This is a genomic window from Streptomyces gelaticus (assembly GCF_014649535.1).
Classification (GTDB): Bacteria; Actinomycetota; Actinomycetes; order Streptomycetales; family Streptomycetaceae; genus Streptomyces; species Streptomyces gelaticus.
The window spans coordinates 366,449-422,742 of record NZ_BMTF01000001.1 but is presented as its reverse complement, the minus strand read 5'-3'; the positions used below and the strand labels follow the sequence as shown (position 1 = coordinate 422,742).

51 protein-coding genes (2 of these 51 running past the window's edge) are annotated in these 56,294 nt (G+C 70.7%); 23 read left to right on the top strand and 28 right to left on the bottom strand.

The annotated features are described in order from the left end of the window. Positions 1-1,181: the 5' portion of an extracellular solute-binding protein gene (locus IE107_RS01925; protein WP_189540261.1), read on the bottom strand. The gene continues 76 nt to the left of window position 1, outside the view; only the first 1,181 of its 1,257 coding nucleotides appear in the window; its start codon is at positions 1,179-1,181; its stop codon lies beyond the left edge, outside the window. A gap of 203 nt (positions 1,182-1,384) precedes the next feature. Here IE107_RS01925 and IE107_RS01920 point away from each other — a divergent pair, with 203 nt between their 5' ends. Further along, complete coding sequence (locus IE107_RS01920; RefSeq protein ID WP_189540259.1) at positions 1,385-1,600, top strand: dodecin; 216 nt, start codon at positions 1,385-1,387, stop codon at positions 1,598-1,600. 44 nt (positions 1,601-1,644) lie between these two features. On the opposite strand, the gene IE107_RS01915 is transcribed toward IE107_RS01920, so the two are convergent. Continuing rightward, complete coding sequence (locus IE107_RS01915; RefSeq protein WP_189540257.1) at positions 1,645-2,133, bottom strand: phosphatase domain-containing protein; 489 nt, start codon at positions 2,131-2,133, stop codon at positions 1,645-1,647. A gap of 315 nt (positions 2,134-2,448) precedes the next feature. Here IE107_RS01915 and IE107_RS01910 point away from each other — a divergent pair, with 315 nt between their 5' ends. After that, complete coding sequence (locus IE107_RS01910) at positions 2,449-3,840, top strand: polysaccharide pyruvyl transferase family protein (protein WP_229866638.1); 1,392 nt, start codon at positions 2,449-2,451, stop codon at positions 3,838-3,840. Positions 3,841-4,002: 162 nt separating this feature from the next. Further along, positions 4,003-6,426 carry an excinuclease ABC subunit UvrA gene (locus tag IE107_RS01905; RefSeq protein ID WP_189540256.1) on the top strand — a complete coding sequence of 808 codons (2,424 nt, stop codon included), beginning with the start codon at positions 4,003-4,005 and terminating at the stop codon, positions 6,424-6,426. Between the two features lie 148 nt (positions 6,427-6,574). On the opposite strand, the gene IE107_RS01900 is transcribed toward IE107_RS01905, so the two are convergent. Genes IE107_RS01900 through IE107_RS01890 form a run of 3 tightly spaced genes read right to left on the bottom strand, consistent with a single transcriptional unit; the run spans position 6,575 to position 9,976 of the window. After that, on the bottom strand, positions 6,575-7,321 hold the full coding sequence (locus tag IE107_RS01900; protein WP_072488934.1) for a succinate dehydrogenase/fumarate reductase iron-sulfur subunit: 747 nt from the start codon (positions 7,319-7,321) through the stop codon (positions 6,575-6,577). Beyond that, positions 7,318-9,267, bottom strand: coding sequence for a fumarate reductase/succinate dehydrogenase flavoprotein subunit (locus IE107_RS01895; RefSeq protein WP_189540253.1), 1,950 nt, complete (start codon positions 9,265-9,267; stop codon positions 7,318-7,320). Before IE107_RS01895 ends, IE107_RS01900 begins: the two co-directional genes overlap by 4 nt. A 1-nt stretch (position 9,268) precedes the next feature. After that, complete coding sequence (locus tag IE107_RS01890; RefSeq protein ID WP_189540251.1) at positions 9,269-9,976, bottom strand: succinate dehydrogenase; 708 nt, start codon at positions 9,974-9,976, stop codon at positions 9,269-9,271. A 95-nt stretch (positions 9,977-10,071) separates the two neighbouring features. Between IE107_RS01890 and IE107_RS01885 the strand changes: the two genes are divergently transcribed. After that, positions 10,072-10,962, top strand: coding sequence for a LysR family transcriptional regulator (locus tag IE107_RS01885; protein WP_189540249.1), 891 nt, complete (start codon positions 10,072-10,074; stop codon positions 10,960-10,962). 51 nt (positions 10,963-11,013) lie between these two features. On the opposite strand, the gene IE107_RS01880 is transcribed toward IE107_RS01885, so the two are convergent. Both IE107_RS01880 and IE107_RS01875 read right to left on the bottom strand, forming a co-directional pair. Beyond that, on the bottom strand, positions 11,014-13,182 hold the full coding sequence (locus IE107_RS01880; protein ID WP_189540247.1) for a putative bifunctional diguanylate cyclase/phosphodiesterase: 2,169 nt from the start codon (positions 13,180-13,182) through the stop codon (positions 11,014-11,016). Next, positions 13,179-13,997 carry an SAM-dependent methyltransferase gene (locus tag IE107_RS01875; RefSeq protein WP_189540245.1) on the bottom strand — a complete coding sequence of 273 codons (819 nt, stop codon included), beginning with the start codon at positions 13,995-13,997 and terminating at the stop codon, positions 13,179-13,181. Before IE107_RS01875 ends, IE107_RS01880 begins: the two co-directional genes overlap by 4 nt. A gap of 1,104 nt (positions 13,998-15,101) precedes the next feature. Between IE107_RS01875 and IE107_RS35665 the strand changes: the two genes are divergently transcribed. The 3 genes from IE107_RS35665 (at position 15,102) to IE107_RS01865 (ending at position 16,726) form a co-directional block, all read left to right on the top strand. Then, positions 15,102-15,233, top strand: a complete 132-nt coding sequence (locus tag IE107_RS35665; protein ID WP_268246543.1) for a hypothetical protein — start codon at positions 15,102-15,104, stop codon at positions 15,231-15,233. Between the two features lie 16 nt (positions 15,234-15,249). Beyond that, positions 15,250-16,017 (top strand): bestrophin-like domain, encoded by a 768-nt coding sequence (locus tag IE107_RS01870; RefSeq protein WP_189540244.1) that lies wholly within the window; start codon positions 15,250-15,252, stop codon positions 16,015-16,017. Positions 16,018-16,192: 175 nt separating this feature from the next. Next, the gene (locus IE107_RS01865) at positions 16,193-16,726 is read left to right on the top strand and encodes a hypothetical protein (RefSeq protein WP_189540242.1); all 534 of its coding nucleotides are present in this window, start codon (positions 16,193-16,195) and stop codon (positions 16,724-16,726) included. A 71-nt stretch (positions 16,727-16,797) separates the two neighbouring features. On the opposite strand, the gene IE107_RS01860 is transcribed toward IE107_RS01865, so the two are convergent. Next, positions 16,798-17,637, bottom strand: a complete 840-nt coding sequence (locus tag IE107_RS01860; RefSeq protein WP_189540240.1) for a polysaccharide deacetylase family protein — start codon at positions 17,635-17,637, stop codon at positions 16,798-16,800. Positions 17,638-17,802: 165 nt separating this feature from the next. Between IE107_RS01860 and IE107_RS01855 the strand changes: the two genes are divergently transcribed. The 3 genes from IE107_RS01855 (at position 17,803) to IE107_RS01845 (ending at position 20,587) form a co-directional block, all read left to right on the top strand. Then, positions 17,803-18,264: a universal stress protein gene (locus IE107_RS01855; RefSeq protein ID WP_189540238.1), complete on the top strand. Its 462-nt coding sequence runs from the start codon at positions 17,803-17,805 to the stop codon at positions 18,262-18,264. Positions 18,265-18,373: 109 nt separating this feature from the next. Continuing rightward, positions 18,374-19,816: an amino acid permease gene (locus tag IE107_RS01850; protein WP_189540236.1), complete on the top strand. Its 1,443-nt coding sequence runs from the start codon at positions 18,374-18,376 to the stop codon at positions 19,814-19,816. A 201-nt stretch (positions 19,817-20,017) separates the two neighbouring features. Then, positions 20,018-20,587, top strand: a complete 570-nt coding sequence (locus IE107_RS01845) for a sigma-70 family RNA polymerase sigma factor (RefSeq protein WP_189540234.1) — start codon at positions 20,018-20,020, stop codon at positions 20,585-20,587. Here the strand turns inward: IE107_RS01845 and IE107_RS01840 are convergent. Continuing rightward, on the bottom strand, positions 20,521-20,718 hold the full coding sequence (locus IE107_RS01840; RefSeq protein WP_189540232.1) for a zf-HC2 domain-containing protein: 198 nt from the start codon (positions 20,716-20,718) through the stop codon (positions 20,521-20,523). The two genes, IE107_RS01845 and IE107_RS01840, sit on opposite strands and share 67 nt — an antisense overlap. A 110-nt stretch (positions 20,719-20,828) precedes the next feature. On the opposite strand from IE107_RS01840, the gene IE107_RS01835 reads away from it, so the two are divergent. Beyond that, a complete protein-coding gene (locus IE107_RS01835; RefSeq protein ID WP_189540230.1) occupies positions 20,829-21,338 on the top strand; it encodes a hypothetical protein in 510 nt (169 codons plus the stop codon). 19 nt (positions 21,339-21,357) lie between these two features. Here the strand turns inward: IE107_RS01835 and IE107_RS01830 are convergent, their stop codons facing one another. The 10 genes from IE107_RS01830 to IE107_RS01785 form a co-directional block, all read right to left on the bottom strand. Further along, positions 21,358-22,587 (bottom strand): sensor histidine kinase, encoded by a 1,230-nt coding sequence (locus IE107_RS01830; protein WP_189540229.1) that lies wholly within the window; start codon positions 22,585-22,587, stop codon positions 21,358-21,360. After that, a complete protein-coding gene (locus IE107_RS01825; RefSeq protein ID WP_189540227.1) occupies positions 22,584-24,065 on the bottom strand; it encodes a sodium/solute symporter in 1,482 nt (493 codons plus the stop codon). The genes IE107_RS01830 and IE107_RS01825 overlap by 4 nt, the downstream gene beginning before the upstream one ends. After that, positions 24,062-24,424 (bottom strand): hypothetical protein, encoded by a 363-nt coding sequence (locus IE107_RS01820; RefSeq protein ID WP_189540225.1) that lies wholly within the window; start codon positions 24,422-24,424, stop codon positions 24,062-24,064. The genes IE107_RS01825 and IE107_RS01820 overlap by 4 nt, the downstream gene beginning before the upstream one ends. 62 nt (positions 24,425-24,486) lie before the next feature. Then, on the bottom strand, positions 24,487-25,239 hold the full coding sequence (locus IE107_RS01815; protein WP_189540223.1) for a LytR/AlgR family response regulator transcription factor: 753 nt from the start codon (positions 25,237-25,239) through the stop codon (positions 24,487-24,489). 76 nt (positions 25,240-25,315) lie between these two features. Further along, positions 25,316-26,176 carry an Fpg/Nei family DNA glycosylase gene (locus IE107_RS01810; protein ID WP_189540220.1) on the bottom strand — a complete coding sequence of 287 codons (861 nt, stop codon included), beginning with the start codon at positions 26,174-26,176 and terminating at the stop codon, positions 25,316-25,318. A 33-nt stretch (positions 26,177-26,209) separates the two neighbouring features. Then, the gene (locus IE107_RS01805; RefSeq protein WP_189540218.1) at positions 26,210-27,067 is read right to left on the bottom strand and encodes an amidohydrolase family protein; all 858 of its coding nucleotides are present in this window, start codon (positions 27,065-27,067) and stop codon (positions 26,210-26,212) included. A 1-nt stretch (position 27,068) separates the two neighbouring features. Further along, positions 27,069-27,380 (bottom strand): L-rhamnose mutarotase, encoded by a 312-nt coding sequence (locus IE107_RS01800; protein WP_189540216.1) that lies wholly within the window; start codon positions 27,378-27,380, stop codon positions 27,069-27,071. 1 nt (position 27,381) lies between these two features. After that, the gene (locus tag IE107_RS01795; RefSeq protein ID WP_189540214.1) at positions 27,382-28,374 is read right to left on the bottom strand and encodes an aldo/keto reductase; all 993 of its coding nucleotides are present in this window, start codon (positions 28,372-28,374) and stop codon (positions 27,382-27,384) included. 145 nt (positions 28,375-28,519) lie between these two features. Next, positions 28,520-29,908: a wax ester/triacylglycerol synthase family O-acyltransferase gene (locus tag IE107_RS01790; protein ID WP_189540212.1), complete on the bottom strand. Its 1,389-nt coding sequence runs from the start codon at positions 29,906-29,908 to the stop codon at positions 28,520-28,522. Between the two features lie 120 nt (positions 29,909-30,028). Then, entirely contained in the window at positions 30,029-32,095 is a 2,067-nt protein-coding gene (locus IE107_RS01785) for a SpoIIE family protein phosphatase (RefSeq protein WP_189540210.1), read from the bottom strand. A 246-nt stretch (positions 32,096-32,341) separates the two neighbouring features. On the opposite strand from IE107_RS01785, the gene IE107_RS01780 reads away from it, so the two are divergent. Next, positions 32,342-33,709 carry an FAD-dependent oxidoreductase gene (locus IE107_RS01780; RefSeq protein ID WP_189540209.1) on the top strand — a complete coding sequence of 456 codons (1,368 nt, stop codon included), beginning with the start codon at positions 32,342-32,344 and terminating at the stop codon, positions 33,707-33,709. Positions 33,710-33,803: 94 nt separating this feature from the next. Here IE107_RS01780 and IE107_RS01775 read toward each other — a convergent pair whose 3' ends face one another. Further along, the gene (locus IE107_RS01775; protein ID WP_189540207.1) at positions 33,804-34,856 is read right to left on the bottom strand and encodes a chitinase; all 1,053 of its coding nucleotides are present in this window, start codon (positions 34,854-34,856) and stop codon (positions 33,804-33,806) included. Between the two features lie 389 nt (positions 34,857-35,245). On the opposite strand from IE107_RS01775, the gene IE107_RS01770 reads away from it, so the two are divergent. The 6 genes from IE107_RS01770 to IE107_RS01745 all read left to right on the top strand — a co-directional run bounded on the left by IE107_RS01770 (position 35,246) and on the right by IE107_RS01745 (position 41,372). Next, entirely contained in the window at positions 35,246-36,295 is a 1,050-nt protein-coding gene (locus tag IE107_RS01770) for an iron-siderophore ABC transporter substrate-binding protein (RefSeq protein WP_189540205.1), read from the top strand. 17 nt (positions 36,296-36,312) lie between these two features. Continuing rightward, positions 36,313-37,335: a FecCD family ABC transporter permease gene (locus IE107_RS01765; protein ID WP_189540202.1), complete on the top strand. Its 1,023-nt coding sequence runs from the start codon at positions 36,313-36,315 to the stop codon at positions 37,333-37,335. Next, the gene (locus IE107_RS01760; protein WP_189540200.1) at positions 37,332-38,396 is read left to right on the top strand and encodes a FecCD family ABC transporter permease; all 1,065 of its coding nucleotides are present in this window, start codon (positions 37,332-37,334) and stop codon (positions 38,394-38,396) included. The genes IE107_RS01765 and IE107_RS01760 overlap by 4 nt, the downstream gene beginning before the upstream one ends. Before the next feature lie 137 nt (positions 38,397-38,533). After that, on the top strand, positions 38,534-39,382 hold the full coding sequence (locus tag IE107_RS01755) for a YndJ family protein (protein WP_189540199.1): 849 nt from the start codon (positions 38,534-38,536) through the stop codon (positions 39,380-39,382). After that, positions 39,379-39,906, top strand: coding sequence for a DUF1990 domain-containing protein (locus tag IE107_RS01750; protein WP_189540196.1), 528 nt, complete (start codon positions 39,379-39,381; stop codon positions 39,904-39,906). The genes IE107_RS01755 and IE107_RS01750 overlap by 4 nt, the downstream gene beginning before the upstream one ends. Before the next feature lie 29 nt (positions 39,907-39,935). Beyond that, positions 39,936-41,372 carry a lipase maturation factor family protein gene (locus IE107_RS01745; RefSeq protein WP_189540194.1) on the top strand — a complete coding sequence of 479 codons (1,437 nt, stop codon included), beginning with the start codon at positions 39,936-39,938 and terminating at the stop codon, positions 41,370-41,372. A 294-nt stretch (positions 41,373-41,666) separates the two neighbouring features. Here IE107_RS01745 and IE107_RS01740 read toward each other — a convergent pair whose 3' ends face one another. Together IE107_RS01740 and IE107_RS01735 are read right to left on the bottom strand one after the other, a co-directional pair. Next, positions 41,667-41,843, bottom strand: coding sequence for a hypothetical protein (locus IE107_RS01740; protein ID WP_189540192.1), 177 nt, complete (start codon positions 41,841-41,843; stop codon positions 41,667-41,669). Between the two features lie 348 nt (positions 41,844-42,191). Further along, the gene (locus IE107_RS01735) at positions 42,192-43,676 is read right to left on the bottom strand and encodes an SDR family NAD(P)-dependent oxidoreductase (RefSeq protein ID WP_189540190.1); all 1,485 of its coding nucleotides are present in this window, start codon (positions 43,674-43,676) and stop codon (positions 42,192-42,194) included. Between the two features lie 646 nt (positions 43,677-44,322). Here IE107_RS01735 and IE107_RS01730 point away from each other — a divergent pair. Then, a complete protein-coding gene (locus IE107_RS01730) occupies positions 44,323-44,778 on the top strand; it encodes an ATP-binding protein (RefSeq protein ID WP_189540188.1) in 456 nt (151 codons plus the stop codon). Between the two features lie 305 nt (positions 44,779-45,083). Here the strand turns inward: IE107_RS01730 and IE107_RS01725 are convergent, their stop codons facing one another. Further along, complete coding sequence (locus tag IE107_RS01725) at positions 45,084-45,764, bottom strand: (2Fe-2S)-binding protein (protein ID WP_189540186.1); 681 nt, start codon at positions 45,762-45,764, stop codon at positions 45,084-45,086. Between the two features lie 243 nt (positions 45,765-46,007). Between IE107_RS01725 and IE107_RS01720 the strand changes: the two genes are divergently transcribed. After that, the gene (locus IE107_RS01720) at positions 46,008-47,156 is read left to right on the top strand and encodes a DMT family transporter (RefSeq protein ID WP_268246542.1); all 1,149 of its coding nucleotides are present in this window, start codon (positions 46,008-46,010) and stop codon (positions 47,154-47,156) included. Here the strand turns inward: IE107_RS01720 and IE107_RS01715 are convergent. The 3 genes from IE107_RS01715 to eat form a co-directional block, all read right to left on the bottom strand. Next, entirely contained in the window at positions 47,126-48,457 is a 1,332-nt protein-coding gene (locus tag IE107_RS01715) for a peptidoglycan DD-metalloendopeptidase family protein (RefSeq protein WP_189540182.1), read from the bottom strand. The genes IE107_RS01720 and IE107_RS01715 overlap by 31 nt on opposite strands. A 112-nt stretch (positions 48,458-48,569) precedes the next feature. Further along, on the bottom strand, positions 48,570-49,292 hold the full coding sequence (locus IE107_RS01710) for a gamma-glutamyl-gamma-aminobutyrate hydrolase family protein (protein WP_189540180.1): 723 nt from the start codon (positions 49,290-49,292) through the stop codon (positions 48,570-48,572). 108 nt (positions 49,293-49,400) lie between these two features. Further along, positions 49,401-50,855: an ethanolamine permease gene (gene eat, locus IE107_RS01705; RefSeq protein ID WP_189540179.1), complete on the bottom strand. Its 1,455-nt coding sequence runs from the start codon at positions 50,853-50,855 to the stop codon at positions 49,401-49,403. A gap of 271 nt (positions 50,856-51,126) precedes the next feature. Between eat and IE107_RS01700 the strand changes: the two genes are divergently transcribed. Genes IE107_RS01700 through IE107_RS01690 form a run of 3 tightly spaced genes read left to right on the top strand, consistent with a single transcriptional unit; the run spans position 51,127 to position 54,709 of the window. Then, on the top strand, positions 51,127-52,491 hold the full coding sequence (locus IE107_RS01700; protein ID WP_189540177.1) for a glutamine synthetase family protein: 1,365 nt from the start codon (positions 51,127-51,129) through the stop codon (positions 52,489-52,491). 38 nt (positions 52,492-52,529) lie between these two features. Then, positions 52,530-53,918, top strand: a complete 1,389-nt coding sequence (locus IE107_RS01695) for an aldehyde dehydrogenase family protein (RefSeq protein WP_189540175.1) — start codon at positions 52,530-52,532, stop codon at positions 53,916-53,918. Between the two features lie 5 nt (positions 53,919-53,923). Then, positions 53,924-54,709 carry a 3-oxoacyl-ACP reductase gene (locus IE107_RS01690; RefSeq protein WP_189540173.1) on the top strand — a complete coding sequence of 262 codons (786 nt, stop codon included), beginning with the start codon at positions 53,924-53,926 and terminating at the stop codon, positions 54,707-54,709. A 138-nt stretch (positions 54,710-54,847) separates the two neighbouring features. Here the strand turns inward: IE107_RS01690 and IE107_RS01685 are convergent, their stop codons facing one another. Together IE107_RS01685 and IE107_RS01680 are read right to left on the bottom strand one after the other, a co-directional pair. Beyond that, a complete protein-coding gene (locus tag IE107_RS01685; RefSeq protein ID WP_189540171.1) occupies positions 54,848-55,756 on the bottom strand; it encodes an alpha/beta fold hydrolase in 909 nt (302 codons plus the stop codon). Further along, positions 55,749-56,294, bottom strand: partial view of a TetR/AcrR family transcriptional regulator gene (locus IE107_RS01680; protein WP_189540169.1) — the 3' portion only. It continues 51 nt past the right edge of the window; the window shows 546 of its 597 coding nt (coding positions 52-597); its start codon lies beyond the right edge, outside the window; its stop codon occupies positions 55,749-55,751. Before IE107_RS01680 ends, IE107_RS01685 begins: the two co-directional genes overlap by 8 nt.

Sequence of the window (56,294 nt, the reverse complement as noted above, 5' to 3'; positions counted from 1 at the left end):
ACCGCCGTCATGTACGGCTTGATCGGGTTGTCGGCCTCGACGTCCGCCCACTGCGGCGAGTTGGGGGTCGCGCGGCCCTTCGTGGCGCCACGGGCCATGGCCGCGGTGCCTTCCTGACCCACGACCACGCGTGCGAGACCGGGCTTGTTGGGCACGTAGCTCATGGTCCTGGCGAGTTCCTCCTGCCATGTGCGGCCCGCGAGCGCCTTGATCACTTCGATGCCCTCGGTGCGCTGGTCCGCCTCGGCCGGGACGATCAGGTCGGATCCGCCGGTGAAGACGGCCCCGGGCTCCTCGGCGGTCTTGCCCGGGATCGGGAAGAAGCCCAGTTTTCCCTTGAGTTCGGGATTCTGCTTCTCGATCTGCGCGACGGAGCCGGGCACCGAAATGATCTGTGCGACATTCCCCTCGGCGAACACATCGGCCTGCGGGGGCTTTTCCTCGTCCGCGTTCTTGGGACCGTCGCCGAGCGCCTGGAGTTCCTTGTAGAAGTCCATGCCCCGCAGCGCGGCGGGGCTGTCCAGCGCGCCTTCCCACTCGCTGCCCTTCTCCAGGGCCAGTTCGCCGCCCTCGTCCCAGATGAATCCGGCGAGGACGTACCAGTTCTGGCCCGCGAGATAGATTCCCTGATTGCCGTTCCGGTTCAGCAATTGACTGTCCGCGATCCACTCGTCCCGGGTCTTCGGCGGGTTCTCAATGCCTGCCTGCTCGAAGAGCTCCTTGTTGTAGATCACCACCCGATTGGCCGCGTACCAGGGAATTCCGTACTGCATGCCGTCGATGCTGCCCGGGTCGGCGAGACCGGGCAGCCACTCCTCGCTGCCGAGATCGCGCACGGACTCCAGGGTGAGATCGCGCAGGCCGCCGCTCTGCGCGTACTGGGCGACCTGAGTGTTTCCGACCTCGATGACGTCCGGAGTGTCCTTGCCCTTGAGGGCGCCGATGACCTTCGGACCGATTCCGCTCCAGCTCTGGAACTTGAACTCCAGCTCGACGGATGGGTGCTCGGCCTGATAGGCCTCTGTGAACCGCTCCAGGAAATCGGCGGAGACACTGTCCTTCATCAGCCAGATCGTGACCTTCTTGCTGCCGGAGGCCTCCGGCCCCGAGCCCAGCCCGCACCCACCCAGCGCAAAGGCGGAAGCGAGCGCGACGGCTCCGACGAGTATGCGGTTCTTCACCAGGTTCACCTTCTGCGAAACAGCACGACTGAATTCAGGGACCCGGTGTGGGGGACTGCGGGCAACGCTCGCACGGGCGTGGCTGGATTTTGGTATGGACCATTGAATTTGGTCAAGGCCCGTTCACGGGACAGTCCGCACGCCGACCTCTCGCGGTCTCGGGCCGGGTGGGGCACCGTGGTAGGGATGAGAGGAGACATAGGATGTCAAACCACACCTACCGGGTCACCGAAATCGTGGGAACCTCCCACGAGGGCGTCGACGACGCCATCCGCAGAGGCATCGCAAGAGCTTCGCAAACGTTGCACAATCTCGACTGGTTCGAGATCACGCAGGTACGCGGCGAGATCAAGGACGGCCGGATCGAGCACTACCAGGTGGGGCTGAAGGTGGGCTTCCGGCTCGACGAGACGAGTTGACACGACCGGTCCGGCGCGACCAGCCGGTCCGGCGCGACCAGCGTTCAGGTACGGCCCTCGCGCTCCTGCGCGTCCTTAAGCGCGTCCGACGGCTTCGCCCAGCGGGCCCGCACCACGGCGAAGCCCGCCTGCTCCGCCGCGTCGCAGACGAGTTCATCGTCGTCGACCAGCATCCGCACCTCACGCTCCCGGCCCAGCCGCCGCAGGATCTCCAGCTTGGTGTGCCGGGCCGGCCTGCGGTCGTCGTCACGGCGCATGTACACCCGCCCCTCGGGCAGTCCGTGTTCCGCCAGCCAGGCCACGGTGTCCCGGCGGCACCGCTCGGGCCGTCCGGTGAGATACCTGACCTCACAGCGCTCGGCGCTGCTCAGCACCAGCCGTACCCCTTCGGGAAGCGGCGGGTCGTCGACGGCCGCCGAGAAGAAGCCGTTCCAGTCGCGCCGACGGCCCTCCAGGAAGTGCTGCCGGTGGCCGCTGTCCGCGAGCGTGCCGTCCAAGTCGAATACGGCCAGGGGCCGGTGGTCACTTCTCACACCCCCAGCCAATCAGACCAGCGCGGCCACCAGCAGCACCAGCCCGCCTTCGTCGCAGCCGCAGCCGCAGCCGCAGCCGCAGCCCACCGTCCGCACCGAACCGAACGCACGACGCTGCGGTCGAGCATCGGGAGCCGGGTGATGCCGGCGCCGGCCCGCCGCAGCCGGGCCCCTGCCCCGGGCGCCCCCTGAACACCACCCGCGCGCTCACCCGCGCGCGGATGGGGCATCCGCCGCTCACGTTCCGCCAGGATCGCAAAAGTTGTACAGGATGCACGTGGAAGCAAAAGCGTTTGTAAAGCTATATTCAGGTTTGTGGCATCCAACGTTAACGATGTGAAGCGAATACTCCTGCGTTCAGGGAAGAGCCCCTACGACGTCGTCCCTGTCGAGCGCGCTCTTCATGAGGACGTGTTCGCAACCAACTCGGGCAACCTGATCTTCAGCGACGCCGCTCACAAGATCCTCGAGACGCCACGTTCGGAGGTGGTGTCGAACGGCATCGCCACCAGGGTCGCCGACGCGGACCGCATCAACAGTGAGTTCGACGTCTTCGTCATCCCGCTCGCCAACGCCTTCCGGCCGTCCTTCGAACAGCAGCTGAAGCGGCTGACCCAGCTCATCTCGAAGCTGAAGATCCCGGTGGTCGTCCCGGGCGTCGGCGCCCAGACCGGCATCAACTACTCCGCGGACCGGCTGAAGCCGATGCAGTCCACGGTGTACGAGTTCGTCTCCGCCGTGCTGGACCACAGCGCCTCGATCGGGGTGCGCGGGGAGTTCACCGAGCGGTATCTGCGGGACATGGGCTTCCGCGACGTGGACGTCATCGGCTGCCCCTCGATGTTCCTCCACGGCAACCGGCTCGTCATCCGGGAGGACGGCCGGGCGCTCGGGCCCGATTCGCGCATCGCCGTCAACGGCTCGCACGACGCGGTGCGCAAGCACAAGCTCGGGCAGATCATCAACCGCACCCACGCGCGCTACCCCCACCTCCGGTTCATCGGCCAGAACCTCTCCGACGCCCGCCAGCTGCACTGGCGCGACCTGTCCCATCAGAACGCCGCGGTGACCAACATCCCCACCCATCCCGACCACCCCATGTACAGGGAGGACAAGGTCCGGGTCTACATCGACCCCGTCACCTGGATGGACGACCTGCGGGGCTTCGACTTCTCCTTCGGCTCCCGGATCCACGGCAACATCGCGGCGCTGCTGGCCGGAACGCCGGCCACCGTGCTCTGCGGCGACTCCCGGACGCTGGAGCTGTGCCGCTACTTCGACATCCCGCACCGGACGCTCACCAAGGTCCCGTCCGACCTGGACCCCGCCGAACTGCACGCCGCGGCGGACTTCGGGCCCCTTATGCGCGGTCACCAGGAGCGCTTCGACCGGTTCCTGAACTTCCTCGACAAGAACGGTCTGGAGAACACCTTCACCCACGGCGACGGCGGCACGGCCTTCGAGACCCGGATGAGCACACTGTCCTTCCCTCCGGGCGTCCGCCCCTGGATCGGCTCGGACGCCGCCGCGATGGCACCGAGACTCAACTGGCTCCAGACCCAGCTGACCGAACTCACCACCGAGAACAACCAGCTCAAGCGGAAGCTCCTGAAGAACTCCTCGCTGCCCGTCCAGCGCTCGACGTACCAGCGCGCCCGCAGCGTCGTGGGCCGGCCCATCAAGCGCGCCCTGCGCCCCTCCCGCTAGACCTGCGTCGGATCTCCGTCCGAACGAACCCGCGAGGCCGACCCGGCGGGGTCGGCCTCCGGCCGTCGCGGACCGGGCGGTGCCCGCTGCCCCCGCGCCTAGAATCGGAGTGTTCGTCCCGGGCCGTCGGCCCTGCCCCGATCCGTACGGAGAACCGCGCGCATGTCCACCCCCCACGATCCGTACGTCCGGGTGCGCGGCGCCCGTGAGCACAATCTCCAGGACGTTTCGGTCGACATCCCGCGCGACACCCTCACCGTCTTCACCGGCGTCTCCGGTTCCGGGAAGTCCTCCCTCGCGTTCGGCACCATCTACGCCGAGGCCCAGCGCCGCTACTTCGAGTCCGTCGCCCCGTACGCCCGCCGGCTGATCCATCAGGTCGGCGCACCCGCGGTCGGCGAGGTCACCGGGCTGCCGCCCGCCGTCTCCCTGGAGCAGCGCCGTTCGGCGCCCGGCGCTCGTTCGTCCGTCGGCACGGTCACCACGCTCTCCAACTTCCTGCGGATGCTGTTCTCCCGGGCCGGGGAGTATCCCGCCGGTGCCGAACGGCTGGACTCCGACGCCTTCTCGCCGAACACCGCCGCCGGGGCGTGCCCGAAGTGCCACGGGCTCGGCCTCGTCCACCGCACCACCGAGGAGCTGCTGGTCCCCGACCCCTCGCTGTCGATCCGGGACGGTGCGATCGCCGCCTGGCCGGGGGCCTGGCAGGGCAAGAACCTGCGCGATGTGCTGGACGCGCTGGGGTACGACATCGACCGGCCGTGGCACGAGCTGGGGTCCGAGGAGCGGGAGTGGATCCTGTTCACCGACGAGCAGCCGGTGGTGACGGTCCATCCGGTGCGGGAGGCGGGGCGTATCCAGCGTCCCTACCAGGGCACGTACACCAGTGCCCGCCGCTATGTGATGCACACCTTCGCGGACTCCAAGAGCCGCACCCTGCGGGCGAAGGCCGAGCGGTTCCTGACCAGTGCCCCGTGTCCGGTCTGCGGCGGCAGCCGGCTGCGCCCGGAGGCGCTGGCCGTCACCTTCGCCGGCCGCACGATCGCGGAACTGGCGGCGCTGCCGCTGACCTCGCTCGCCGAGCTGCTGCGCGCCGCGGGTGGCAGCGACACGGCGCGGGTGCTGACGGCGGACCTGCTCGGCCGGATCGAGACCGTCACCGAGCTCGGCCTCGGCTATCTCAGCCTCGACCGCACGGCCCCGACGCTCTCCTCCGGCGAGCTGCAACGGCTGCGGCTCGCCACTCAGTTGCGCTCGGGACTCTTCGGTGTCGTCTATGTGCTGGACGAGCCGTCGGCCGGTCTTCATCCGGCGGACACCGAGTCGCTGCTCGGGGTGCTGGGCCGGCTGAAGGAGGCCGGGAACTCCGTCTTCGTCGTGGAGCACCAGATGGATGTGGTGCGCCGGGCGGACTGGCTGGTCGATGTGGGACCGCTCGCCGGTGAGCACGGGGGCCGGGTGCTGCACAGCGGTCCCCCGGCGGGGCTGGCGGAGGTGGCGGAGTCGGCCACCCGGCGCTTCCTCTTCGACGACGGGCCGGCGCCGGCCCGTCAGGTGCGTACGCCGTCGGGGTGGCTGAGGCTGAACGGGGTCTATCGGCACAATGTGCGTGGCGTGGACGCCGCGTTCCCGCTCGGCGTGTTCACGGCGGTGACCGGGGTCTCGGGGTCGGGAAAGTCGACGCTGGTCGGGCAGGTGCTGGCCGGTGCGCTTGCCGACCGGCAGACCTCAGCCACCGCGGAACCGCCCCTTGAGCGCCCCGTGCCCTGGTGCGCGTCGGCGCGGGGACTGGAGGCGCTGGACCGTCTCGTACAGGTCGACCAGCGGCCGATCGGCCGTACGCCCCGGTCCAATCTGGCCACGTACACCGGGCTGTTCGACGTCGTACGGAAGTTGTTCGCGGGTACGGACACGGCCCGGGAGCGCCGCTACAAGGCAGGGCGGTTCTCCTTCAATGTGGCGGGCGGGCGGTGCGAGACCTGCCAGGGCGAGGGGTTCGTCTTGGTGGAGCTGCTCTTCCTGCCCAGCACGTATGCACCCTGCCCGGACTGCCACGGCGCGCGGTACAACCCGCAGACGCTGGAGGTCACCCTGCGCGGACTGGACATCGCGCAGGTGCTGGACCTGACGGTGGAGTCGGCGGCCGGGTTCTTCGCGGGAACGCCTGCCGCCGAGCGCAGTCTGCGCACGCTGCTCGACGTGGGGCTCGGCTATCTGCGGCTCGGGCAGCCCGCGACGGAGCTTTCGGGCGGTGAGGCCCAGCGGATCAAGCTCGCAGCCGAGCTTCAGCGCACCCGCCGGGGCCACACCCTGTATCTGCTGGACGAGCCGACGACCGGGCTGCATCCCGCCGATGTCGACGTGCTGATGCGGCAGTTGCAGGGGCTCGTCGACGCGGGCGACACGGTGGTGGTCGTCGAGCACGACATGGCGGTGGTGGCGGGTGCCGACTGGGTGATCGACCTCGGCCCCGGCGGCGGTGACCGGGGCGGCCGGATCGTGGCGGCGGGAACGCCCGTGGACGTGGCCCGGGTGGCGGGGAGCCGTACGGCTCCGTACCTCCGGACCGCACTCCATCTCCACTGACCGCTCAGTCACCTCGACTTCCCTGTCCGGAGAACAGCGCCGGGATCGACCGCCGCAACAAGGTGATCAAGCTGAGACCCGCCGGAGCGGATCGGACTTCCTGGCCCCGGGGTTGGGCGGCCTCCGGGGCCGGGAACTCGCGCTTCGCTCAGCGGCGCACCTTGCGCGTCGCCCGCAGCCACTCCTTGTTCATGGCCGAGATCGACGGCAGCGGGATGCCCTTCGGGCAGGCGGTGGCACACTCGCCCGTGAGGGTGCAGCCGCCGAAGCCCTCGCTGTCCATCTGGCCGACCATGTCGAGAACCCGGGTCTCGCGCTCCGGGGCGCCCTGCGGCAGGACGTTGAGGTGGTTGATCTTCGCGGAGGTGAAGAGCATCGCCGAGCCGTTGGGGCAGGCCGCGACGCAGGCGCCGCAGCCGATGCACTCGGCGTGCTCGAAGGCGAAGTCCGCGTCCGGCTTGGGTACCGGGGTGGCGTGCGCCTCGGGGGCGGTGCCGGTCGGGGCGGAGATGTAGCCACCCGCCTGGATGATCCGGTCGAAGGCCGAGCGGTCCACGACCAGGTCCTTGACGACCGGGAAGGCGGAGGCGCGCCACGGTTCGATGTCGATGGTGTCGCCGTCCTCGAAGGACCGCATGTGGAGCTGGCAGGTGGTGGTGCGCTCGGGGCCGTGGGCATCGCCGTTGATGACGAGGCTGCAGGCGCCGCAGATGCCTTCGCGGCAGTCGTGGTCGAAGGCGACGGGGTCGTCTCCGGCGAGGATGAGTTCCTCGTTGAGGGTGTCGAGCATCTCCAGGAAGGACATGTCCTGCGAGATGCCGTCCACTTCGTAGGTGGACATGGCGCCGGGGGCGTCGGCGTTCTTCTGGCGCCAGACGCGCAGGGTGAGCTTCATGCGTAGCTCCGCTGGGTGGGGTGGACGTACTCGAAGACGAGGTCTTCCTTGTGCAGGACGGGGGCCTCGCCGGTGCCGGAGAACTCCCAGGCCGCGGCATAGGAGAACTCCTCGTCCCGGCGGGCGGCTTCGCCGTCCGGGGTCTGCGACTCCTCCCGGAAGTGGCCTCCGCAGGACTCGGCACGGTGCAGTGCGTCGAGGCACATGAGCTCGGCGAGTTCCAGGTAGTCGACGATGCGGTTGGCCTTCTCCAGCGACTGGTTGAACTCGTCGCCGGTGCCGGGGACCTTGATGCGGCGCCAGAATTCCTCGCGGATCCGCGGGATCCGGTCGAGTGCCGTGCGCAGCCCGTCCTCGGTGCGGGCCATGCCGCAGTACTCCCACATGAGTTCACCGATCTCGCGGTGGAAGGAGTCGGGGGTGCGGTCGCCGTTCACGGAGAGCAGCAGGTTCAGCCGGTCCTCGGTGTCGGCGACTGCTTCCTCGACCACGGGGTGCGAGGCGTCGACCGCCTCGTGGTGCGGATTGCGGGCCAGGTAGTCGTTGATCGTCGACGGGAGGACGAAGTAGCCGTCGGCGAGCCCCTGCATCAGCGCGGACGCGCCGAGCCGGTTGGCGCCGTGGTCGGAGAAGTTGGCCTCGCCGATGGCGAAGAGACCGGGGATGGTGGTCTGGAGGTCGTAGTCGACCCAGAGCCCGCCCATCGTGTAGTGCACGGCGGGGTAGATCCGCATCGGGGTCTCGTACGGGTTCTCCGCCGTGATCCGCGCGTACATGTCGAAGAGGTTGCCGTACTTCTCCTCGACCTTGTCCCGGCCCATCCGCTGGATGGCTTCGGCGAAGTCCAGGTAGACACCCTGGCCGCCGGGGCCGACGCCGCGGCCCTCGTCACAGACGTTCTTCGCTGCGCGGGAGGCGATGTCCCTCGGGACGAGGTTGCCGAAGGCGGGGTAGATGCGCTCCAGGTAGTAGTCGCGCTCGTCCTCGGGGATCTCGTCGGCGGGGCGGTCGTCGCCCTTGGCCTTGGGGACCCAGATCCGGCCGTCGTTGCGCAGCGACTCGCTCATCAGCGTCAGCTTGGACTGATGGTCACCGGTGCGCGGGATGCAGGTGGGGTGGATCTGGGTGAAGCAGGGGTTGGCAAAGTACGCGCCGCGGCGGTGGGCGCGCCAGACGGCGGTGGCGTTGGAGTTCATCGCGTTCGTCGACAGGTAGAAGACGTTGCCGTAGCCGCCGCTGGCCAGGACGACCGCGTCGGCGAAGTAGGTGTCGATCTTCCCGGTGACGAGGTCACGGGCGACGATCCCGCGGGCCTTGCCGTCGACGACGATCAGGTCGAGCATCTCGGTACGGGCATGCAGTTCGACATTGCCCGCGGCGATCTGCCTCGACAGCGCCTGGTAGGCGCCGAGCAGCAGCTGCTGTCCGGTCTGGCCCCGGGCGTAGAAGGTGCGGGAGACCTGGACGCCGCCGAAGGAGCGGTTGTCGAGGAGGCCGCCGTACTCCCGGGCGAAGGGGACGCCCTGGGCGACGCACTGGTCGATGATCTCCACGGAGATCTGGGCGAGCCGGTGGACGTTGGACTCGCGGGCGCGGAAGTCGCCGCCCTTGACGGTGTCGTAGAAGAGCCGGTGGATCGAGTCGCCGTCGTTGCGGTAGTTCTTGGCGGCGTTGATGCCGCCCTGGGCGGCTACCGAGTGGGCGCGGCGGGGGGAGTCCTGGAAGCAGAACTGGACCACGTGGTAGCCCTGTTCGGCGAGGGTCGCGCCGGCGGAGCCGCCGGCCAGGCCGGTGCCGACGACGATGACGGTGTGCTTGCGGCGGTTGGCCGGGTTGACCAGCTTGGCCTGGAAGCGGCGGGTGTCCCAGCGTTCGGCGACGGGGCCCTCGGGGGCCTTGGTGTCGACGACGGGCGCGCCCGTGCGGTAGTGCGTGTAGTCGGTCATGTCAGCTCACGACTCCGGTCATGACGGCGACGGGTACGGAGATGAAGCCCACCGTCAGCACCAGTGCGAGGAGGTTGGCGATGGTTTTGAGGGCGCGGTCGCGGGTCGCGCTGCCGGCGCCGAGGGTCTGGGCTGCGCTCCAGAAGCCGTGCTGGACGTGGAGTCCGAGGGCGAGCACGGCGGCGATGTAGACGGTGTTGCCGTACCAGGTGGAGAAGGTGTCGATGACGTTCTGGTACGGGTGTCCGGACTGGAATCCGCCGGGGTGCACGGTGCCCGTCGTCAGGTCGAGGATGTGCCAGACGATGAACAGGCCGAGGATGATCCCGCCCCAGCGCATGGTGCGGGTGGCATAACTGGCGCGCGGCTTCTTGTGCACGTACGTGGCGGGGCGTGCCCGGATGTCGCGGCGGCTCAGCTGGTACGCGGAGGTGGCGTGCAGCACCACGGCTGCGACGAGCACGACGCGGACGATCCACAGGGCCCACTCGTAGTGCAGGAAGGGCTCGCCCATGGTCCGCAGCCAGTGCGCGTAGTGGTTGAACTCGCCGGACCCGAAGAAGATCTTCAGGTTGCCGATCATATGGACGACCAGATAGAGCAGCATGATCAAGCCGCTCACGGCCATGACCGTCTTCTTGCCGACGGACGAGTCCCAGAGCGTACGCGTCATGGACGGCCGTCGGTCCGTCCGGGTTGCCAATGCCATGGACACGACGCTAGGGCCGGACCACCTCATCAGTCCAAGACATGGAATGGCTCATGTTCATAGGCTTTGACTATCGTCCTAGCTAGAGTGGGTTCATGCAGTTCCAGCAGCTGATGTATTTCGTGGCCGTGGCCGAGACCCGTCACTTCACCCGCGCCGCCGAGGAGGTGCATGTCTCGCAGCCCTCGCTCTCCCAGCAGATCAGGGCGCTGGAGAGCGAGCTGGGGGCGGAGCTGTTCAGCCGGGCGCGCGGCAACATCACGCTCACCGACGCGGGCGAGGCCCTGCTGCCGCTGGCCCGTCGCATCCTCGCGGACGCGGACACGGCGCGCCACGAGGTGCAGGAGCTGGCGCAGCTGCGCCGCGGCCGGGTCAGGCTCGGTGCGACACCCAGCCTCTGCACCGGCCTGCTCCCGGAGGTGCTGCGCGCCTTCCACGACCGGCATCCGGGGATCCAGCTGCTGCTGGAGGAGGGCGGCTCGCTCGACCTGGTGCGCGAGCTGGCGCGCGGCGCACTCGATCTCGCCCTGGTCGTGCTGCCGCTGCCCGCCGCCTCCCCCGCGCTCACGACGGTCGAGCTGCTCCAGGAGGACCTGGTCGTGGTGTCCTCGGCGCAGGCACCGCGGCCCGGCCGGGGCGGGAGCGTACGGATCGCCGACCTCCAGGGCGAGCCCCTGGTGATGTTCCGGCACGGCTACGACCTGCGGGAGCTGACGGTCGCCGCCTGCCGGGCGGAGGGGTTCGAGCCCTCGTTCACGGTGGAGGGCGGGGAGATGGACGCCGTGCTCGGCTTCGTCCGGGCGGGTCTCGGGATCGCGGTGGTGCCCAGCATGGTCGCCGACCGGTCCGGTCACGGCCTGCGGACCACGCCGCTGGCCCGGCCGGGCCTGCGGCGCACGATCGCGCTCGCACACCGCAGCGACGTGGCTCCGCCGCGCGCCGCGCGCGAGCTGCAGAAGGTGCTGCTCACCGCCGGCCGGGCCTGAGCCGGACCGCCCCGAGGCGGGGTGCGGGCAGGCCCCCGCACCCCGCCTCCCTCACACCGCGTCGGCCAGCAGCAGCGAGTGGATCCGGTCGGGCGCACCCGGCCGGGCGTAGTACCAGCCCTGAGCCGTGTCGCAGCCCAGCTTGCGCAGTTGCTCCGCCTGGGCACCGGTCTCCACGCCCTCCACCGTGACCGCGAGGTCCAGGCTGTGCGCCAGCGAGACGATCCCCTCGACGATCTTCAGATCGACCGGGTCCGCCGGGTGCTGCTGCATGCCCAGCGTGAAGGAACGATCCAGCTTGAGGACGCTCACCGGCAGCCGACGCAGATTCGCCAGGTTCGAGTACCCGGTGCCGAAGTCGTCGAGCGCAATGTCGACGCCCATTTCGGCCAGTTGCCGCAACGGCTTGAGCAGGTCCTCGTCCGCGCCTATGAGCGCGGACTCGGTGACCTCCAGGCAGAGCGCCCCGGGTTCGAGCCCCGAGCGCTCCAGCACGTCGACCGTCTCGGCGACCAGCCGGGGATGGTGCAGCTGGGTGGGTGAGAGGTTGACGTTGATCCGCAGCGGACCGCCGTCGGTGTGCCGCTCCTGCCAGAAGTTGGCCTGCCGTACGGACTCCTCCAGCACCCAGCGGCCCAGCGGCACGATCAGCCCGGTGTGCTCGGCGAGCGGAATGAACCTGTCCGGGCCGAGCACCCCGTGCTGCGGGTGGCACCAGCGCACCAGCGCCTCCGCACCGTGCACCGTGCCGTCGTCGAGGTGCACGAGCGGCTGGTACTCGATGAAGAACTCGCCGCGTTCCAGGGCGGCGGGCAGCGCGGTGGTCAGCCCGTGCCGCGTGATGGCGCGGGCGTCCGCCTCGTCGTCGGCGAGCTCGAAGCGGTTGCCGCCCGCCGACTTGGCCCGGTACATCGTGATGTCGGCGCTGCGCAGCACCTCGGCGGCATTGCGTTCGCCGGCCGGCCCTTCGACGACCCCGATGGATCCGCGTACGGTCAGCTCGCGGCCGTCCAGACGTACTGGGGTGCCGAGCACACCGAGGATGCGGCAGGCGAGTTCGGCGACCTCCGTCTCGGTGTCGGGTCCGGTGGTCAGGGCCACGAACTCGTCGCCGCCGAGCCGCGCGACCATCTCGCCGGGCGCGGTCGCGCAGCTCTGCAGCCGGTCGGCCACCTCGACCAGCAGCCGGTCCCCGGACGCGTGGCCGAGACTGTCGTTGATCGCCTTGAAGCCGTCCAGGTCGAGGTAGCACAGACCGAATCGGCTGCTGTCGTCGGCGGCCAGCGCCTTCTCCAGCCGTTCGAAGAACAGCGTCCGGTTGGGCAGGCCGGTGAGCGCGTCGTGCGTTGCCTCGTACCGCAGCCGCAGATTGAGCAGCCGGCGCTCGGTGGTGTCCTCCATCAGCGCCAGCTGATACTGCGGCTTGCCCTCGGCGTCACGCAGCAGTGACACCGTCAGATTGGTCCACAGCACGGTGCCGTCATTGCGGTAGTACGGCTTCTCGACCCGATAGTGCTCACGCTCGCCACGCACCAGCTCCTCGTAGTACTTCCACACGTACGGCGAATCCTCCGGGTGGACCCACTCGTTGACCTTGTGGCTGCGCACATGGTGCTCGAGTCCGCCGAACATCCGGGTGAGGGTGTCGTTGACCTCCAGCACATTGCCGTCCAGGTCGGCGATGCCGATGGCCGCGTCCTTGAACACGGCGCGGAAGCGCGCCTCGGTCGCGTGCAGTGCGCGTTCGGCGTCGGAGCGGGCGGTGAGCGCCGAGCGCGCTATGGCCTCCTGCTCGGACAGGGTGCGCTCGCGCAGGGCCCGGGTGAAGCCGCTCGCGAGGGCGTGCTGGATCCGGGCGCAGCGGGCCCTGCTGTCCTCCGTCGGCAACGGTGTCACGCCGTTGCTTCCGCAGTAGAGGACCAGGTACGAGTCGACGACACCGAGCGTGCTGCTCAGCGCGTCCGGGTCCGTGCAGTGGGCGGCGACGAGGGCGGCGCCCACCTCGGCCGCGGGCGCCGCGTCGAAGGGCCGGGCGTGCAGGATGTCGCTGAGCCCGCGGGCCAACGGCAGCAGGTGCTGTTCGAACTCCGCGCGCGTCAAGGAGGTGGCCGTCGAGGGGAAGATGGCCCGGCTCCAGATCGTGGCGAATCTCCGGAGCCGGTCCTCGGGATCGTCGAGCTCCGTGTCCGGCGTACCGGACGACTGGGCGGGAATGCTCACGCCTTGCGTCCCACTCCCGCGAAGCCCGAGAACGCGAATGGGTCCTCCTGCTCCGCCATCACCGGGGTGTCCGGGCGCCAGTGCGGCATCGACACGAGTCCGGGCTCGATCATCTCGTACCCCTCGAAGAAGCTCGCGATCTCCTCGCGGGACCGCATGACCAGCGGGTTGCGGATGCTCTTGTAGACCTCGACCGTGCCACCTGCTTCCTCCCGAGTGAGCGGAATGCCCTCGTACGAGGCGTGGGTGAGGACGATGAGGCTGCCGGGGGCGAGTGCTTCGCGCAATTCGGCGACCGCGGTCTGCGGGTCGTCGGAGTCCTCGATGAAGTGGAGCACCGCAACGAGCAGCAGGGCCACCGGACGGTCCAGGTCGAGCAGTCCGGAGACCTCCGGGCTCTTCACGATCTCCAGCGGGCGGCGCAGATCCGCGGCGGCGATCACCGCCCGGCCGTTTCCGTCGAGTACCGCCCGGCTGTGCGCGACCGCGACCGGGTCGTGGTCGACGTACGCCACCCGGGCCTCGGGGTCGGCGGCCTGGGCGACTTCGTGAACATTGCCGAAGGTCGGTATTCCGGAACCGATGTCCAGAAACTGGGTGATGCCCTCACTCACCGCGTAACGCACGGCTCTGCGCATAAACGCGCGATTCGCCTGCATGATCTTGGGGAGTCCAGGCATGAACTCCATGGCCTTGCGCGCCGCTTCCCGATCCACCTCGAAATTGTGCGATCCGCCCAGATAGAAGTCGTACATGCGGGACACGCTCGGCACCGAAATGTCTATGCCTCGCGGTGCCCAGGCGGGACGCTCCATCAATGTCTCCAACAAGTCGACACGGCGATCCGGCCATGCTCATGGTCAGTGTGGTCCAGAGGCTACTGATCGTCCGCCAAGAGAGCGAGCGGAAACGGAAATTAGCCGTCCGTTATTGGTCACACACCAGTGGCATGTGCAACCAACCCGTCGCTACGGGTGACATTCGGCGCCTCTCCGCTCCGGGGAGGTGCCGCGCGACGCCAGAGCCTCCGTAACGCCCGCACCTCGGCCGTTGAAGTATCCGGCGGCACAACCGGTTTCACATCGCGGAATAAAGGTCTGGACCGGATGGCGGCTGCTGCCCTGCCACTTGACTCCGCCGGACCGATTGCAACCGGCAAATCCCTTGGCACTGAAGTAATTGACAGCATTCTTTACCAATGAGGCATTAGCCCTTCGCTTCAAGGCGAAGACGTCCGCACCGGCCCGCTTCATCAGCCGCACGACGACCTCCCCGAAACGCCGCCCACCGCATCGCAAGCGCGCGGTTCCGCCTGGAGAGCGCGTCAACCTCCTTACCGGACAGCCCGGTTGCCGATGGCACCCGCTTCAACCGCCACCTTGCACACGGGCCGCGCGCCCACCTGGTTCAACAGGGCCGCACGTTCTTCTCCGGCGGCAAACACCCGCCGTCCCAGGTCCCCACCATCAGGCGAATCCCACGCCCGCACCGCGTGTCCCGCGAGCGGCCGGAACATGCTCCCGGTCGTGTACGGATCACTCATAGGACGGCTCACGGCGGCCGTCGCCCTGCTCTGGCTGCTGAGCACCCCGGCGCCCGCGGCTGCGGACAGCTGCGCATACGCCTCCATCGGTGAGAACGGCGGCAGTTCATCGGTCGCCACGTCGGGCGACGGCCACTGCTACGCGGGCCCGGTGCCCGAGCCGACGCCACCACCCACACCACGACCGCCGTCCCCGCCACCTCCACCTCCACCCCCGCCTCCGTCGCCCCCTCCCCCACCACCGCGACCGGAGCCGGCGACCTTATCCTCACCGCCTGCGCCGACGCACACGCCCACTCCGACACCCACGCCTACGCCCACTCCGGCACCCTCCCCCTCGCACTCCGCACGCCCGGCACCGCCCTCCCCCCGTCCCGTGGCCCTGCCCACCTACCGCAAGCCGGCACGCAAAGCGGTACGGCACGGCACCTCCCTGGTCACCCTCACCCTGGTGATCACGGCGCCCGCCGTGTTCGCCGTCGCCGTGCTGCGCCCACGCTCCCGCTGACCTCCGGAGGATCACCATGTCGGAATGGCTTGTTCTCGCCCTCGCCATGGTCGCGGCGAGCACCGTCGTCCTGACCGTCGCCGTGCTCAACAACCGCCGGGTCGGGGAGGACGACGACCCGTCCGAGACCCCCGACGTCATCGAGTACATGACGATGATGATCGGCGTGGTCTACGCGATCGTGCTGGGCCTCGCCATCGCGGGCGTCTGGGAGGGCCGCGGCGCCGCCCAGGAGTACGTACGCCAGGAGGCCCAGGCCCTGCACGAGGTGCAGGTCCGCTCCGCCGTCTACCCGGCCGAGGTGCGCTCCCGCATCCGCGCCGATGTCGACGCCTATGTCCACCACGTCGTCCACGACGAGTGGCGGGCGATGAGTGAGCACGGCACCCTGACCGCCGAGGGGACCCGTCTCCTGGACCGGGTGCGCACCGACGTCACCCATTACCGGCCGGCGAACGACCACGAGGGGCAGGCATATCAGCCACTGGTCGACGAGGTGGCCGCGGCCGACGACGCACGCAGCGCACGCGGCCAGAGCGCCGGTGCGACCATGCCGGGCGTGGTCTGGTTCGGCCTCGTCGTCGGAGCCCTGGTGACCGTCGGGCTGTTGTTCGCGCTGCAGATCCGCAGAACCTTCCGCGAACTGCTGCTGGCCGGCCTCTTCAGTGTCCTGATCGCCTTTCTGCTCTTCCTGATCTGGGACTTCGACTCCCCCTTCGGGCGAGGGATCTCGGCCACCGCGGCACCGTTCCTCGATCTGTTCCCGCACGCCGCGGGCGGATAGCGATCCGCCGGAACACAGGTGGTGCGCCGCTCGGGCGAAGCCGGTGCCCCGAGCGGCGCACTCCGATCGCGGGCGAAATGCGCGACTCCTAGCGTTTGGCGGGTCGAGGTGCATTTCTGACACTTTGCGGAAACTCGTTCCGCAAGTGCTCCTCGGGGACCCGGAGGACTCACCCATGCGCGCCGCAATACGTGTCGCACCCGTCGCCCTGCTCGGCGTCGCACTCGCCCTGACCGCTCCGGCCGCACTCGCGGACACGGCGATGTCGGGCGGCGCGTCCTCCGCGACCGGATTCACCGTCACTCCGTCGGTGATCACGCCGGGAAACCAGGTCACCCTGGTCGCCCGGGGGTGCCCTACCACCGCAACCGCCGGCTCGGCCGTCTTCGACACCGTCACCCTTCCCGCAGGCCGCTCCGTCACGGCCACGGTCGACTGGGACGCGAAGCCCGGAGCCTCCTACGAAGTGACGTTCATCTGCGACACGTTGCCCGACTCCCCGGCGAAGTCCGGTCTCACGATCGCCGCGCTCTCGCACGCACCCACCACCGGTGCCACGGTGGCCGCGGCCGGAGTGGGCAGCGGGCTCGGCGGCGGCATCGGCACGATGAACGCCATGAAGACCGCCGCCGGAACGGCGCTGGCGGTGGTCGCGGCCACCGGCGCCGCGTGTCTGGCACGCCGTCGCGGGCAGAGCCGCACGCACTGAGAGCAGGGGCAGTGCGCCGACCGGACGAGAAGTCGCCCCGGGTCCTGTCACGGGCCCCGGGGCGACGCCGCTCAGCGGTGCTGCGGCACCGTGATCCGGTAGCCGTCGTCGAGCAGTTCGGGCAAGTACCTGCGCAGCGCGGTCACGCTCTGCGAACGGTCGCCCCCCGCGTCGTGCGCCAGCACGACGACGCCGGGCGCGGCCCCGTCCCGGACGCGGCGGACGATGGTGCCGACACCGGGTTCGGTCCAGTCCAAGGTGTCGACGGTCCAGGCCATCGGTTCCATGCCCATCTCGGCACCGATCTCGAAGGAGTTGCGGTTCCACGCCCCGTACGGTGCCCGGTACCAGAGCGGCGGAGCGCCCGTGATCCTCTCGATGACCTCGCTGGTGGCGCCCAGTTCGTCACGGACGCCGGCCCGGGAGAGACCGGTGACCAGGGGATGGGTCCAGGAGTGGTTGCCGATGGTGTGGCCGTCGTCGGCGATGGCGCGCACCAGGTCCTGGTTGTCGTTCGCCATCTCTCCGCAGACGAAGAACATCGCACGGACGTCGTGTTCGCGCAGGGTCGCGAGGATGTCCGGTGTGTAGAGCGGGTCGGGGCCGTCGTCGAAGGAGAGCACCATGGCGTGCCCGATACCGGGCAGCTCCTCGAAGGGCCTCGTGCGGACCGGCGGTACGGCCGGCCGGAAGCGGGGCGGGGCGCCCGCGGTCATGGGCTGGAGCCGGTAGGCAGTGGACTGCGCCCGGAAGGCCGGCGGTCCGGCCGCCCCGGCCGAGGACGATGCGGTGGCCGGGAGCTGTTCTCCGGCCGGATCCGCTGCGATCACGTGCACGGCGGCGGCCGCACCGAGTCCGGCGGCCAGTCGCAGCAGTGCCCTGCGCCGCGGTAGCCTCTGATCATTTTTCATGACCAACTGCTCGCACAGCGGTGGTTCCGCCCCCGTCACCGACACCGGCCGCCGAGGGTTTTGCACCCCTTGGAGGGATCTCCGGCACGCCATCCGGCAGCTTCGGGCGAGGCCGTGACGCGGCCCGCTACGGGGGCGGACCGGGCAGCGGATAGCCTCACTGCCGTGACAGAACCGCAGCCTCATAAGTTCGAACGTGGCACAGACGGCCCGAAAGTGATCGTCGCAGGCCTGGACGGGTCCGATTCCTCCATGCGTGCCGCGGCCTACGCTGCGGGGCTGGCCCGCCGCCAGGGGGCCATGCTCGCCCTCGTCTACGTCCAGCCCGTGCTGCCCGCGGGAGCCGCTCTCGGTGCCCCGGTCGCCGATACGACCGGCGAGGTCGCGGAGGGGCTGGTGAGCGAGATCCGGGAGGCGACGCAGCGCATGAAGGACATATGGGATGTGCGCTGGGAGTTCCACACCTTCCGCGGCGACCCGTACAACGGCCTCGTGACCGCGGCGGACGAACTGAAAGCGGACGCCGTGGTCGTGGGCGCCTCGGAGTCGGCCGGGCACCGGTTCATCGGATCGGTCGCGATCCGGCTGGTGAAGGCGGGGCGCTGGCCCGTCACGGTGGTCCCGTAGGCGTCCCGGAATTCTCCGCTCCGCCGGACGGCTCGCCGTCTTCCGCACCGACTGCGCCTGAGCCATCATGAGCGCCCGTCAGGGACAGCCGTCAGCGGAGAGGTGACTCATGGCAAGGCTCCGAGTGGGCGAAGGTGTGCTGCGCCGCAAGCCGATCGAGCAGATCGACGAGAAAGGGCCCGTGGGAGAAGCCACCACGCAGCTCACCAGAACGCTCGGACTGTGGCAGCTCACCGCGATCGGCGTGGGCGGCATCATCGGCGCGGGCATCTTCACCCTCGCCGGCACGGTGGCGAACGGCACCGCCGGTCCCGCCGTCCTGATCTCGTTCCTGATCGCGGGTGTGGCGAGCGCGGCGGCCGCGTTCAGCTACGCGGAGTTCGCGGGCCTGATCCCTAAGGCCGGCTCCGCCTACACCTACGGCTACGCGGTGCTCGGCGAGCTGGTGGGCTGGTTCATCGGCTGGGACCTGCTGCTGGAGTACACGGCGATCGTGGCGGTGGTCGCGATCGGTATCTCCGGCTACTTCAGCTTCCTGCTCGGGGAGATGGGGCTCGAAGTGCCGAAGTGGATGCTGGGCGCGCCCGGCACCGGCGACGGCCACAAGGTGGACCTGTTCGCCGCGTTGCTCTGCCTGCTCGTCGCGTATCTGCTGACCCTCGGGATCAAGAACGCGGCCCGCTTCGAGACGGTCGTGGTCGTCCTGAAGGTCCTGGTCGTCCTGCTGGTCATCGGCGTCGGCGTGTTCCACATCGACACCGCCAACTACACCCCGTTCTTCCCGTTCGGGATCAGCGGGGCCTTCACCGGTGCGGCCACGGTGTTCTTCGCGGTGTTCGGGTACGACGCCATGTCGACGGCCGCCGAGGAGTCCAAGGACGCCCAGCGCCACATGCCGAAGGCGATCCTGTACTCCCTCGGGATCTCCATGGTGCTCTATGTGGCGGCGTGCCTGGTGCTCACCGGGATGCAGAGCTACGAGGACATCGATCCGGAGTCCGGATTCTCCACGGCCTTCAAGTCGGTGGGGCTCGACCGGCTCGCCGATGTGATCGCGGTGGGCGCGATCATCGGAATCCTCACGGTGATGTTCACCTTCATGCTCGGCGTGACCCGGGTGTGGTTCTCGATGAGCCGTGACGGGCTGCTGCCGAAGTGGTTCGCCAAGACCCACCCGACCCGGCACGTGCCGACCCGGGTGACCTGGATCGTCGGTGTCGCCTCGGCCCTGATCGCCGGGTTCCTGCCGATCGGCGAGGCGGCCGAGCTGACGAACATCGGCATTCTGCTGGCGTTCGTCGTGGTGTGCATCGCGGTGATCGTGCTGCGTTACAAGCAGCCGGATCTGCCGCGCACCTTCCGCACCCCCGGCATGCCGTTCGTCCCGGCCCTCGGGGTGGTGTTCTCGGTCTGGCTGATCACCTTCCTGCAGTGGCAGACCTGGGTGCGGTTCGTGGTGTGGTTCCTGGTCGGCCTGGTCATCTACTTCGGCTACTCGTACCGGAAGTCGGAGATGGCCAAGACGCCGGGAACGGGTACGGGAACGGGCTGACCGGGTGGTCGGGCGGCGGCTGTCCGGCGCCCGTGCGCCCACCGCTTCGGCCGCCGCCCGACCGTTCACCGCACCATTCGCCGCACTGTGCGACCGCTCGTCGCACGGAGCCGCCCACCGCCTGTTCCTCGGCGCCGCGATGCGTTCGTATACGCCAGTCTGCAGCGAATCGGCAGGACCTCGGCGGAAAGGGCGTTCACGATGACCACCACGACGACCGATGAGCGGGCCCTCGCGGAGCTCCAGCGGGAGCACGGGCCCGCGCTCCTCCACTTCCTGCTCGGTCTGACCTTCGGCGACCGGCAGCGGGCCGAGGACCTGCTCCAGGAGACCCTGGTGAGGGCCTGGCAGCACCCGGAGGCCTTCGACGCCCCGTACGAATCGATGCGGCCCTGGCTCTTCACGGTCGCACGGCGGCTGGCCATCGATGCGCGGCGCTCCAGGCAGGCCCGGCCGGCCGAGGTCGGCGACGCGGTACTGGAGACCGCCGCGACCGGCGAGGACCCCGCCGAAGCCGCGGTCTCGGCCCTCGACGTGCGCGACGCGGTGCGCACCCTCAGCCCGGAGCACCGCGCGGTCCTGGTCCAGATGTACTTCCGCGGGCTCACCGTCGACGAGACGGCCCGGGTGCTCGGCATCCCGGCGGGCACGGTCAAGTCCCGGTCCTACTACGCGCTGCGCCGGCTCGCCCGCAACCTGCCCGGCTACTCCAGCAGGTCCTCCTCGCACAGCAGGGCGAGCAGCGAGACGGCCTCCGCGGCCTCCACGTAGTCGGCGGCGCAGCGGTCGCAGCTCTGCAGATGGCAGGAGACCGTGCGGGTCTCGCCGGCCGTGAGCGCGTCGAGTACGTAGGCGCCGAGCACATGCCGCATGTGCGGGCCCTCCCCGGGATCGGCGGTCATCGCATCCTCGTGTCGTGAACGGATCCTGTCCTTCTGGCCACGCGGGCGGCACTCCCCCGGTTCAATGCTCCGTGAAGCGCGGTGCCGAACAGAGAAAGAGGCGAGACGCGATGCGCCCGGAGCGTCAGGACGGAACCAGTGGGAACGGCCTGCTGGTCCCGATGGCCTGGATGTACGCGGAGTACATCGCCGATGAAATGCTGCGGACCGGCGATCTGATGGAGCCGTCCACGCTGGAGTACCGCGCGGGCCGCGACGCCCTCGCGCTCACCGTCTTCCTCTCCGACGGCGCGGTGCCCGATGCGCTGCCCGCGGCCCGGCTGGACGAGCTGCGCGTGCTGACGGCGTACGGGGCGGAGTGGTGCGGCTGGGTCCGGGAACGGCTCGGCGTGCTCGGCACGGTCCCGGCGGCCGGGGCGGATCCCGATCTGGCGCTGGCCCGCGCGGCCTGGCGCTGGCTGGAGGAGACCGAACTGCTCGCGGCCGACCTCGACGCGATCGGTGCGCCGGCCCGGGAAGCGGTGGGTGACGGACCGGACGCGGAGGAGGCGGCCCAGGTGTGGACGCCGGCCTGGCAGCTGGGCCTGCCGCTGGGACATCTGGCGATCCATCTCCACTGAACCGGCTCCGGCCCGCCGGTCAGGAACCGTGCACCCCGGCACGGTACTTCGGCAGCCGCACCGTGATCTTCATCCCGGCGCCGATGCCCGTCTCGATGACGAGTCCGTAGTCGTCCCCGTACACCTGGCGCAGCCGTTCGTCGACGTTGAGCAGTCCGATCCCGGTGGAGTGGCCGCCCTCGCCGCGCAGGATGTGGCGCAGGCGTTCCGGATCCATTCCCGTGCCGTTGTCCTCGATGACGACCTCGGCCTCGGAGCCGGCGTCGAAGGCGCTGATGGTGATGCGGGTCGGGGTCTCCCCCGCCGGTACCGCGCCGGGGTCCCGGGGCGCGGGCACGGTTCCTTCGAGGCCGTGCTTGACGGCGTTCTCCACCAGTGGCTGGAGGCAGAGGAACGGCAGGGCGACGGGCAGGACCTCGGGGGCGATCTGGAGGGTGACGGCGAGCCGTTCGCCGAACCGGGCCCGTACGAGTGCCAGGTACTGGTCGATGGAGTGGAGTTCGTCGGCGAGGGTGGTGAAGTCGCCGTGGCTGCGGAACGAGTAGCGGGTGAAGTCGGCGAATTCCAGGAGGAGTTCGCGGGCTCGTTCCGGGTCGGTCCGGACGAACGAGGCGATGGCGGCCAGCGAGTTGAAGATGAAGTGCGGGGAGATCTGGGCCCGCAGCACTCTGATCTCGGCCTCGATGAGCTGGGTGCGGGAGCGGTCGAGTTCGGCGAGTTCCAGCTGTACGCAGACCCAGCGGGCCACCTCTCCGGCGGCTCTCGCCAGCACCGCGGATTCACGCGGCGCGTAGGCGATCAGGGTGCCCAGCACCCGGTTGTCGACGGTGAGCGGCACGGCGACGGCCCAGCGCAGCGGGCAGTCAAGGTCGTCGCAGTCGCTGTGGAAGGCGGTGTCCCGGCCGCTGGCGAGAAGGCCTTGTACCTGGTCCATGACGTGACGGCCGTGGTGCTCGCCCTCGCCGTCCCAGACGAGCACCCGCTCGCGGTCGGTGAGGCAGAGCGCGTCGGTGCCGAGCAGTGAACGCAGCCTGCGGGCGGATCTGCGGGCGCTCTCCTCGGTGAGCCCGGCGCGCAGCGGGGGCGCGGCGAGCGAGGCGGTGTGCAGCGTCTCGAAGGTGGCGTGCTCGACGGGGGTTCCGATGTCGCTGGTGCGGAGGGGGCGGGCGGTGCGGCGGCCGAGCAGGACCCCCGCGCCGAGCAGCAGGAGGGCGAGCAGGACCAGTACGGCGTATCCGGCTCCGGTCATCGGTGCCTCCCCGATGTCAGCGCTTCGGGGAGGTGGAAGCGGGTCATGGCGGCATTGGTGCCGGAGGGTATTCGGCCGGGCGTGGCGAGGGACACCAGGACCATCGCTAGGAAGCCGACCGGCACCGACCAGACGGCGGGCCAGGCGAGCAGGGCGTGCGGCCAGCCCGGCGGGCGTACCGCGCCGCTGACGGTGATGGCGACGGACAGGAACGCGGAGCCGCCGCCGAGCAGCAGGCCGGCGATGGCGCCGGGCGGGGTGAGCCGCCGCCACCAGATGCCGAGGACCAGCAGCGGACAGAAGGAGGAAGCGGAGACGGCGAACGCCATGCCCACGGAGTCGGCGACCGGCACCCGGCTGACCATCAGCGAACAGGCCAGCGGTACGCACATGGCGAGCAGGGTGGCCAGCCGGAAGTGCCGTACCCCGCGCGAGGGGAGCACGTCCTGGGTGATGACTCCGGCGACGGCCATGGTGAGCCCGGACGCGGTCGACAGGAACGCGGCGAAGGCGCCGCCCGCGATGAGCGCGCCGAGCAGGTCCCCGCCGAGCCCGTCGAGGAGCCGGCCGGGCAGCAGCAGCACGGCGGCGTCCCCGTCCCCGCCGTGGATCAGCTCGGGGGCGTACAGCCGGCCCAGCGCTCCGTAGACCGGGGGCAGCAGGTAGAACACGCCGATGAGGGCGAGGACGGCGACCGTCGTGCGGCGGGCGTCGCGGCCGTTGGGGCTGGTGTAGAAGCGGACGACGACGTGCGGCAGGCCCATGGTGCCGAGGAAGGTCGCGACGATCAGTCCGTAGGTGGCGTACAGCGGATGGTCGGCGCGGAAGACGGAGAGCTGCTCGTCGAAGGTGACCCGTGGGCGTCCGTCGTCGTGCCAGGCGAGCGCCAGGAAGATCGCGGGGACCAGGAGTGCGGTCAGCTTCAGCCAGTACTGGAAGACCTGGACGAAGGTGATGGACCGCATGCCGCCCGCGGCGACGGCCAGGACGACGACGGACGCGACGAGCACGTCGCCGAGCCAGCCGGGTGCCCCGGTGAGGATCTTGAGCGTCAGCCCCGCGCCCTGGAGCTGCGGTACGAGATAGAGCCAGCCCGCCGCGACCACGAAGACGCTGACCAGCCTGCGCACCTGCCGCGACTCCAGCCGGCCCTCGGCGAAGTCGGGCAGGGTGTATGCGCCCGAGCGCCGCAGTGGTGCGGCGACGAAGACCAGCAGCACCAGATACCCCGCGGTGTAGCCGACCGGGTACCAGAGCATGTCCGGGCCGTGGACCAGCACGAGGCCCGCGATGCCGAGGAAGGAGGCGGCGGAGAGGTATTCGCCGCTGATGGCCGCGGCGTTGAGCCGGGGCCGCACGGTGCGCGAGGCGACGTAGAAGTCGGAGGTGGTGCGGGAGATGCGCAGTCCGAAACCGCCGACGAGGACGGTCGCGAGGACGACGGCGGCGACCGCCGCCACCGCGTACGTACGGCTCACGGCGCGGGGCGGCCTTCCACGAGCCGGGCGAAGTCGCGTTCGTTGCGTTCGGCCCGTCGCACGTACCACCAGGCGATCAGGGTGAGGGGCGGGTAGGCGGCGAATCCGAGGACGGCCCAGACCAGCGCGGCGCTGTGCAGGGCCTCGAAGACCAGCGGGAGCGTCCCGGCGACCACGGCGAGGACGGTGAACGCGGTGAGCCCGGCCCGCAGTTGGCTGCGCATCAGCGACCGGACGTACGCGCCGCCGAGTGCGGTCTGTTCGTCGATCTCCGACTGGGTGCGGTAGCGCGGCAGCGGGCGCACCCGCCGGGGCTCCCCCGTCACCACTTCGCGCCGGGGCGCTGGCTCTGCGGACATGGGCCCGGAGTGTACGCAGCACCGGACCGCCGTGGGAAGGGCCGGCCCCCGCAAGGCCCTGGTCAGCGGCCGGTCCGGCGCATCAGGAGATCACGCAGCGCCCGGGTGTGGCGGCGGCTCACCGCGAGCTCCGCGGTGCCGATGCGGACGCTCATGCTGCCCGCGTCGAGGCGGAGCTCGTCGATCCGTCCCAGGGCGACGAGGTGGCGCCGGTGGATGCGTACGAAGCCGCGGGGGCGCCAGCGCTCCTCCAGGGTGGTGAGGGGGACGCGGACGAGGTGGCTGCCGGTGGCCGTGTGCAGCCGGGCGTAGTCGCCCTGGGCCTCGGCGTAGGCGATGTCGTCGATCGGGATGAACCTGATGACTCCGCCGAGCTCCACCGGGATCTGGTCGCCCGCGGTGTCGAGCACGGGCGCGGAGCGGTCGCCGACCTGTTCGGCGACCCGGCGCACCGCCTCGGCCAGGCGCTCGCGGCGTACGGGTTTGAGGACGTAGTCGACGGCCTTGAGGTCGAAGGCCTGGACGGCGAAGCCCTCGTGCGCGGTGACGAAGACGATGAGGGGAGGCGCGGCGAAGCCTGCCAGCAGCTGGGCCACGTCGAGGCCGGTGAGGCCCGCCATGTGGATGTCCAGGAACACCACGTCGATGGCGGCCGGGTCGTCCGGTCCCGCCTCGACGGCGCTGCCGATGCGGCGCAGCGCCTCGGTGGCCCCGGTGGCCCCCTCGGCGCTGCGGATGCGGGGATCGGCCCGCAGGAGGTAGAGGAGTTCCTCCAGGGCGGGTTCTTCGTCGTCGACGGCGAGTACGCGCAGCATGGGCCGGAGTGTAGGGCGCGCACGGGGGTGCTTCACCGCTTCTGCGTGCACCGGCCCGCCCGCGCACGGCGGCGGGTCATTTCAGCAGCCTGGAGAGACGGCGGTCGGCGAGCGGCTTGCCGCCGGTCTGGCAGGTCGGGCAGTACTGGAGCGAGGAGTCGCTGAACGACACCTCGCGGATGGTGTCCCCGCAGACGGGGCAGGGCTCGCCGGTGCGTCCGTGGACCCGCATCCCGCTCTTCTTCTCGGCCTTGAGCTTTCCGGCCGCCAGTCCGCTGGAGCGTGCGACCGCGTCGTGGAGCGTGGTGCGCAGCGCCGTGTGGAGCCGGGTGATCCGGTCGTCGGTGAGGTCCGTGGTGAGCAGGTACGGCGACATCTTCGCGGCGTGCAGGATCTCGTCGCTGTAGGCGTTGCCGATGCCGGCGATCAGGGACTGGTCGCGCAGCGCGCCCTTGATCCGGCGGCGTTCCCCGACAAGCAGTGCGGCGAAGGCGTCGCGGTCGAAGGATTCGTCGAGAGGGTCGGGGCCCAGCCGGGCGATGCCGGGCACCTCGGCCGGGTCGTGCACCAGGTACACGGCGAGGCGTTTGGTGGTGCCCGCCTCGGTGAGGTCGAAGCCGTCGCCGCCGGTGAGCACGGTGCGCAGCGCCAGGGGCCCCTTGCCCGGGCGTGGCGGCGCGGTGGGGAAGGATTCGTTCCAGCGCAGCCAGCCGGCCCGGGCGAGATGGGTGATCAGGTGCAGCTGTCCGGCCGCGATGTCAAGGAACTTGCCGTGCCGGGCGACGGCGGTGACCGCGGCGCCGTGCAGGGCGGCCGGCGGTGGGTCGTACGTCTTGAGGACGCTGACGTTGAGCGGCAGGACGCGGTCGATCTCCTTGCCGACCAGGTGGTCGTCGAGGAAGACCCGCAGGGCTTCGACTTCCGGCAGTTCGGGCATGGTTCCAGACTGCCGGAAGCGTCGGTCCGGTGCCTATCGGAGACCGTAGACGCGCTCGGCCGTGGTGGCGAGAATGCGGGCGCGTTCGTCTTTGCCGAGGGCGTCGGTCAAGGTGCGGGCCGTGTCGACGACCTCCTCGTACGTCGCCGCCAGCCGGCACACGGGCCAGTCCGAGCCGAACATCAGCCGGTCGGGGCCGAAGGCGTCGAGGACGGTGTCGGCGTACGGGCGCAGGTCGCTCACGGTCCAGGAGCGCGGATCGGCCTCGGTGACCAGTCCGGAGAGCTTGCAGACGGTGTTGGGGCGGGCTGCCAGCGCCCTGACGTCGTCGGCCCAGGGGCGCAGTTCACCAGCGGCGACGGGTGGCTTGCCCGCGTGGTCGAGCACGAAGGTCAGCTCGGGCAGCAGTGCCGCGGCCTGGACGGTGGCGGGCAGCTGACGCGCCTGGACGACGAGGTCGTAGACGAGCCCGGCGTCGGCGACGGCGCGCAGTCCGCGCAGGACGTCGGGGCGCAGCAGCCAGGCGGGGTCGGGTTCGCCCTGGACCTGGTGGCGGATGCCGACGAGCCGGTCGCCGCCGGGGAGTTCGCGCAGCGCGGCCAGCGTGTCGGCGACGTCCGGGGCCGTGAGGTCGCACCAGCCGACGACGCCCGCGACGAGGCCGCTGTCATGGGCGAGGGCCAGGAACTCGGGGGTCTCCTCCGCGACGGTGACGGTCTGGACCAGGACGGTGGCGCGCACCCCAGCGGCGCGCGCCTCGGGCTCCAGGTCGGCCAGGGTGAAGTCGCGTCTGAGCGGGGCGAGTTCTTCGCCGGTGATCCAGTCCTGGTCGCGTACCGACAGGTCCCACACATGGTGGTGGGCGTCGACGATCCGTTCCTGACCGGTCATGTCACAGCTCCCAGGCGACCTGGAGACCTGCTCCGGCGCCGTCGGCCGAGTAGTCGTGGGCCACGTCGAGCAGTTCGTCCATCCTGGCCTGCCAGGCGACGTTGACGGGGAGCTGCTCCAGCTCGGCGAGGAGTGCGGCGTAGTCCTCGCAGTCGATGACGTGGAAGAGGTCGGTGCCGCTGCGCCAGATCGTCCAGGAGGTGGCGCCCGCCGCACGGATCGCGGCGGTGAGCTCCGCCGGGACCTCGCGGTGCGCGGCCTCGTACTCCTCGATGCGGTCGGCGCGGACCTTGGTGTGCAGGGCGATTCTCATGTCAGTGTCCGTTCTCGGTCAGCAGGCCCTCGGCGCGCAGCTCCGCCCAGAGCTCGTCCGGGATGTCGCGGCGGAGCAGGGCGGCGGCGTCGCGCACCTCGTCCGGGGAGCGGGTGCCCACGAGCACCCCGGCGACGGCCGGGTGGGCGAGCGGGTAGTGGAGTGCGGCGGCCCGCAGCGGGACGCCGTGCCCCTCCGTGACGGACTTGATGCGCAGGGCCCGGTCCAGGAGGGAGAGGGGTGCTGCCGTGTAGTCGTACGTGGCTCCGGGGCGCGGGTCGGCGAGCAGCCCGGAGTTGAAGACTCCTCCGACGACCACGCTGCGGCCGCGGGCGGCCGCCTCGGGCAGCAGTTCGGTCAGCGCGGACTGGTCGAGCAGGGTGTAGCGCCCGGCGCAGAGCACCACGTCGACATCGGTGTCGCGCAGGAACCGGGTCAGCATCGCGGTCTGGTTCATCCCGGCGCCGATGGCCCCCACCACGCCCTGGGCGCGCAGCTTCTCCAACGCCGGGTAGGCCTCGTGGAACGCGGCGTGCGCATGGTCGTCCGGGTCGTGCAGATAGACGATGTCGACGCGGTCCAGGCCCAGCCGCTCCAGGCTGTCCTCGATGCTGCGGCGTACGCCGTCGGCGCTGAAGTCCCAGCGCCGGCGGTGGGTGGCGGGTACGGCGAAGCCCTCGGAGAGGCCGCCGGGACCGTCCCCGGATCCGGCGGCGCCGACGGGCAGCGGGTCGAGCACCCGGCCCACCTTGGTGGACAGCACGTACGAGTCGCGGGGGCGGGAGCGCAGGGCCTCGCCGAGCCGCCGTTCGGAGATGCCGAGTCCGTAGTGCGGCGCGGTGTCGAAGTAGCGGACGCCCTCGTCCCAGGCGGCGTCGACGGCGGCGGCCGCCCGCGCCGGTTCGACGGCGGTGAAGAGATTGCCGATGGCGGCCGCTCCGAAGGACAGCTCGGTGACCTCGACCGTGCTGCTTCCCAGCCTGTTGCGCCGCATGCTTCCGCCGCCCTCCCCGGTGATCGCTTCCTGCACACAGCGAATATTCATCGGATCACTTGGACGCGTCAACACCTCGGTCGCCCCGACTGCGACACTTTCCCGGAAATCTGTCCGACCTATAACCGATCGGGGCGCCGCTCGCTCAACGGGCCGACACCAGCGCGAGCAGCTCCGCCACCTCTTCGTCGGCGCAGCGCGCCAGCCGGTCCAGATCGGGCAGCGCCTTGCCGTCGGCCACCAGCCCGACCCGCACCCGGCCGCCGTACGTGGACAGCGCGACGGCGAGGGACTGGCCGCGGGCCAGCGGGGCCATCGGGTAGACCGCCCGCAGCGGGCAGCCGCCGAGCGAGAGTGCCGAGCGCGGCAGGGGCACGCTGGTGACCAGGACGTCGAAGAGCATCCTGGCCGCGTTCCCGGCCAGCGGGGCACCGAAGCGATGGGCCAGCGAGGGCAGTTGGTCGGCGAGCACGGCGACCGCCCCGGCGCCGCGGAGGGGCCCCGCGGCCTTGTTGCGGTCCATGGCGACGCGGACGGCGTCGAGCCGCTTCCACGGATCGGGTTCGCCGACGGGGAGCCCGAGCAGATAGGCGGAGAGCTTGTTCCCGGTTGCCGCCGCCTGGCCCGGTCTGCGGCGGGAGACCGGCACCAGGGCGCGCGGGTCCTCGTCGGGCAGCTCCTCGCCGCGCTCCCGCATCCAGCGGCGCAGTGCTCCGGCGACGACGGCGAGCAGGACGTCGTTGGTGGTGCCGCCCGCCGCACGGCGGATCCGCTGGACGGCTTCGAGATCCAGATCCGCGGTGGCCAGCCGCCGGGTGCCGCTGGAGCTCGCGGTGAGCGCGGGCGCCCCGCGCAGGTCGAGGCGGCTGGCCCGCACCATGGAGGCTCCGACACCGAACGCCCGCCCGAGATCCTCGATCCGGCCGAGCGCGAGGCCGGCCACCTGGCGCGGGCCCGGCATCCACGAGCGGGGTGGCACGGGCCGCGCGCGGCGGACGGACACCCCGCCGCGGGCACGGCCGGCGGCGGCGATCTCGTCGAAGATCCCGGCACCGATGGCAACCGCGCGCATCCCGTCGGCCAACGCGTGGTGGAGTTTGACGAGCACCGCGAAGGGACCGCCGCCGACGCCGCCGATCACGTACATCTGCCAGGGCGGCAGCCCCCGTTCGAGGGGCCGCTCCATCAGTTCACCGGCGAGCCGGGTGGCGCCCGCCATGAACCCGCCGCCCTCGTCCCGCGACTGCGCCCCGGTCAGCCGCACCCGCCGGATGTGCCGGTCGACGTCGAAGTCCTTGTCCACGAACCAGGCAGCGCCACCGACCGGCAGCAGTACGTCCCTGACCCGCATCCGCAGCCGGGGAATGGCAGCGGCACGGGTGCCCAGCAGTTCGAGCACGGTCTCCGCGTCGGCGCCGTGCGCCGGGTCGGGGGCCGGGGAGAAGACGGCGAGCGCGCCGAGATGCATCGGGTGGGCATCGGATTCGAGGTGCCAGAAGGCCAGATCGAGCGGTGCCAGCAGATCGGTTCCCAACGGATCCTCATGTCATCGAAGACAAAGACTGACGGAGTCGCAGTCAATCGCTCCCGGTCGGTTACGGTCAAGTACAGACATGTTACGTTCTGTTACTTTCAGTGGGTGAGCACGTTTCTGTCACTCGTGTGCCGGGATGACGAATTCGCACCACACGCTCTTGCCGCCGCCCCGGGGTTCCACGCCCCACAGATCCGCCAGCCGGTCCACCAGCATCAGCCCCCGCCCGGACACCCCGGCCTCACCCGCGTCCCGGCGCCTGGGCAGCGCACTGGAGCGGTCCTCGACGTCGACCCGCAGCCGCCGCTCGGGACCGGTGAGCACCCGGATCGTGACGATGGCCCCGCCGTCGGTGTGCATGAGCGCGTTGGTGATCAGCTCGTCGGCGGCCAGCTCGACCTCGTCGGCCCGCGCCTTGGCACCCCAGGCCCGTACCGCCGCCCTGATCATGTGGCGCGCGGAGCTCAGCGCCTCCGGGTCGCTCTGTGCGACATGCTGCTGGAGTCGGCCTCCGGGCTGGGGCGCGTGAGCGGCCTTGCGGCGCAGCAGCAGGACCGCGACGTCGTCCTGGCCGCCGCGCTCGTCGACCTCCTGGCAGAGCCGGTCGGCCAGCCGCTGGAGGTCCTGCGGGCCGCCTCGCACCATGGCCGTCAGCAGCTGCATGCCCTCGTCGAGGTCGGCGCCCGGCACCTCCACGAGACCGTCGGTGAACAGCACCAGGGTCTGGCCGGGGTCCAGCTCGACGGTGCTGACCGGGTATTCGAGCCGCCCGAACTCGGCCGAGAGCCCGAGCGGCAGCCCGCCCTCCACGGGCAGCCTGCGGCAGTTGCCGTCCCTCTCGCGCACCAGCGGATCGACATGACCGGCCCGGACCAGCTGTACCACACCGGTCGTCAGGTCGACCTCGGCGTAGGTGCAGGTCGCGAAGCGCTCCGTGTCCAGCTCGTGCAGGAAGACGGAGGCCCGTGCCATCACCGTGGCGGGGCTGTGCCCCTCGGCCGCGTAGGCCCGCAGCACGATGCGCAGCTGCCCCATGACGGCCGCGGCATGGGTGTCGTGGCCCTGCACGTCCCCGATGACGGCCCCGACCCTGCCGCCGGGCAGCGGAATGACGTCGTACCAGTCGCCCCCGATGTCCCGGCCCAGCCGTGCCGAGCGGTACCTGACGGCGATCTGCGCCCCCGGTACGTCCGGGATCCTGCGCGGCAGCATGGCCTGCTGGAGGCCCTCGGCGAGGTCGTGCTCCTGCTCGTACAGCATGGCCCGCTGCAGGCTCTGCGCGATGGAGCTGCCGAGTGCGACCAGCAGATTGCGTTCGTCGCCGGTGAAGCCATCCTTGTCGCTGTAGAGCAGGCCCAGCGCGCCGATGGGCCTGGCCTGGGCGATCAGCGGCAGATAGGCGGCCGAGGTGATGCCGAGGTGGCTGATGTGGGGCCACAGGATCGGGTACGAGGTGGCGAAGTCCGTGGCGGACTCGATGAAGCGGGGCGAGAGTGTCCGGACGACCTCACTCATCGGGTACTGCTCGTCCGTCCGGGTGTACCGGGTGCCGGGCACGAACGAGTCCTCCGGGCCGTCGGCCACCAGATGGATGCGTCCGGCCTCTATGAGCCCCATCACCAGGCTGGTCGCCCCGAGGTGTGCCAGACCCTGGGAGTTCTTCAGCACCTCGATGACGTCGCCGACGGTGCGGGCGTGGGCCAGCGCGGCCGTGGTGCCGTCCACCAGACTGGTGCGGCGTCGCCGCTCCTGGTCCAGCTCGTGGCGGGCGGTGGAGTCTGCGAGCTCCTGCGTCGCATCACGGACGATGCCGATGATGCGGTGCGGGCGGCCGGTCCCGTCCCGCCGGATGAAGCCCTGGGTATGGGTCCAGCGCAGGCCGCCGTCGCGCTTCCTGATCCTGAAGTACGCCCCGTAATTGCCCTGTCCGCTCTTGAGCGCCTGCGCCACCATGGCGTCGAGGCGCACCCCCTCGTCCGTGGGCACCCGTCGCGCGAGCGACTCCGGCCGGTCGTCGTACTCGTCCGGCCGCAGGTCGAACACGTCGAGCGCGGGGCGGTCCATATGCATGAGGCCGCTGTCCAGGTCCCAGTCGAAGCTGCCCATTCGGTTCAGGGCGAGACTGAGATCCGGGTGGGCGGGCCAGTCGTCCGGGAGTGACAGGGCACCCGCTACCCGATCATCCATGTGGGCCACTCTGCCATTATTTGTCCGATTCTTCGAGCGAATCCCGCACGCTCGGGCGAATCACCCCTCGCACCACCCGGCCTGTTCCGGGGACCGGACGGCGGGACCGGACGTCTCGCAGGGCGAACCGCCCCAAGGTCTCGGACAGGCAACGGATACCGTGTCCCGGGGGTCACGGTAAGCCCAGCCTTACCTTTACCCTGAGCTGCACTGCCCGCATCAGCCCGTTCTAAGGACCAGCACCTGATGACCCGCCCCGTCCGCGTCGCCATAGTCGGAGCCGGCCCCGCCGGCATCTACGCAGCGGACGCGCTGCTGAAATCCGAGGCCGCCCAGGACCCGGGTGTTTCGATCGACCTGTTCGAGCGGATGCCCGCCCCCTTCGGCCTGATCCGTTACGGAGTGGCCCCTGACCACCCGCGGATCAAGGGCATCGTCCAGGCTCTCCACCAGGTTCTCGACAAGCCCCAGCTGCGGCTGTTCGGCAACGTCGACTATCCCAACGACATCGACCTGGACGACCTGCGGTCCTTCTACGACGCCGTGATCTTCTCCACCGGCGCCGACGCGGACCGCGCACTCGACATCCCGGGCAGCGACCTGGACGGCTCCCACGGCGCCGCGGAGTTCGTGTCCTGGTACGACGGCCACCCCGACGTGGCGCGCACCTGGCCGCTGGAGGCGGAGAAGGTCGCCGTGCTCGGCGTGGGCAATGTGGCCCTGGACGTGGCGCGCATCCTCGCCAAAACGGCGGACGAGCTGCTGCCGACCGAGATCCCCGCCAACGTCTACGAGGGCCTCAAGGCCAACAAGGCCCTCGAGGTGCACGTCTTCGGGCGCCGCGGTCCCGCGCAGGCCAAGTTCAGCCCGATGGAGCTGCGCGAGCTGGACCACTCGCCGAACATCGAGGTCATCGTCAACCCCGAGGACATCGAGTACGACGCGGGTTCGATCGAGACCCGGCGCGGCAACAAGCAGGCCAACATGGTCGCCTCCACGCTGGAGAACTGGGCCATCCGTGACGTCGGCGACCGGCCGCACAAGCTGTTCCTGCACTTCTTCGAGTCCCCGTCGCAGATCCTGGGCGAGGACGGCCGGGTCGTCGGCCTGCGCACCGAGCGGACCGAGCTGGACGGCACCGGCAACGTCAAGGGCACCGGGAACTTCACCGACTGGGATGTGCAGAGCGTCTACCGCGCGGTCGGCTACTACTCGCAGGAGCTCCCGAAGCTCCCGTTCGACGTGGCCTCCGGAACGGTCCCGCACGCGGCGGGACGGGTCGTCGAGGGCGGGGAGCACATGCCCTCGGTGTACGTCACGGGCTGGATCAAGCGCGGCCCGATCGGCCTGATCGGCCACACCAAGGGCGACGCCAACGAGACCGTGGCCTGCCTGCTGGAGGACCGGGCCGCGGGCCGCCTGCCCGCCCCGGTGCAGCCCGAGCCGGAGGCCGTCACCGCCTTCCTGGAGGAGCGCGGCGTCCGGTACACCACCCGCGAGGGCTGGCACCGCCTGGACGCGCACGAGAAGGCCCTGGGCGCGGAGCAGGGGCGCGAGCGGATCAAGGTCGTGGAGCGCGAGGCCATGCTGGACGCCTCCGAGCCGCGTTCCTGAACGTACGGCCCACCGGCCGGCCGCGATCGCGACGGCCGCAACGGCGGCTCCGTCCACCTCGGCGGAGCCGCCCGGTCCGCGATGCCCCCGGGCTTCAGCGGCCCAGGAGCGCCTTGACGTTGTCGCCGAAGGTCCACCCCTTCGAGCCGTCCCAGTTGAGCGACCAGGTCATCAGGCCCTTGAGCGCGTTGCCGTAGTGGTTCCAGGCCTGCGACACCTGACCCGGCGACATATGACCTCCGCCCGCGCCAGGCTGGGCCGGCAGACCCGGGACCTGCTTGTCGTACGGGACCTTGATCGTGGTGCCCTGGACGACGAGCCCCTTGTCCAGGCAGTCGGTCTGGGCGGTGAACCCCTCGACCGTGCCCGCGGAGTACGAGTCGCCGGCACACCCGTACATGCTGCCGTTGTAGTACTGCATGTTCAGCCACCACAGACGGCCGTTGTCCGCGTACTTCTTCACGATGGGCAGGTACGCGCCCCAGATCGAGCCGTAGGTGATGCTCCCGCCGGTGACATAGGCGGTCTCCGGCGCCATCGTCAGCCCGAAGTTCGAGGGCATCCGCGCGAGTACGCCGTCGATGATGCGGATCAGGTTGGCCTGCGAGGCCGACAGCCGGCTGATGTTGCCGCTGCCGGTCAGACCGGTCTCGATGTCGATGTCGATGCCGTCGAAGTTGTACTTCTTCAGGATCGGCACCACGGTCTCGACGAACCGGTCGGCGACCGCGCCGGAGCTCAGGTCGATGCCTGCGGCCGCGCCCCCGATGGACATCAAGGTGGTGAGTCCCGACTCCTTCGCCCGGCACATCTCGGCCGGGGTCGGGACCTTCACGGTGGAGTCCATCCCGTCCTCCCACAGGACGGTGCCGTCCGAGAGGATGACGGGGAAGGCCGCGTTGATCACGTTGTAGCCGTGCTGGGTGATGCGGTTGTCGGTGACCGGGATCCAGCCGAGCGGCGGGTGCACACCGTTCGACGCGCCGTCCCAGTTCTCCCAGTACCCCTGGAGCACCTTTCCGGTGGGCTTCGACTTGACCGCGCACGTCTCGTCCTGGGCGGCGCTCGGCGTCGCGCCCACCAGCAGCTGTACGACACATGCCGCCGCGAGGCCGACCCCCAGCAGGCGCGATGTCCGACCGAACATGCTCGTCTTCCTTCCTGTCGCGGCCGGGCGCCAGGGCGGTACCGATGCCCGAGGCAGCCCGGCGCAGGGCGAGTTGGCATGGATGGCATGCGCATGACAATCCAGTCCCTCATCTCACAGCTCGCCACACGCTAGGGAGACCCGGACCGTCCGTCAATAGGTCTGGACCAAAGAAGCCACCCGGGCGCAGCGGTCGACCCCGGCGCAACGCCGGGCCGACCACGCCCACCAGGGGCCAGTTGTCGCCACGCAAAGACTTAGCTTAGGCTTGCCTAACTCCTTGCGATCTGCATCGGGGCCGCCCGTCGTACTCCGTACGGCCCTGCCTTCGGCATGCCCTCCCGCAGTCGCGGAGTCCTGTCACCATCCGTCAAACATGAGGAACATCCATGTCCCGGTTCACCCGCGCGCATCGCCGGACGCTCGCCGCAACTGCCGCAGCCGCAGCCCTCGTTCTCGCCCTCGGCGGCTGCTCGTCCAGCGACGACGGCAAGGCGGCCTCCGGCTCCTCCGGGAAGAACAGCGGGGCGTTCCCCGTCTCCGTCAAGAGCGCGCTCGGCACCGCGGAGATCAAGGCGCAGCCCGAACGGGTCGTCACCCTCGGCCAGGGCTCGGCCGAGACCGCCATCGCGCTCGGCCACACTCCGGTGGGCATCGAGAAGTACGAGTGGGGCAGCGACAAGACGGGCTATCTGCCCTGGATCCACGAGGCGGTGAAGAAGTCCGGCGACAAGCTGCCGACCCAGTTCACGGGCGGTGAGGACATCGACTTCGAGGCCATCACCGAGCTGGAGCCGGACGTCATCCTCGCGCCGTGGTCCGGGATCACGCAGAAGGACTACGACATCCTCAAGGACATCGCCCCCACCGTCGCCTATCCCGACCTGCCGTGGAGCACCGACTGGGACCAGCAGATCGAGATCATCGCCAAGGCGCTGGGTCAGCCCGACCAGGCGAAGACCCTCACTTCAAAGATCGAGAAGCAGCTGGCCGACGCCGCGGCGACCCGCCCGGAGTACAAGAAGCACACGTTCTCGTACATCTACAACACCGGCCCCGGCACCCTCGGTGTGTTCAAGCCCGATGAGCAGCGTGTCAAGATGGTCTCCTCACTGGGGCTCACGGTCGACCCGGTGGTGAACACCTTCAAGGAGACCAAGGGCACCGACTCTGCGCTCATCGGTCTGGAGAACGCCGAGAAGCTGAAGGACAGCGACCTGGTCTTCACCTTCTACATGGACGACAAGGCCCGCAAGGAGATCGAGGCGCAGCCGCTGTACGCTGCGATCCCCGCGGTCAGGAGCGGCGCCGTCGTCGCCGGCGAGGACAACTCGTTCGTCACCGCCTCCTCGATCATCAACCCGCTCACCGTGCCGTGGGTGATCGACCGTTACCTGCCGCTGATCGACGAGGCCGTCAAGGCCGCCGACAACGGCTGAGACCGGCCGTCACACACATGGCCACCACCACGCACGCGCCGCCGGGCGGTGCCGGCACCGCCCGGCGGGTGTGTTCCGTCGCCCTCGCGGTCGCCTTCCTCGTGCTCGCCGTGTTCGCGAGCATCATGTTCGGCAGCCGGACCACCTCGTTCGGCGATGTGCTGGACGTGCTGTCCGGGACCGCCGACCCGAATGTCACCGCCATCGTCGAGAGCCGCTGCCCCCGGACCGCGCTCGGTCTGCTCGCCGGTCTCTGCCTGGCCGTCGCGGGCACTCTCATGCAGGGCGTGACCCGCAATCCACTCGCCGATCCGGGCCTTCTCGGGATCAACGCCGGCGCCAGTGCGAGCATCGTCGCCGCGACGGCGTTCCTCGGGGCCTCGGGCAGTACGGAGACCATGTGGTGGGCGCTGCCCGGTGCCCTGGTCGCCGGTCTGCTCGTCCATACGATCGGATCGGCGGGTTCGGGCAGCGGGCCGGTGCGGCTGGTGCTCGCCGGTGCGGTGCTTTCCGCCGTGCTGATGGCGTTCATCCAGGCGGTGACGCTGAGCCGCCCGAAGGTGTTCGACAGCTACCGGTACTGGGTGGTCGGTGCGCTCGGCGGACGGGACTTCGACGTCTTCTGGTCGGTCCTGCCGTTCGCCGTGGCCGGACTGGTGCTGGCCGCGGTGCTCGGTCCCGGCCTCAACACGCTGGCCCTCGGTGACTCGACGGCGGCGTCCCTGGGGGCCAGTCCGGCGCTGGTGCGGGCGGGCGCGCTGTTCTCGGCCACGCTGCTGAGCGCGGCGGCCACGGCGGCCGTCGGCCCGATCGCCTTCGTCGGACTGGCCGTTCCGCATGTGGTGCGGGCGCTGGTCGGGGTCGACTTCCGGATGCAGATCCTCTTCTCGGCGCTGACCGGCCCGGCGCTGCTGCTCCTGGCGGATGTCGTGGGGCGGGTGGTGATGCGCCCGCAGGAGCTGATGGTCGGTGTCGTGACCGCGTTCATCGGGGCGCCCGCACTGCTCATGGCCGTACGCAGGATGAGGGGCAACTCATGACGTCGCATCAGGCCGCGGTCCGTACCGCCTCGCCGAGGAAGGTCCTGACGGCCGGCCGGAGGGTGGCCCTGCCCATCCGGCGGGTGTCCGTACTGACGGCATTCGTGCTGTTCGTGCTGCTGGTGGCGGGCGCCGTCGCCACGCTGTCGCTCGGGCGGCTGGGCATTCCGCTCCCCGAACTCGCCGGGGCGTTGACCGGCGGGGCCGAGGGCAAGAACGCGTTCGTCATCGAACGGCTGCGCGGGCCGCGTCTGGTGGTCGCCGTGGGTACCGGCGGGGCGCTCGGGCTCTCCGGGGCGCTCTTCCAGTCCGTCACCCGCAACCCGCTCGGCAGCCCCGATGTGATCGGGCTGGCGTCCGGCGCCGGAGCCGGCGCCGCGATCGCCGCGCTGCTGTTCCCGGACACCGTGCCGGTGGCACTTGGCGCGCTGCTCGGCGCCGCGCTCGCCATGGTGCTGGTTTACGTGTCGACCGGGACGGGATTCCGCAACCCGGCCCGGCTCGTCATCGCGGGCATCGGGGTCGCAGCGATCGGCACCGCGATCACCCAGTACGTCGTCTATGCCATGGAGCGCGACCGGGCCGCCGTGCTCACCGCCTATGTCAACGGCAGCCTGTCGGCACGGTCCTGGGACGACGCGACCACGATCTGGCTGGTGCTGCTGGCCGTTGCCCCGCTCACCGCGCTGATCGTGCGGCGGCTGGACATCGGGGAGATGGGCGCCGACATCGCGGGCGCGCTCGGAGCGGAGCCCCGGCACACGAAGACGGTCGCCGTGGTCCTCGCCATCGTGCTCTCCGCCGGCGCCGTCAGCGTCGCCGGACCCATCGCGTTCGTCTCGCTCACGGCGCCGCAGATCGCAAAGCGGATCACCCGGGTATCCGGCCCGCACCTGGTGCTGTCGGCACTGACCGGCGCGTTGCTGCTGGTGCTCGCGGATCTCTGCGCCCAGCAACTGCCGCTCCTCGACAACCTGCCCGTCGGCATCTGCACGATGGCCATCGGGGGCGCCTATCTCGGATATCTGCTGGTACGGGAGTGGCGTCGGGGCGTCCTGTGACGCCCGGCACCGGACGCCGCCCCGCCGTGACCCGATCCGGCGCACACCCTTCCCACAGCCCTTCTTGAACACGTTCAAGAAGGGCCGTAGAGTCACCCCCGCACACACTTGAACACGTTCAAGTCGAGGGGGTCGTGATGGCGGTACTGGTCGGTCCGATCGTGATGCTGGGCATGCTGGTGGTGGTCCCGGTGGGGCTGCGGCTGGCCGGAATCCCTGGGCTGGACCGGATACGGCGTCTCTGGCCGCTCTTCGCCGTGCCCGGCGCCATCTCCCTCTGGCTGCCGCGCGGCGACCCGGCCACCGCCCTGGCGGCCTGCTACGCAGTCGGGGCGGTACTCCTCGCCCTGCACGCACCGCGCCGGCTGCTCCTGCTCCGCCACCTCCCCACGTCCCGGGCACCGGCCGAGCTCGCCCTGCTCACCGCCCTGATCGCGCCGTCGATCGCCGCCACGGCCCTGGTCGCCGAACGCTCGGGGCACCCGCTCTTCGGCTTCGGGCTCGGCATCCTCGCACTGACCGTGCCGCACTTCCATTTCGCCGGATTCGCCGCCGCGCTGATCGCGGGGCTCGTCTGCCGGACCGCCGACGGCCGTGCGGGAAGGTTCGCCGCACTGAGCGTGCCACTGGGCACCCTGCTCGTCCTGACCGGCTACTTCGTCGGGGACTGGGCCGAGCTGGCCGGCACGGTCGTACTGACCGCCGGTATGTGGACCGTCGCCCTCCTCACCTGGCGCTCGATCCGCGACCGGAATCGGGACCGGGTCACCCGGGCACTGCTCTGCGTCTCGTCCGCCGTGCTCGCCGTCACCATGCTGCTCGCGCTGAGCTGGGCGCTCGGCGAGGCCACCGGGCTCCCCCACCCCACACTGGCCTGGATGGCCGCCACCCATGGCCTCGGGAACGCGCTGGGCTTCGCGCTCTGCTCGCTGCTCGCCTGGCGAAGGCTCCAGAACCGCACCGACCACGAAGGCAGGACCGCATGAACGCATTCACCTACCCCGAGGTCGGAGCCACCCGCCTCGGCCCGCTTCCGGACGGTTACCACCATCTCCACCACCGCACCCGGGTCGGCCGCGGCCGGGCCGACTTCGAGGCGGCGGGCGCCGCCGTCACCGGCTGGCGCATGCACCGCACCTCCGGAGCCGAAGTCCGGGCGTCGGCGGACCGCGCCGAGGCCGGGGTGTCCGTCCGGGTGTCCCTCGGCGTCGGCCCGTTCCGGTTCGCCGCCCCCTGCCGCGTCGTCTGGGCGGCGTACGAGCAGCACCTCATCGGATTCGGGTACGGGACGCTGGACGAACACCCCGAGTGCGGCGAGGAGTCCTTCGTGGTGGAGTCGGCGGACGACGGGACGGTGTGGTTCACCGTCACGGCGTTCAGCCGCCCGGATGCCTGGTACACCCGCCTCGCGGGCCCGCTCGTGCCGGTGGCGCAGCGGTGGTACGCCCGCCGGCTCGGAGCCACGCTGCGCCGGATCGTGGCCGAGGAGCGTGCCGGGCTGAAGGGCTGAGCGGAGCCGGTGGGCCGATACTGGAAGCGATGGAGTGGTTCACCGCAGACGGGTACTGGCTCAGCCGGCTGGTCTTCCAGCGCGCTCTCGCCGGTATCTACCTGTTCGCGTTCCTCACCGCCGCGCTCCAGTTCCGGGCGCTGATCGGCGAACGCGGCATGCTGCCCGTACCCGACTTCCTGCGGCGCACGGACTGGCGCAGCGCCCCCGGACTCTTCAGGCTCCACTACAGCGACCGTTTCTTCGCCGCCGTCTCCTGGACCGGCTGCGCGATCGCCGTCGCCCTGCTCGCGGGCGCGGACTCGCACCTTCCGCTCTGGGCTGCGATGGTGCTCTGGGCGCTGCCCTGGGCGCTCTATCTGTCGATCGTCCAGGTCGGCCAGACCTGGTACGGCTTCGGCTGGGAATCGCTGCTGCTGGAGACCGGGTTCCTCGCCGTCTTTCTCGGCAACGCGCACACGGCTCCGCCGGTCCTGGTGCTGTGGCTGCTGCGCTGGGTGCTGTTCCGGGTCGAGTTCGGTGCCGGTCTGATCAAGATCCGCGGCGACGAGTGCTGGCGCAGGCTGACGTGTCTGTATTTCCACCACGAGACCCAGCCGATGCCGGGGCCGCTGAGCTGGTTCTTCCACCGGCTGCCGAAGTCCGTGCACCGGGCCGAGGTGGCGGCCAACCACGTCACGCAACTCCTGGTGCCGGTGCTCCTGTTCACTCCGCAGCCGGTGGCGAGCGCGGCGGCGGGGCTGATGATCGTCACCCAGCTGTGGCTGGTCTTCTCGGGGAACTTCGCCTGGCTGAACTGGCTGACGATCACCCTGGCGCTGCCGGCCGTGGACTGGTCCCTGTTCGCCACGCCGCCGGCCCAGTCCGCTCCGCCGCTCTGGTACGAGATCGTCGTCCTGGCGGCCTTCGCGCTGGTCGTCTTCCTCAGCTACCGTCCGGCGCGCAATCTGGTCTCCCGCCGCCAGGTGATGAACCGCTCGTTCGACCCGCTGCACCTGGTCAACACCTACGGCGCGTTCGGCAGCATCAGCCGGGTCCGGCTGGAGGTGGTGGTCGAGGGCACGGACGAGGAGGTGCTCCACGACGGCACCGTCTGGCGGGAGTACGGCTTCCGCGGCAAGCCGGGCGATCTGCGCCGGATGCCCCGCCAGTTCGCCCCGTACCATCTGCGGCTGGACTGGCTGATGTGGTTCGCGGCGCTGTCCCCCGTGTACGCCCGTCCGTGGTTCGGCCCGTTCGTGGAGAGGCTGCTGGAGAACGACCGGGACACCCTGCGGCTGCTGCGCCACAACCCGTTCCCCGGCGTTCCGCCCGCACACGTCCGTGCCAGGGTGTACCACTACCGGTACACGTCCTGGCGCGAACTGCGGGCCACCGGGTGCTGGTGGCACCGGACCTATGTGCGGGACTTCATGCGCCCCGTCTCGCTCGGCCCCTCTTGGATCAGCCCGACCAGGCGATCTTGAACACCCACGCGTGCTTCCAACGCCCTGCCGCGCGCAGCCGGTTGGAGCGAGAGCGCGAAGATGCGCAGGGACGGCTTGCCCGGCGCGGAGCAGGGGAAAAGGAAGGCGGTGCCGCCTATCTCCCGTTCCCGGCCGGGAGTTCCCCGGCCGGGAAGGTGCAGCCCGAGCCGTCGAAGTTGCCGCCGCGCAGCGGGTACGGTGCCACGTCATTCCGAGGACACCACCACACCGAGCTCCGGACCGCACGGTGCGGCGGTCCGGAGCTCGGTGTGGTGATGCCGGGGTAAAGCGGAGTCAGTCGATTCCCGGCAGGATGTGCGGCTCGGCGAGGTCGTCCTCGTAGCCGGCCAGACGGATCGGTGCGGACCTGGCCCAGACCTCGATGTTCCGGAGCTTCTCGGGCTCGCGGGCCCGGTCTCCGTGCCGTTCGGCCGGTCGCTTCTCGTGCTTCGTCAGTTCCGGTGTCGTCACCGCGCACTCCTTTGTGTCACGTAGCCCCGGGCATCGCCGATGTCCCGGCCTCATTGCCGGACGTCGGCCGCCCGTGGTGGGGCAGGGGCAAGAACAGTTCGGTCGCGGTGGCGCCGGGTACGGGGGCGGGACGGCGACTTGGTTGAAAGCCTGTCCCGGGACGGTCGAGGAAGGTTTGTGGACTCCTCGATTACGTCCGTTCACATCAGGGTAACCAAATGAGCGCCTCCGCGCTCGATGGAACGTGTGCTCTAGGCCACTTTCAGCCACCGCATAGGCAAAAGACCCGGCCGGAAGCGACTCCCGACCGGATCCTCAGCACCTCACGTACGCCGCATCACCGCTCGCCTACCAGTTGGCGGGCGCATAGTCCTTGAGGAAGCAGCCGTACAGATCCTCGCCGTCCTCGCCGCGCACGATCGGGTCGTAGACCCGGGCGGCGCCGTCGACCAGGTCGAGCGGGGCGTGGAAGCCCTCCTCTGCAAGCCGGATCTTGTCGGGGTGCGGGCGCTCGTCGGTGATCCAGCCGGTGTCGACGGCGGTCATCAGGATGCCGTCCTTCTCGAACATCTCCTGGGCGCTCGTACGGGTGAGCATGTTCAGGGCGGCCTTGGCCATGTTCGTGTGCGGGTGACCCGCGCCCTTGTAGCCGCGGCTGAAAACGCCCTCCATCGCGGATACGTTGACCACGTAGGCACGCTTGGCTGCCGTCGCCGCCATGGCCGGGCGGAGCCGGCTGATCAGAATGAACGGGGCGGTGGAGTTGCAGAGCTGGACTTCCAGCAACTCGATCGGCTCGACCTCCTCGACGGTCTGGATCCAGCTGTTGGTGTGGTGCAGGTCGGGCACCAGTCCGCCCGCGTCGATCGCCGTCCCGGCGGCGATCCGCTCCAGCGAGGCGGAGCCGGTGACCAGGGCGAGCTCGGTGACGTCCTGCGCGCTCAGACCTTCCTTGCGGGCGGACGGCAGGGCCGCGACCCGGTCGACGGTGCCGCTGCCGAAGGTGCCGATGACCTCGGCGGCGGGCAGCTCGCCCGCCGGGAGCGGTACGGACTCGGCGTTGACCAGCTCGCTGTACGCGTTCGCGGAGCGGCGCACCGTCTGGGCCGCGTTGTTGATCAGGATGTCCAGCGGGCCCTCGGCGGCGACCGAGTCGGCGAGCGCGACGACCTGGGCGGGGTCGCGCAGGTCGATGCCGACGATCTTCAGCCGGTGGATCCACTCGTCGCTGTCCGGCATCGCCTTGAAGCGGCGGATCGCGTCATTGGGGAAGCGGGTGGTGATGGTGGTGTGCGCACCGTCGCGCAGCAGCCGCAGCGCGATGTACATACCGATCTTGGCGCGGCCGCCGGTCAGGAGCGCGCGCCGGCCGGTGAGGTCGGTCCGTGCGTCGCGGCGCGCGCGGTTCTCCCGTGCGCACGACTGGCACAGCTGGTGGTAGAACGCGTCCACCTCCACGTACCTGGTCTTGCAGATGTAGCAGGACCGGGGCCGCTGGAGCACACCCGCGATCTCACCACGGGTGGACGAGGACGGCAGGACCCCCTGGGTCTCGTCGTCGATCCGGTCGGCCGAGCCGGTCGCGGTGGCCTCGGTGACCGCCTTGTCGTGCGCGGTCTTGGCGGCACGGCGCTCCTGGCGGCGGCGCTGCTTCACCGTCCGGTAGATACCGGCCGTGGCACGGCGCACGGCGATGGCGTCGGGGTGATCGATCTCGATGGTGTCGAGTTCGTCGAGCACGCTCAGGCAGACGGCCAGCCGCTCCGGGTCGATTCCGGGACCGAACTCCTCAGTTCCGGGAGCGAGCTCCGCGCTGTCCTCTGTCACCGTCATTGCCGTTCCTCTGCCGTCCGTCTCTCGTGGCGCCGACCGCCGTACCTGCTTCTGCCGGGCCGAACGCCCCGATCAAGTCTGCCATGCACCTGATGCTGCTCCGTTCGCGTGACTTCACGGCCGTTCGGCGCCGTTCCCGGGCTCGGCCCCGACGACCGCGCCGCCCCTGCCCCGGCGCTCCTCCACCGGCCTGTCCCCATATGCTTCGCTGCCGGACGGCCGGGGCCGGGCCGTGCCGTGCGTACCAGGGGCGTGCGTACCAGGGGGTGGAGCGTGGCCGGACTCCCCTCGGGCGGCTCTCCGGCCGGTGTTCGTCATCTTCCAGCGTCTGCACGGCAGGGACGCGTACGAGGCAACGGGCATCGGTCTGGCGCCGTGCCGGAAGATCGTGGAGTTCCACGGTGGGGGCGGATCTGGCTGGACGAGGAGACCTCCGAAGGCACCCGCATCCGCTTTCACGCTGCCGGCCTCCCCCGACGTGCCCGTGCGCGCCGGGGCGGAACCGCTCGTCACGGACACCATGGCCGGGCGGCCCGTTCTTGGCTGAGAACTGCTGGGTTCTCCCCGGAGTGGGACCGTTCGTCGCGGGTAGGCGGACGTCGAGAAGCTGTCACCGAACACCCCTGCGTCGCCCTGGCTGGAGCACATGAACGAACAGGTCACCCCGCGACCGGCCGACTGCCCCTGCCCGGACCGGTCCACGGAGGTTCTGCACAGCGCCGAGGTGTTCGACGGCGAGCCAGGCTGCATCGCGCAGGCCCGGGAACTGGCCGACCGCTTTCTGGTCCGGCTGGCCGCCGAGTGGCTCGCGGTCTTCGGTGAGCACACCCGCAGCGATCTGCTGCTGGCGGTGAGCGAGCTGGTCACCAACGCCGACCGCTACAGCCAGGGCCCGTATCTGCTGGAGCTGGAGGGCACCGCGGAGCGCGTCAGCGTCACGGTGTACGACTCCAGCACCGCGCTGCCGCTGTTCTACTCCCCCGACCCGGCACGCCCGGGCGGCCACGGCATGGAGATCGTGGTGGCGCTGTGCGACCGGCTGACCGCCGAGCGCGTGCCGGTGGGCAAGCGCATCCGGGCCGAGTTCGAACTGAGCAGTTGAGCTGTGGGGCGGGCGGGACGCCGCCCGCCCCACGACCACGGTCGGCCCAGTGCGGGCGGGGCGTCCGAGGCGGAAGTGCCCCAGGCCGACGGCCCTCCGCCGACCGTGAAGGAGAGCGAGCGGGCCGATCGGACGTCATCGGTGGTCAGATGGGTGCGCGTGCGCGCCGCACCGTCGAGGCCGGCCGACTGGACGCAGCGGTCGATGGCAAAGGTGCCGGGTGCGCAACTCTCCTTGGACAACATTGGTTGGAGCGCGGTCATTCTCGGGTCCCGGTGATGGGCGTCAAGAATGCGCGCACGGTGTCAGACGCTATCGAAGACGCAGTCACCGCACAGGCCGCCGGCCGGTGTGCGGTAGTAGAGACAGCAACTGCGCCGACGGAACGCCGCGTCGTGCGGTGCGCCGGTGTTCCGCAGGTCCGGGTGGTCGAAGAGTTCGGCGGTCAGTGCGCGGGCCCGCGCGGCCACCTCGGGGCGGCGGTGCGTTCGCGCCCAGGCGAGGAGCTGGCGCAGCGCTCCTGCCAGCGCGGACCCCGCGTTGCCCTGGAGCAGCCGGTCGGACAGCGGGCCGTCCCGGTGGATCGCCCCGGCGAGGGGCACCAGGTGGCCGTACTGGACGGCCTCCCGGATCCGGCACGCGGTGCCGGGCAGCGACTCGGTGCCGTCCAGCCAGAGATCGTCGGGTGCCGGGTGCCGCGGGTCCCAGTGGAGGGCGCTGGGCGAGAGGCCCGGGAAGCTGCCGGTCAGTGCCGCCGGTCCGAGGGCCACCGACCAGAAGCGGGAAGCCAGTCCCAGGTGCGCGACGGAGGCGGCCACTCGGCGCTCGGGGGTGCCCAGCCGGGCGGCGACGGTGTCGATCCGGGCCGTGAGCGGGGCCTGCTCCCCCGCGTACAACCGTGCCAGCGGGCGGTGCGCCGCATCGGGCGGCGCGGTGGTCCGCAGCGCGAAGAATCCGCCCACCGAGGCCGCCGCGGACCCGTCCATCGATTGCGCTCCCTCTCGGCTCTCCGGTCCTCGGCCCGGACCGCTCGGCCCCTGACATGCCACGGCCCGCCGTGCACCGTACCCCCCACGGGTGGAGGGCTGCGCGAGGGCCTGAGCTCTCCGGAGGGAGAGCTACCCTCCCCAGGAGGACAATGGGGCCACGGCCGTACTACCAAAGCAGTACGCCGAATCGCCGCCTCAAGGACGACGACGCAGCCGCGTCGAAGAGACATTGTGTTGTACATGAGTTCCCTTGCGCTGTCCGTGCTGCTGTCACTGCTCTCCGCGGTCGCGTACGCGGCCGGGGCGATCGTCCAGGAGCGCGTGGCGGCGACCGGCGACGCCCGCTCCCTCGCACCGCTGCGCAACCGTGTCTGGTGGGCCGCCGTGGCGCTGAACGGCGGCGGCGCGGTGCTCCATGTCGTGGCCCTGGCCTACGGCCCCCTCAGTCTCGTCCAGCCGCTCGGCGCACTGACCATCGTCTTCGCCCTGCCGATGGCGGCGCTCTTCGTGCGCCGCCGGGCCGGGGCCACGGCGTGGCGGGGCGCGGTCATGGCGACCGTCGGTCTGGCGGGCCTGCTCGCGCTCACGGGGCACGCCGAGTCGCACTCCCTGAACGGCACGGACCAGTTGATCGTCGCCGGTGTGACGCTCGGTGCGGTCGCGCTGCTCGCCCTGATCTCCACGGGTGTGCGCCGGCCGGTGGTACGGAGCGTGGTTCTGGCAGGGGCGGCCGGCATCGCGTTCGGCATCGCGTCGGTGTTCGTGAAGACAGTGGCGGTGGGGTGGGCCTCCGGTGCGGTGACGGCAGGGCTCCCGGCGCTGCTGGCGATCGCCGGTTTCGCGGCCGCGGGAATGCTGCTCTCCCAGGCCGCGTACCGGGGTGCCGGGCTGACCGCGCCGCTGGCGACGGTGACCGTGGTGAACCCGGTGATAGCTGCCGTCGTCGGCATCACGATGTTCGGCGAGCAGTTCCGGCACGGCACGGCCGGGACGATGGTCGCGTCGGCCTGCGCGGTGCTGGCCGCGGGCGGCCTGATACTGCTGACGACGGAACGGCTGGGCGCGGAGCACCGCGCCGCGCAGGCGGCGTGCAGCGGGCTCCCGGAAGCGTCGGCGGCCGGGGCGGACGCGGAGGGCGGGGACGCGGTGCCCACCCTCCGGGTGCTTGTGGTCCCGACGCCCGCCGGGGCCGTCGAGACGGTCCCGGAAGCGTTCTCCTCGGCGCGTCCGCTGCCCACGCTGATGCCGCTGGACTGTCTGGGCCGGGTGTCGTTCGAGCCGGGGCCGTCGTCGTACACCGGCGCGGAGGGGCGGGACGGCATGTCCGCGGGGTCCGCCGGTCCCGACGACGCGGCCGTTCAGACGCTGACGCCGCCCGCCCTGAGGTAGGCCAGCGGGTCGATGTCCGATCCGTAGCCGGGGCCTGTGCGGATCTCGAAGTGCAGGTGCGGGCCCGTGACGTTCCCGGTGGAGCCGGAGCGGGCGATCCGCTGGCCCGCGGAGACATGCCGGCCTTCCCGCACATGCAGTGCGGACAGATGCGCGTACTGGCTGTACTTGCCGTCGCTGTGCCGGATGACGACCTGATAGCCGTACGCCCCGCCCCAGCCCGCCGAGACGACGGTGCCGGAGGCAACCGCCCTGATCGACGTGCCGGTCGGGACAGGGAAGTCGACCCCGGTGTGATAGCCGCTGGCCCAGGAACCGGCCTGGTGGTACGGGGTGCCGATGCCGGCCGCGACGGGGGCGACGAGGCCGGAGTGCTGCTCCGTCCGCTCCTTCGGCCGATGGCTCTCGGTCTTCTTCGGGTGCGCCTTCGGCTTCGGCCTGGCGGTGTCGTGATGGGCCCCGGCCGCTTGGTGCCGGGGTTTCGCGGCCTGGTGCTGGGGCTTCGCCTCATGGTGCTGCGACGCGGCCGGTCGCTGCTTCGGTGCGGTGGCCTTCCGGGGCTTCGGCTCGGCCTGCGCGGGCGTGCCCGTCCGGGGTACCGGCCTCGGCGAGCGGGTCGTGTCCAGGCTCAGGCGCTGACCGGGCAGGATGAAGTCCGGGTCGTCGCCGACGACCTCGCGGTTCTGAGCGTAGAGGTGTTGCCAGCCGCCCCGGACGTGCTCGGTCGCCGCGATCGCGGAGAGCGAGTCGCCGCGTGCCACGGTGTACGACTCGCGCTTGCCGGGCACGGTGGTCGGCGTGGCGGGGACGGACATGCGTTTCGTCGTCGGCTTCCCCTCGGCGCTCTTGCCGGGTGCGGCCTTGCCGGGCGCCTGCGGCTGACCGGTCCGCTGCGACTGCGGGTTGATGTCGGCGGTTTCCCCGCCACTGGTCAGCCCCGCCCTTGTCGAACAGCCCGGCCATGCGCCCGGTCCCTGCGCGTCGAGCACCTTCTCCGCGATGGCGATCTGCTCGCCCTTGGTGGCCAGATCGGCGCGCGGGGCGTAGACCGTGCCTCCGTAGGCCGCCCAGGTCGAACGGCTGAACTGCAGTCCGCCGAAGTAGCCATTGCCGTTGTTGATGTGCCAGTTGCCGGTGGACTCGCAGGCGGCGACCTTCTCCCAGACATCCGTCGACGCGGCGCCCGCCGAGGCGGCTGCGATGAGCGGGAGCGCGAGGCCCGCACCGCCCGCGGTGACCGTGAGCGAGGCACGGTTGATCCGGCTGGGCTGATATCTGCGGTGCCGTCCGTTCCCGGCCATGACTTGGCTCCCCCACTGGCAATAGGACACGTCGCAAGCGCCCAACTTATGTGCAGGCAAAGGCCGATGACAAGAGAGGGTCTCGTCTCCCCCGCGCCGCCCCGTCCGGCGGTCACAGTACGGCCGCGCCCGGCCGGGTGGCCGAGCGGCGCCGGGCAGCCGCGTCCACGAGCGCGGCCATGACCCGGATGTCCTCACCCATTTCGGGGTGCCACTGGACCCCCAGCACCAGGCTCTCGTGGCCGGTGAGCTCGATGGCCTCCGCGGTGCCGTCGGACGCGTGCGCGCTCGCGGTGAGGCCGGATCCCAGGCGGTCCACGGCCTGGTGGTGGTAGGTGGGCACCACGGCCGCACCCGCCACGACCGTCGCGTACACCGTGCCGGGGACGGGTGTGACGGTGTGTTCACCGAAGACGCCTGCGCCTGCGGTGTGGCCGTCCAGGTGCTGGTGCAGGGTGCCGCCGAGAGCGACGTTGAGCAGTTGCATGCCCCGGCAGATGCCCAGCAGCGGGACCTGCTGGTCGATCGCCGCTTCGATCAGGGCGAGTTCCCACGCGTCGCGTGCGGGGGCGGGCGGACCGGTGCGGGGGTCGGGCGACTGCCCGTAGCGTGCCGGCTCGACGTCTGCGCCGCCCGCGATCACCACACCGTCCAGTGCGGCCACGGCCTCCCGGGCCGCTTCGGCGGTGTCGTCGGGCGGCAGCATCACCGCCAGGCCGCCGGACGCCCGCACCAGGCGCGGGTAGGAGGCGGGCAGCAGGGCGGCCGGCATTTCCCACACACCCCACCGGGCCGGTTCCTGATAGGTGCTGATGCCGATGACGGGCCGGGTCATGGAGCCCCTCCTCTGGTTCGTTGGCTGCTCGGTCGTGGTGCGGCTCCTGCCTCGTACGGACGTGGCAGGTGCGGGCACAGGGACAACGCCCTTGTGTCGCGGTCCTGTTCAGGTCCGTGACAATTCGGCCTCGGCCGCGGCCAGGGCGGCGAACTCCTCCTCCGGGGCGCTCGCGACGAGGCGGTGGCGGCTGTAGAACGCGAAGTGGGCCAGCGCCGCCCCGTACACGCCGAGGGCGATGAACGCCGCGTCGCGGTCCACCAGGAAGGTCGCCACCAGCGCCGAGCATGCCAGCACGAATGCCACGGACGAGGTGAGCGCGCCGCCGGGCGTGCGGTAGGGCCGTTCGAGGTGTGGTTCTCGGCGGCGCAGCACCATGTGGGAGAGCGCCATCAGCGCGTAGCTGATGGTGGCGCCGAAGACGGCGACGTTCAGCATCCGTCCCCCGTTGCCGATCCAGGCGGCGAAGCCGATCGCGCCGGGAATCAGCAGGCCGAGGTAGGGGGACTTGCGCCGGTTGGTCAGTGAGAGGAAGCGCGGCAGGTAGCCGGCCCGGGAGAGCGCGAACAACTGCCGGGACCCGGCGAAGATCAGCGAGAAGAACGAGGCCACCAGGCCCGCCAGGCCGGCGTAGTTGACGAAGCGGCTCAGACCGGTGGGACCGCCCTCGCCCTCCAGGGCGACCACGAGGGGATTGCCCGCTTCCTGGATGGCCTTCGCGCCCTGGGCGCCGGTGGCGGAGAGGAAGGTCAGCACCGCCAGCCCCACCAGCACGGTCAGCGAAATGGCGAGCGCCTTCGGCATCGACCTGACCGGGTCCCTGGCCTCCTCGGCGGCGAGCGGCACGCCTTCGACGCCCAGGAAGAACCACATGCCGAAGGGGAAGGCGGCCCAGATCCCGAGCAGTCCGAAGGGCAGCCAGGACGAGGAGCCGAACGCGTCGGTGTCGACCGGGATGTCGTCGAGACGGGCCGCGTCGAAGTCGGTGAACGCGCCGATGGCGAAGACCAGCAGAGCGGCGACGGCGACCGCGGTCACGACCAGGCTGAACCGCAGCGCCTCGCCGACGCCCCAGAGGTGGATGCCGATGAAGACGGCGAAGCAGGCGAGATAGACGGGCCGGCCGGAGGTGAGCCCGAACAGGCCGAGGGATTCGATGTAGTCACCGATGAACAGCGAGATGGCGGCCGGGGCGAGGATGTACTCGATGAGGATGGCCGTACCTGTCAGGAAGCCGCCCCAGGTGCCCAGCGCGCGGCGTGCGAAGCCGTAGCCGCCGCCGGCCGTGGGCAGGATGGCGGAGAGTTCCGCCAGCGCGAAGACCAGGCACGCGTACATCAGGCCCATCAGCACGGTGGCCGCGGCGAGCCCTCCGAAGCCGCCCTTGGACAGACCGATGTTCCAGCCGGAGTAGTCGCCGGACACGACATAGGCGACGCCGAGTCCGGTCAGCAGGAACCAGCCGGCGCTGCCCCGGCGCAGGGTGCGGCGGTGCAGGTACTCGTCCGTGCCGGTCGCCGCGCCGCCGGGCGGGCTGGTGGGGGTGTCGGTTCCCTGGGCCATGGGGACGCTCCAGATGTGGGTCGACGGCGCCGCGTCGAGGCGTGGGAGGCGAAGCGGGCCTTCAGCAAAGGTTCACCGACACACCTTTGTGGAACGTCGAGGGAAACACAAGAGGCACGCGCCGGGCAGTGGTTACTGATGTGCGTCGTACTGGTGATGACCGAACCAGACACCTCACAGAAGCCGATGCGCCGTCACCGGGCAGCCCTCTTCCCAAGCAATGGTTCCCTGTCATACCTTACGGGTCTCGGTGCACCCAAGGAGGAATCCCGTGGCAGACCGCACACCCCCGCTCGCCGTCGAGGAGCTGCGTGCACTCGTCACGAGCGGGTCCATCGACACCGTCGTCCTGGCGTTTCCCGATATGCAGGGGCGCCTCCAGGGCAAGCGGTTCGCCGCCGGGTTCTTCCTCGACGAGGTTCTGGAGCACGGTACCGAGGGCTGCAACTACCTGCTGGCCGTGGACACCGACATGAACACCGTCGACGGCTACGCGATGTCCTCCTGGGAACGCGGCTACGGCGACTTCGCCATGCTCCCGGACCTCGCCACCCTGCGCCTGCTGCCCTGGCACGAGGGCACCGCGCTGCTCGTCGCGGATCTCGCCTGGAACGACGGCAGCCCGGTCGTCTCCGCACCGCGCCAGGTCCTGCGCCGCCAACTGGACCGGCTGGCCGGACTCGGCTACCGGGCCCAGGTGGGCACGGAGCTGGAGTTCATCGTCTTCAAGGACAGCTACGAACAGGCCTGGGACCGCGGCTACCGAGGGCTGACCCCGGCCAATCAGTACAACGTCGACTACTCCATCCTCGGCACCGGCCGCGTCGAACCGCTGCTGCGCCGCATCCGCAACGAGATGCAGGCGGCCGGGCTGACCGTCGAGTCGGCCAAGGGCGAGTGCAATCTCGGCCAGCACGAGATCGCCTTCCGTTACGACGAGGCGCTGGTCACCTGCGACCAACACGCGATCTACAAGACGGGCGCCAAGGAGATCGCCGCGCAGGAGGGCGTCTCACTCACCTTCATGGCCAAGTACGACGAACGCGAAGGCAATTCCTGTCACATCCACCTCTCGCTCACCGACGGCAACGGTGACAACGCGATGGCGGGTGACGGCCCGGACGGCATGTCGGACCTGATGCGGCACTTCCTGGCCGGCCAGCTCGCCGCCCTGCGCGACTTCTCCCTCCTGTACGCGCCGAACATCAACTCCTACAAGCGCTTCCAGCCCGGCTCCTTCGCACCGACCGCCGTCGCATGGGGACACGACAACCGCACCTGCTCGCTGCGCGTGGTCGGCCACGGCCGCTCCCGGCGGTTCGAGAACCGGCTGCCCGGCGGCGACGTCAACCCGTACCTCGCCACCGCCGGACTGGTCGCCGCGGGGCTGTACGGCGTGGAGCACGAGCTGGCGCTGCCGGAGGTCTGCACGGGCAACGCCTACACCTGCGAGTACGAACAGGTTCCGACCACCCTGCGCGAGGCCGCCGACCTCTGGGAGGCCAGCCCCATCGCCAAGGAGGCGTTCGGCGAGGAGGTCGTCGCGCACTATCTGAACATGGCGCGTGTCGAACTCGCCGCCTACGACGCCGCCGTGACCGACTGGGAGCTGCGACGCTCCTTCGAGCGCCTGTGACCTCCGCCCCGTCCCCCACTCCCGATCGAGGCCCGTACGTGTCCCAACAGTCCGCACCGCACAGCCTGGACATCCTGAACCCCGCCACCGCCGAGGTCATCGCCACCGTCCCTGCCGCCACCGCCGCCGATGTCGACGCGGCCGTCGCACGCGCCGCCACCGCCCAGCGCGTGTGGGCCGCGGCGGCACCCGCCGACCGTGCCCGGCTGCTCCGCCGGTTCGCCGCCGTCGTCGACGAACACATCGAGGAACTGGCTCTGTCGGAGGTCCGCGAGGCCGGGCACACCCTCGGCAACGCCCGCTGGGAGGCGGGCAATGTGCGCGACCTCCTCGACTACTGCGCGGGCGGCGTCGAACGCCTGCTGGGCCGGCAGATCCCGGTGGCCGGCGGGATCGACTTCACCGTCCTGGAGCCACTCGGCGTCGTCGGCGTCATCGCTCCCTGGAACTTCCCGATGCCGATCGCCGCCTGGGGCACGGCTCCGGCGCTCGCCGCCGGCAACGCCGTCCTGCTCAAACCCGCCGAGACCACACCGCTGACCGCACTGCGCCTGGCGGAACTGGCTCTGGAGGCCGGGCTGCCCGCCGGACTGTTCCAGGTGCTGCCGGGCGAGGGCCCGGTGGCCGGCGCGGCCCTGGTGGACCACCCCGGTGTGGCCAAGATCGTCTTCACCGGCTCCACGCGGACCGGCAAGCACATCATGACCCGCTGCGCCCAACGCGTGAAGCGCCTCACCCTGGAGCTCGGCGGCAAGAGCCCGAACGTGGTCTTCGCCGACGCCGACCTGGAGGCCGCGGCGGCCGCGGCTCCGATGTCCTTCCTGGACAACGCCGGCCAGGACTGTTGCGCCCGGACCCGGATCCTGGTCGAGCGCACGGTCCACGACCGCTTCCTCGAACTGCTGGCACCGGCCGTCGCGGCCGTGGTGGTCGGCGACCCGTCGGACGAGAAGACCCAGATGGGTCCGCTGATCTCGGCCGTCCAGCGGGAGCGCGTGAGCGGGTTCGTGGACGTTCTGCCCGACGGCGTACGGACCGTCCTCGGCTCGGCGCCCGACGGCCCGGGGTTCTGGTATCCGCCGACCGTCCTCGCAGGGGTGTCGCCGGACGCCCCGGTCGCCGTCGACGAGGTCTTCGGGCCGGTCGCCGTGGTGCTTCCGTTCGACGACGAGGCGGATGCCGTACGGCTGGCCAACGCGACGGAGTACGGCCTGGCCGGGTCGATCTGGACGCGTGACGTGGCGCGTGCCCTGCGGGTCGGTCAGGGTCTGCGGGCCGGAAACCTCTCGGTCAATTCGCATTCCAGCGTCCGCTACGCCACCCCCTTCGGCGGATACCGACAGTCCGGACTGGGCCGCGAACTCGGCCCCGACGCACTCGCCGCCTTCACCGAAACCAAGAACGTCTTCATCAGCACGGAGGCCTGAGCACCATGACCGACACCACCGCAGTCTGCCGCCGCCTGGTCGGCCGCACCGCCGTAGTCACCGGAGCCGGAAGCGGCATCGGACTGGCCACCGTCCGGCGCCTGGCCGCCGAGGGCGCGCACGTCGTCTGCGCCGATGTGGACGAGGCGAGCGGCAAGGCCGCCGCCGAGGAGGCCGACGGCCTCTTCGTACGTACCGACGTCACGGACGCCGAGCAGGTGGAGGCCCTGTTCAAGGCCGCGTTCGACACCTACGGCTCGGTCGACATCGCCTTCAACAACGCGGGGATCTCGCCGCCCGAGGACGACTCCATCCTGGAGACCGGCCTCGACGCCTGGCGCCGGGTGCAGGAGGTCAACCTCACCTCTGTCTATCTGTGCTGCAAGGCCGCCATCCCCTACATGCGCCGTCAGGGCAAGGGCTCCATCATCAACACGGCCTCGTTCGTTGCCCGGATGGGAGCCGCCACCTCGCAGATCTCCTACACGGCGTCCAAGGGCGGCGTACTGGCCATGTCGCGCGAACTGGGCGTGCAGTTCGCGCGGGAGGGCATCCGGGTCAACGCACTGTGCCCCGGCCCGGTCAACACCCCGCTGCTCCAGGAGCTGTTCGCCAAGGACCCGGAGCGGGCGGCGCGCCGGCTGGTGCACATCCCGGCCGGCCGGTTCGCCGAGCCCACCGAGGTGGCCGCCGCCGTGGCCTTCCTGGCCAGCGACGACTCCTCCTTCGTCAACGCCACCGACTTCCTGGTCGACGGCGGGCTCACCGGCGCCTACGTCACACCGCTGTAGACAGTGGGCGGACGTGGGACGGGACGCCCGGCCGTCCCGTCCCACGTGCGCGGCAACCGCGGGCTGCCGGAATCCGGGCGCCTGCACACCTCACTGCAGCTGCCGCCGTGCCACCGGGAGTGTTCGCGGGGGCGAGAGTCATCGGCCGCTGTCCAGCGGTCGCCCGTGTGCCCCCTGGAGCGTCCGGTCGAGCAGTACCGCCCGCAGCCGCTCGGCGAACGCTTCGGGGTCCTCGACGCAACCGGTGTGCCCACCGGGGAACTCCACGAGCCTGCCGCCCGTCTCGTCCGCGAGCCGGGCACCGGGAAGCGCCGTGAGCAGGGTGCGGGAGTCCCGCCCGACTCCGATGACCAGCTGCCCTGCAGCACGGCGCAGCGCCGCCAGGTCCGGTACCCAGCCGCTGAACGAGCACAGCACATGCTCCAGGAACACCGGCAGGTTGTCCCGCATCCGCTGGAACGCCTCGGCCTCCCGCACGGTCGGCTCGGGCGCGGCCCTTCGCTCGCCCCCGGCCGGCGGCTCCGCCTCCGGGTCCGTCAGGCCCTCGGTCATGGTGGTCATCGCCGCGGCCACCCCGCCCTCGCGGAAGGACTCGCGCACCGCGGCGAAGAGCTTCCGCCCCCGTTCCGGATCGGGCATCAATTCCACCAACGGCGGTTCGTGCGCCACCACTTGGTGTAGCCGTTCCGGATGGCGGGCGAGCAGGTCCAGGGCGACGACCGCGCTCGAACTGGAGCCGAAGACGGTCACCGGTCCGCCGTCCGGCGACAGCAGCCCGATCAGCCGGCGGATGTCCTCGCTCTGCACCGCCACCTGCTGGCCCTCGGGCGCACCGTCGAGCAGGCTGCGCGAGTAGCCTCGCGGGTCGAAGGCTGCCACGGTCCAGCGGTCGGCCAGCTGCTCCGCCATCCGGTCGTAGAGCCCCGCGTCGCCGCTCCCGCCGGGCATCATCAGCAGCAGCGGGCCTTCGCCGCGCACCTCGTAGTACAGCGTCGCCCCGGGCACCTTCAGATGTCCGGTGCGCTCCGGCACCGTACGGTCAGCCATGATCGGTCTCCCCCTCGTCCGTCGCGGACGGCCAGTGCTCCAGCAGGAAGTGCAGCGCCTCGACGGACCGCTCCCAGGACCTCTGCACATCGCGCGGCGCACCGAAGCCGCCGCTCGCCTCCAGGGCGCAGTAGCCGTGGAAGGTGCTGCGCAACAGTCGTACCGCGTCCGTGAGATCGGGCTCGGCCAGGCCGTAGGCCCGCAGCATCGCGCCCGTGGTCTCGATGGTGCGGTGGTACGCGGACGACTGGGCCACGACGGCGGGGTCGACCCGCATCTGCGTCGCCTCGTACCGTCCGGGCCGCTCCAGGGCGAAGGCCCGGTAGGCGTCGGCGAACGCGACCAGGGCGTCCTTCCCGGCCCGGCCCGCCACTGCGGCGGAGATCCGGTCGATGAACTCCCCGGCGGCCAGCAGCGCGACCCTGGTCCGCAGATCGTGCAGATTCCTGACGTGCGAATACAGGCTGGCGTCCTTGACCCCGAAGCCACGGGCCAGCGCGGAGATCGTGACCTTGTCGAAGCCGGTGGAGTCTGCCAG

Excerpts from the sequence above, each read along its gene's own strand:
- IE107_RS01920 (WP_189540259.1), top strand. The coding sequence starts at position 1,385 with ATGTCAAACCACACCTACCGGGTCACCGAAATCGTGGGAACCTCCCAC.
- IE107_RS01905 (WP_189540256.1), top strand. The coding sequence starts at position 4,003 with ATGTCCACCCCCCACGATCCGTACGTCCGGGTGCGCGGCGCCCGTGAG.
- IE107_RS01900 (WP_072488934.1), bottom strand. The coding sequence starts at position 7,321 with ATGAAGCTCACCCTGCGCGTCTGGCGCCAGAAGAACGCCGACGCCCCC.
- IE107_RS01895 (WP_189540253.1), bottom strand. The coding sequence starts at position 9,267 with ATGACCGACTACACGCACTACCGCACGGGCGCGCCCGTCGTCGACACC.
- IE107_RS01890 (WP_189540251.1), bottom strand. The coding sequence starts at position 9,976 with ATGGCATTGGCAACCCGGACGGACCGACGGCCGTCCATGACGCGTACG.
- IE107_RS01885 (WP_189540249.1), top strand. The coding sequence starts at position 10,072 with ATGCAGTTCCAGCAGCTGATGTATTTCGTGGCCGTGGCCGAGACCCGT.
- IE107_RS01875 (WP_189540245.1), bottom strand. The coding sequence starts at position 13,997 with ATGGAGCGTCCCGCCTGGGCACCGCGAGGCATAGACATTTCGGTGCCG.
- IE107_RS01870 (WP_189540244.1), top strand. The coding sequence starts at position 15,250 with ATGTCGGAATGGCTTGTTCTCGCCCTCGCCATGGTCGCGGCGAGCACC.
- IE107_RS01865 (WP_189540242.1), top strand. The coding sequence starts at position 16,193 with ATGCGCGCCGCAATACGTGTCGCACCCGTCGCCCTGCTCGGCGTCGCA.
- IE107_RS01860 (WP_189540240.1), bottom strand. The coding sequence starts at position 17,637 with ATGAAAAATGATCAGAGGCTACCGCGGCGCAGGGCACTGCTGCGACTG.
- IE107_RS01850 (WP_189540236.1), top strand. The coding sequence starts at position 18,374 with ATGGCAAGGCTCCGAGTGGGCGAAGGTGTGCTGCGCCGCAAGCCGATC.
- IE107_RS01845 (WP_189540234.1), top strand. The coding sequence starts at position 20,018 with ATGACCACCACGACGACCGATGAGCGGGCCCTCGCGGAGCTCCAGCGG.
- IE107_RS01840 (WP_189540232.1), bottom strand. The coding sequence starts at position 20,718 with ATGACCGCCGATCCCGGGGAGGGCCCGCACATGCGGCATGTGCTCGGC.
- IE107_RS01835 (WP_189540230.1), top strand. The coding sequence starts at position 20,829 with ATGCGCCCGGAGCGTCAGGACGGAACCAGTGGGAACGGCCTGCTGGTC.
- IE107_RS01830 (WP_189540229.1), bottom strand. The coding sequence starts at position 22,587 with ATGACCGGAGCCGGATACGCCGTACTGGTCCTGCTCGCCCTCCTGCTG.
- IE107_RS01820 (WP_189540225.1), bottom strand. The coding sequence starts at position 24,424 with ATGTCCGCAGAGCCAGCGCCCCGGCGCGAAGTGGTGACGGGGGAGCCC.
- IE107_RS01815 (WP_189540223.1), bottom strand. The coding sequence starts at position 25,239 with ATGCTGCGCGTACTCGCCGTCGACGACGAAGAACCCGCCCTGGAGGAA.
- IE107_RS01810 (WP_189540220.1), bottom strand. The coding sequence starts at position 26,176 with ATGCCCGAACTGCCGGAAGTCGAAGCCCTGCGGGTCTTCCTCGACGAC.
- IE107_RS01805 (WP_189540218.1), bottom strand. The coding sequence starts at position 27,067 with ATGACCGGTCAGGAACGGATCGTCGACGCCCACCACCATGTGTGGGAC.
- IE107_RS01800 (WP_189540216.1), bottom strand. The coding sequence starts at position 27,380 with ATGAGAATCGCCCTGCACACCAAGGTCCGCGCCGACCGCATCGAGGAG.
- IE107_RS01795 (WP_189540214.1), bottom strand. The coding sequence starts at position 28,374 with ATGCGGCGCAACAGGCTGGGAAGCAGCACGGTCGAGGTCACCGAGCTG.
- IE107_RS01785 (WP_189540210.1), bottom strand. The coding sequence starts at position 32,095 with ATGGATGATCGGGTAGCGGGTGCCCTGTCACTCCCGGACGACTGGCCC.
- IE107_RS01780 (WP_189540209.1), top strand. The coding sequence starts at position 32,342 with ATGACCCGCCCCGTCCGCGTCGCCATAGTCGGAGCCGGCCCCGCCGGC.
- IE107_RS01775 (WP_189540207.1), bottom strand. The coding sequence starts at position 34,856 with ATGTTCGGTCGGACATCGCGCCTGCTGGGGGTCGGCCTCGCGGCGGCA.
- IE107_RS01770 (WP_189540205.1), top strand. The coding sequence starts at position 35,246 with ATGTCCCGGTTCACCCGCGCGCATCGCCGGACGCTCGCCGCAACTGCC.
- IE107_RS01765 (WP_189540202.1), top strand. The coding sequence starts at position 36,313 with ATGGCCACCACCACGCACGCGCCGCCGGGCGGTGCCGGCACCGCCCGG.
- IE107_RS01760 (WP_189540200.1), top strand. The coding sequence starts at position 37,332 with ATGACGTCGCATCAGGCCGCGGTCCGTACCGCCTCGCCGAGGAAGGTC.
- IE107_RS01755 (WP_189540199.1), top strand. The coding sequence starts at position 38,534 with ATGGCGGTACTGGTCGGTCCGATCGTGATGCTGGGCATGCTGGTGGTG.
- IE107_RS01750 (WP_189540196.1), top strand. The coding sequence starts at position 39,379 with ATGAACGCATTCACCTACCCCGAGGTCGGAGCCACCCGCCTCGGCCCG.
- IE107_RS01745 (WP_189540194.1), top strand. The coding sequence starts at position 39,936 with ATGGAGTGGTTCACCGCAGACGGGTACTGGCTCAGCCGGCTGGTCTTC.
- IE107_RS01735 (WP_189540190.1), bottom strand. The coding sequence starts at position 43,676 with ATGACGGTGACAGAGGACAGCGCGGAGCTCGCTCCCGGAACTGAGGAG.
- IE107_RS01730 (WP_189540188.1), top strand. The coding sequence starts at position 44,323 with ATGAACGAACAGGTCACCCCGCGACCGGCCGACTGCCCCTGCCCGGAC.
- IE107_RS01725 (WP_189540186.1), bottom strand. The coding sequence starts at position 45,764 with ATGGACGGGTCCGCGGCGGCCTCGGTGGGCGGATTCTTCGCGCTGCGG.
- IE107_RS01720 (WP_268246542.1), top strand. The coding sequence starts at position 46,008 with ATGAGTTCCCTTGCGCTGTCCGTGCTGCTGTCACTGCTCTCCGCGGTC.
- IE107_RS01715 (WP_189540182.1), bottom strand. The coding sequence starts at position 48,457 with ATGGCCGGGAACGGACGGCACCGCAGATATCAGCCCAGCCGGATCAAC.
- IE107_RS01710 (WP_189540180.1), bottom strand. The coding sequence starts at position 49,292 with ATGACCCGGCCCGTCATCGGCATCAGCACCTATCAGGAACCGGCCCGG.
- eat (WP_189540179.1), bottom strand. The coding sequence starts at position 50,855 with ATGGCCCAGGGAACCGACACCCCCACCAGCCCGCCCGGCGGCGCGGCG.
- IE107_RS01690 (WP_189540173.1), top strand. The coding sequence starts at position 53,924 with ATGACCGACACCACCGCAGTCTGCCGCCGCCTGGTCGGCCGCACCGCC.
- IE107_RS01685 (WP_189540171.1), bottom strand. The coding sequence starts at position 55,756 with ATGGCTGACCGTACGGTGCCGGAGCGCACCGGACATCTGAAGGTGCCC.